The sequence below is a fragment of the Leisingera sp. SA215 genome (genome assembly GCF_055902035.1).
This window is the reverse complement of the sequence record NZ_JBVVXU010000008.1, coordinates 112626-168893: the sequence shown is the minus strand read 5'-3', so window position 1 is coordinate 168893 and position 56268 is coordinate 112626. Positions and strand designations below refer to the sequence as shown.

Genomic DNA, 56268 nt, shown 5'->3' with positions numbered 1-56268 from the left:
TGCCCGCATTACAACTGGCCTGCCAGCGCCCGTGGCACCGTACGTCTGGGTCACGAACTTACGGCAAAAGACTTTGAACTTGCCGCCCCCGAAGGCGCCAATACGGTCACCGCCAATGTGATCGGCGTGGTGGAAAACCAGGCTCCAACCAAGGCGCTGCAGGCGGAACTTCCGGTGCGCAACGGACTGGTCGAAGGCACTGGCGACATCTGCCAGATCGCGCTGGTCGAGCGCCACCGCGCCACCGGCGGCGTCACCAACGCCTTTGTCTCGGGCTTTGGCTACACCGGCAGAATGGCAATGGCCTCAACCGTGGCGCATGACAGCCACCATATGATCGTGGCCGGCACCGACCGTGAACAGATGGCGCTGGCGGCCAACCGATTGGCCCAAGTGGGCGGCGGCATTACCCTTTACAAGGACGGCAACGAACTGGCCCTGGTGGAGCTGCCGATTGCCGGCCTGATGTCCGACAGCCCGGCAACCGAAGTGGCTGCCAAGGCGCAGATCATGATGGAGGCGATGGCGGCCTGTGGCTGCAGCCTGAACAACGCCTATATGCAGCACTCGTTGCTGGCCCTGGTGGTGATCCCGGAGCTCAGGATTTCCGACCTTGGTCTAGTCGACGTGCGCACTTTCCAGAAAATCCCGGTGATCGAGCCTGTTCAATGATAACAACAAAACACCCTGGCCACCCGCCAACCGAAACATTCAACGACGCAACCGAAGCGGTTGACCGGTTGGAGTTGCTGTACAATCAGGCCACCGGTTTCATCTGTGATGAATTCACCAGGGCGACGGCCGACGGGGCGCCGGACAATCAGCGCATCCGCGCCTACTACCCGGAAATCCGCATCACCACCTCTTCCTTTGCGCAGGTGGACAGCCGGCTCAGCTTTGGCCATGTGTCCGCCCCTGGCACCTACGCGACCACAGTGACCCGGCCGGACCTGTTCCGCAATTACCTGATCCAGCAGATCACCCTGCTCATTCGCAACCACGGCCAGCCGGTGACAATCGATGTCTCCGACACTCCGATCCCAGTGCATTTTGCAGTCGCCTCGCGCCCAGAGTTGACAGTGCCGCAGGACGGTGCTGCCGGGTTCACCCTGCGCGACGTCTTTGACGTGCCGGATCTCTCCACCACCAATGATGACATCGTCAACGGCACCTACCAGCCCGCCAACGGCACTGGCCCGCTGGCGTTGTTCACCGCTCAGCGCATTGATTACTCTCTGGCCCGGCTCAGCCATTACACCGCCACCAGCGCCGAGCATTTCCAGAACCACGTGCTATTCACCAACTACCAATTCTATGTCGCCGAATTTGAAGCCTACGCCCGCTCCCAGCTGGCGGATCCGGGCACTGGCTACACCAGCTTTGTCAGTACCGGCGATCACGAGATCACCGACCACACCACCCCCATTCCCGCCGTGGGCAAGTTGCCGCAGATGCCGACCTACCACCTGAAAAGGCCGGACGGCGGCGGCATCACCCTGGTCAATATCGGCGTCGGCCCCTCAAACGCGAAAACCGCAACCGACCACATCGCGGTCCTGCGGCCGCATGCCTGGCTGATGGTGGGCCATTGCGCTGGCCTTCGGAACACCCAGGCACTGGGTGACTTTGTCCTGGCGCATGGGTATCTGCGCGAAGACCATGTGCTGGATGACGACCTGCCGGTCTGGACACCAATTCCGGCACTAGCGGAAATCCAGGTCGCACTCGAGGAAGCCGTGGCCGAAATCACAGAGTACGAAGGTTTTGACCTCAAACGGATCATGCGCACCGGAACCGTCGCCACCATCGACAACCGCAACTGGGAATTGCGCGACCAGTCCGGCCCGGTACAGCGCCTGTCCCAATCCCGCGCCGTTGCGCTGGATATGGAAAGCGCGACCATCGCCGCCAACGGCTACCGCTTCCGGGTGCCTTATGGCACGCTTCTGTGCGTCTCCGACAAACCGCTGCATGGGGAGCTCAAGCTGCCGGGCATGGCCTCGGACTTTTACCGGACACAGGTTGCACGGCATCTGCAAATCGGCATAAGAGCGATGGAGCGCCTGCGCGGAATGCCTCTGGAGCGGTTACACAGCCGGAAATTGCGCTCGTTCGATGAAACGGCCTTTCTCTAAGGCGATTTTTGCAGTTTTCCTAGAAAAAAAGCCTGTTTTCGCCTGCCCGGCGCCCACAATAAGTTGTGTTATCATACAACATAACGATAATATCCGGCGATGAGGCCCCAGAGTTCGGGCAGTTTAAGGAGACGAAGAATGTCCAAACCGATGACCAAAACCCAGCTTGTTGCCGCTCTGGCGGAAGAAATGGGTAGCGACAAAAAAGTCGCAGGTTCCGCCCTGGAAGCGGTCTGCTCGCTGATCACCCGCGAAGTGTCGGGCGGCGGTGCCGTGACCCTGCCGGGCGTCGGCAAGATCTACTGCCGCGAGCGTCCCGAGCGCGAAGTGCGCAACCCGGCCACCGGCGAGAAGTTTACCAAAGAAGCTGACAAAGTGGTGAAAATGACCATCGCAAAGGCGCTGAAAGACAGTGTGAACGGCTGATACCAGCTAACAGCCAGACGGTTCCAGGGCTGCCCTTCGCGGGCGGCCCTTTTCTTTTGCCCGGGTGTTTTCCGGCTGCGGGAAAGCTTCGCCCGCGGTGGCAGCGTTGCTGCTTGCCAACACCGCTCTTCAAGCGCACCCTGCCGTCACGCCGGAGGAGGGCTGCCGCATGACTGACGTGAACCTGACGCTGATCCTTGGCGCGGCGTTTTTGGGCGCCGCCACCCCTGGCCCCGCCACGCTCACCATTGCAGGCACCGCGATGCAGCATGGCCGCAAACCGGGGCTGGCACTGGCCGCAGGAGTTTGCTCCGGCTCGTTGATCTGGTCTGTTTCGGCCGCTTTCGGCCTTGGTGCAGTGATGCTGGCCAATGCCTGGCTATTTGAAGCCGTCCGGTACATCGGGGCCGGATACCTGATGTATCTCGCGGTTCGGTCAGCCCGCTCAGCCCTGTCTCCTAAAACTCCAGTACTGCGCACAGCACCAACACCTGCCTTGCGCGTCGCTTATGCCAAGGGGCTGGCGCTGCACCTGACCAACCCCAAGGCGGCGCTATTTTTCGGCGCCCTGTATGCCATTGTTCTGCCGCCCGGCAGCCCGCTGTCGGAGCTGCTGACCGTCATGGGCGCTATTGCAGTTCAAAGCGCGCTGATCTTCCATGGGTACGCACTGTTGTTCTCCAGCGCCGCAGCCGCCCGGATGTATCTGCGCCTGCGCCGCGGATTCGAGGCGGTCTTTGCCGCCGCCTTTGCCACCGCCAGCTGGCAGATTTTTGCGGCCAGGCTGAACTGACATGCCTTGACCCTCTGGCACAATGTCCGGAAAGTCCGCAGCAACAGAGAGGAAATCACGATGGATGGACGCGCCATTGCCATGGGGTTGGCTTTTGCCCTGATGTGGTCTTCGGCCTTCACGTCAGCACGGATCATCGTGCAGGATGCCTCACCGCTGTTCTCGCTTGCCGTCCGGTTCCTGATTTCCGGCCTGATCGGCGTCGCCATTGCCCGTGCCATCGGTCAAAACTGGCGGCTGACGCCGGGCCAGTGGCGCGCCACAGTGATCTTCGGCATCTGCCAGAACGCCCTATATTTGGGCCTGAACTTCGTTGCCATGCAGTGGATCGAGGCCTCGCTGGCCGCGATCATCGCCTCCACCATGCCGTTGCTGGTCGCGCTGGCGGGCTGGGCGTTGTTCGGTGAACGTCTGCGCCCGCTAGGTTATGCCGGGCTGGCGGCAGGCATCCTCGGCGTGGCAATGATCATGGGCACCCGTCTTAGTGCCGGCGTCGACATGTTCGGGGTATTCCTCTGCGTGATAGGCGTACTGGCGCTGACCGCGGCGACGCTTGCCCTGCGCGGCGCCACGTCAGGTGGCAACTTCATGATGGTGGTGGGGCTGCAGATGCTAATCGGCTCCGCCATCCTATTTGCGGCCGCCCCGTTGACCGAGGAGATTTTTGTTCGCCCCACCCTGCGGCTGACGCTGGCCTTTGCATATACCACAGTGGTGCCGGGCCTGATGGCCACCCTTATCTGGGTGATGCTGCTAAACCGCATCGGCGCGGTGCAGGCCGCCACCTTCCACTTCCTCAACCCGGTTTTTGGTGTCGCCGTGGCCAGTGTATTGCTGGGTGAAAAACTCGGTCCGATGGATGTGCTGGGCGTGGCCATTGTCACTGTTGGTATTCTCGCTGTTCAGCTTGCCCGCCAGCCCGCCGCGCCGCCAACGGACCTGTCCCGCGTGGCAAAACCGGGCTGACGCCGGTTTATGCCGGTTGGGCCCGGCACGCCGGACGGCGCGCGGACCGTTGCAACGGTCCGCGCTTCCGCTTTACTCTGATCCACAGAGACCCAGCAGGAGGACGCGGCATGAGCGCGCAATTGACCAAAGTGCTTGCGGCCATCGACGCCGCCAACACCCAGGATCCCAACCAGGAAGACGGGCAGCCCGCCGCACTGCTTTACGGCCAACGTATGAGCGAACAGCAGCTGCGCCTGTTCCCCGATGCGCCTGACGCACTGCAGATCGCCGCCCGCGGCCAGCATGTGGAACGCTGGAAGCTGCAACGCAGCAGCTTCCCTGAAGGCCGCGCCGGCTATCTCGCCTGGCGCAAGGCCGAAGCTGAACACCATGTTCGGGTGGTCACAGACCTGATGCAGGAGGCAGGCTATGGCCCAGACGATACAGACGCCGCCGCCAGGATGCTGCGCAAGGAAGGCATTAAGCGCGACGATCAGGTGCAGGCACTGGAGGACATCATTTGCTTTGTCTTCCTGAAGTGGTATTTTGCCCCCTTCGCCGCCAAACACCCGGCGGACAAGGTGCAGCGCATCGTCGAGAAAACCGCCCGCAAAATGTCGCCGGCGGCCCGCGCCCGGGTGCTGACAGAGTTCGACCTGTCCGGAGATCTGGCCGGCGCCTTCGCCACCTGACCAGCCCCCCCCGGCACACGGCTTTGCGAGCCGCCTGAAACAGGGCTTTGCATTTGCACCCGCACACCCCATGTTCTGCAGCAACGCGAACAGGCGGGAGGACACCATGACCAAATACACCAAGACGCCGGACGCCATTGCCGCCCTTTCGGAGGAAGCATATTATGTGACCCAGAATGCGGGCACCGAGCGTCCCGGTACCGGCAAGCTGCTGCACAACAAGGCGCCGGGCATTTATGTGGACATCGTATCGGGCGAACCGCTGTTTGCCTCCTCGGACAAATACGAGAGCGGCTGCGGCTGGCCCAGCTTCACCAAACCTATTGAGACCGCGCATGTGCAGGAGCTGGAGGACCGCACCCTCGGCATGATCCGCACCGAAGTCCGCTCCACCCATGGCGACAGCCACCTCGGCCATGTCTTCCCCGACGGTCCGATGAACCGCGGCGGCCTGCGCTACTGCATCAACTCGGCGTCGCTGCGCTTTGTCCACCTGGACGATATGGAAGCAGAGGGCTATGGCGCCTACATCAATCAAGTGGAGGCCGGAAAATGAGCACAACTGAACGCGCCGTCCTGGCAGGCGGCTGTTTCTGGGGCATGCAGGAACTGATCCGCAAGCGTCCCGGCATCATCAGCACCCGCGTCGGTTATACTGGCGGCGATGTCCCCAACGCCACTTACAAGAACCACGGTACCCACGCCGAAGGCATCGAGATCATCTTCGACCCTGCCGTCACGTCATACCGGGAGATACTGGAGTTCTTTTTCCAGATCCACGACCCGACCACGCTGAACCGTCAAGGCAATGATCTGGGCGCCAGCTACCGCTCGGCGATCTATTATACGGATGAGGTCCAAAAGGCTGTGGCCGAGGACACGATAGCCGATGTCGATGCCTCCGGTATCTGGCCCGGCAAGGTTGTCACCGAATTGGAATCCCAGAGCGATTTCTGGGAAGCCGAGCCCGAGCACCAGGACTACCTGCAGCGGCTGCCGGGCGGTTATACCTGCCATTTCGCGCGCCCCGATTGGGTGCTGCCTAAACGGGGCGCTGCTGCGGAATAGAGCCAAACATAGGCACTTTCATCCCCCGCCCGTACCGGCGGGGCTTTTCTTGCGCGGCATCTGTCCCGGTCAACGCCGTCTTTCCGGTCAAAAGTATCCCCGCCGGAGGCAGCGGATTTTCCTGCAAAACCCGCTTCACTCTAACCGCCTTCAACCGTGCGCCACCCGCGGGCGCCCGCTGGCTTCTACTGTCAGCGTGCCTTCGACAAACACCTCCCGCGCCTCCACCTGCGCCGTGCGTATATCACGCTCCACATGCACATGGATATCTTTCGCGCCGGCCTCTTCCGCCGCGCCGCGCGCCTCCGCGGCAAGGGCCGCCTCCAACGCATTCAGCGCCTCGCCGGATGCTTGATAATCCACCGGCCCGCTTTCGAGATGGACGCGGAATTTGCCCTCAGCGGGGACGGTCACGGTTCCGCTGCGCCGCATAGTGATCCTGCCGACTACGGCGCCAATCGCATTGGCGACCCCTGCATGCTCGGGCAGGATCATGTTGCAGTGCAACCGCTCGCCCACCGCGGGGTAGTAACTGTGCGCAGAGGCGCCAAGCCCCACCACATCCACATTCACCGATGCTTGCATCGCAACCAACCCGCGGTGACCCGCCAGCGCGCGCTGCATCAACACATGCCGCGCCAACTCGTTTTCTGGCAGGCCGAAACTCTCGGTTTCTTCAGAAAAAGCAGACTCTAACAGGGTCAGAGCGGTTTGTTCGGTCAGCTGATCGATGATCATCTGCGCCAGCCCCGCGGCATCCTTTGCCACCATGTCGCCGCTGCCCACCCGGCGGCGAGCGAAAACCGTCAGCGCCTTCTCCGCCGCTTCCCGATCCCAGGCATCAGCCCGGCCCAGAACGTGGCTGGCATCTGACGGCGTCACCCCCGACACCTGCACCAGCCCGCGATCCACCAGCCGGTTCAGCGAGCCATGCTCCATCCGGGTGCGCAAGATTTGCCCCAGAGGATGCACATGCATCCCGATCCGCGCCAGCAGTCCCGCCTCCCGCTCGCTGAGGCCCGCGACCGGCACGCCCGGCACCGCGCGAACAAATCGCCCGTCATGCTCGCCGATGGTACTGGCACGCAATTGCGCGTCCAGCGCTGCATGCACCACTTCCGGCGCCTCCGAGGCGATCAGCGAGACCGGAACCACGCGGCGCGGGCCAAGCGTCAAACCGCCCGCGAGGCCGCTGGTGGTCAGATGCACCTGGCTGTCACCGCCAAGGCCTGTGGTGCGCATCGCCACCGCCTCTACCATGGTGCGGAACGCGCCGACCCGCGCGCCTGCCGGATCAATCGCCGGCTTGCCATCCTTGATCAGCGCCACATCGGTGGTGGTGCCGCCAATGTCGCTGACCAGCGCATGCTCAACACCTGTCATCCAACGCGCGCCCACGATCGATGCCGCGGGCCCCGACAGGATCGTTTCAATCGGCCGCTCCCGAGCCTGTTCGCCGCTCATCAGCGCCCCATCACCGCGCACCACCATCATCGGGGCCTCGATGCCCAGATCCCGCAGCGTGTCCTGCGCCCGGCCGATCAGCCGGTCGATCATCCCGATCAGCCGCGCATTCAGCACCGCTGTCACCGCCCGCTTGGGGCCATTCAGCTTGGCCGACAACTGGTGCGAACAGGTCACCGGCGCACCAGTCATTTCCTGGATAATACGTGCGGCCTCAATCTCATGCGCCGGGTTGCGGGTGGCAAAAACACCAGCCACCGCAAACCCCGTCACCCCCGGCCCTTCGGTTTGCAAGAACGCTTCCAGGGCCCCAGCATCCAGCGGTGCCGCCTCACTGCCCGCATAGGTGTGACCGCCCGCCAGCACCAGCGCCGGGTCGCCCTTCAGGGCATCCTTCAGACCGTGCCGGTCCAGGTCGTTTTCGGAAAACCCAATATAGATCAGTGCCACCCGGCCGCCCTGGCCCTCAACCAGCGCATTGGTGGCCAGCGTGGTGGAGAGTGCGGCCAGCGATACCTGCTCCGGCGCCACACCGGATTGGTTCAGCACCGCGCGGATCGCGCCGCCCACGCCGATTGCCAGATCCTGGCGCGTTGTCAGCGACTTGGCGGTGGCGATCACCTCCTTTTCGTCGCGGACCAGCACCGCATCTGTATAGGTTCCGCCTGTATCCACACCCAGCAAAAGCGCCATGCCTGGTCCTTTCCGCTTCTGTTCGCCGGAACGGGTCTAACGCCTATTTGCGCCGCGTCCATCCTGTTTGCGTCACGAAAGCCTTTGAACCGCCCAAGCCGCCGCATCTGCCACCGCTGCATCCGGATCCTGCGTCAGGCCCCGCGCCGCCTTTCGCAGTTCCGGCAAGCCGGAATTTCCAATCGCATACAAGACATTGCGTACAAACCGGTCGCGCCCGATCCGCTTGATAGGAGAACCAGCAAACTTCGCCCGGAACTCCGCATCATCCAAGGCGGCCAGTTCCGCTAGTTTCGGCGCCCGAAGCTCGTCCCGCGCAGCATAACGCATGTCGCTTGCTGCAACGGCAAACTTGTTCCAGGGGCAGGCCGCCAGACAGTCATCGCAGCCATAGATCCGGTTGCCCAGCTTGGCGCGCAGTTCTTCCTCTACCGGCCCTTTGTGCTCAATGGTGAGATAGGAAATGCAGCGCCGCGCATCAACCTGGTAAGGCGCCGGAAAGGCATCCGTCGGACAGCTGTCCAGACAAGCCCGGCACGACCCGCAACGGTCCGGCTCAGCCGCATCCGCAGGCAGTTTCAACGTGGTAAAAACAGACCCTAAAAAGGCCCAGTTGCCCCAGTCCCGACTTACCAGATTGCTGTGTTTGCCCTGCCAGCCCAGGCCCGCCGCCATGCCCAGCGCTTTTTCCGGAACCGGCGCGGTGTCCACAAACACCTTCACCTCACAAGGCTCGGCGGCCTCTGAAATCAGCCAGCGCGCCAGCCGCTTCAGCCGTTTCTTGACCAGATCGTGATAGTCTTTGTTGCGAGCGTAGACCGAAACTGCGCCCCGGTCCGATTGCCCCACAACCGCCATCGGGTCCTCTTCCGGCGTATAGCTTTCCGCCAGCATGATCACCGAACGCGCTTCGGGCCACAGCTGCGCCGGATCGCCGCGCCATGCGGTCCGTTCTGCCATCCAGCCCATCTGCCCGTGATATCCAGCGTCCAGAAACGCCTGCAGCCGCGCAGGAACCTGCGGCACATTCCACGGGCGGCATATTCTGCAAGAGACAAACCCCTCCGCCAGCGCCTGGGACACCAGCCGTTCTTTCAACGCAGCACTCATCTTCTTTCTGGTCCCAAATACTCCGGGGTGAATTGGGCCAAAGGCCCAAGAGGGGCAGCGCCCCTGTTAAGTCCTATCAGAAATCCAAGTCGGTGTAATGCGGCGGCGGCCGGAACCCGGGCACCTGATCCGCCAGGATCGAACGGAATGCCGGCCGCGACTTGATCTTGGCGTACCAGTCCTTGACCACTGCCGAGCGGTTCCAATCCACATCCGAGATATAATCCAGCGACGATAGATGCGCCGCGGCGGCAAAATCCGCCAGCGTCATCATGTCCCCCGCCAGCCAGCGCCGGTGGTCCAGCAACCAGGCCATGTAATCCAGGTGGTACTTAATCGCCTTGGCGCCGGCCTTCACATTGCGGCTGTCAGGATAGCCTTCGCCGGTGATTTTCTTGTTCACCCGCTCATACAGCAGCTTCGAGGTCACCTCGCTGTGGAACTTGTCATCAAACCAGCTGACCAGCCGGCGCATTTCATAGCGGCCCTCCGCATCGCGGGGCATCAAGCCTGGCTCAGGCCGGGTTTCTTCCAGATATTCGCAGATCGCCGCGCTTTCGGCCATCATCTTGCCATCCAGCCGGATCACCGGAATCTTTGCCGCCGGGTTGCGGCGCAGGAAATCAGCATCTTGCTCCCAATAGCGCTCCTCGACCAGTTCCACCTCGATTTTCTTTTCCGCCAGTGACAGCCGCACCTTGCGGCAAAACGGGGACAGGGGAACGTGATAAAGGCGCGCCATGGCTACAGAGGGTCTCCAAAAAATTACAGTGGATGGACCAGCAATGCCTTGGCCAGCAGAAAGATTCAATCCTCGAAACAGGCGGCCCGGCCATCTGCGCGAATGGTGGCCGCCCCATCGGCAATCTGTGCGGCACGGCGCTGGACAAATCTGCTGGGGCGGCGGGCGGAGCGGTCCTTGGGATCGGGCAGCACAGCGGCGATCAACGCCGCCTGCCGCGCGCTGAGCTCGTTGGGGCCGACTCCGAAATACTTGCGCGCCGCAGCCTCGGCGCCAAATACTCCCTCATCCATTTCGGCCACGTTCAAATAAACCTCAAGAATGCGCTTCTTGCTCCAGACCGCCTCGACCGCCGGGGTCAGCAGCGTCTCCAGCACTTTGCGTGGCCAGCTGCGGCCCTGCCACAGGAACACATTCTTGACCACTTGCTGCGAAATGGTCGAACCGCCGCGGGTGCCGCCCGCCTCAATCGCTGCCTGGATAGCGCGGGCATCAAAACCCCAGTGGCGGCAGAACTGCGCATCCTCGGCGGCCACCACCGAACGCGTCAGCACCGGGGCGATTTCCTCAAGCGGAACCCACATCCGGTCGACCTCACCCAAACGGCGCTGCTCAGCCCAGATGGTATGGGTGACCGGCGGATTCACCACCGAAAACAGCAGGATAAGGAAAAGGAACACCGCCGCCACGGCCAGAAGCGCCCGCAATAGCCAGCGCCGAAGCCAGCGCAGGGGCTGAACTTTCAGCTTTGCCGCCTTCTTACTGCTCTTGGCTCTCTTATTTTTTGCAACAGCCTTTGCCATGCCCCTCTATAGGCCAGCATGCCCCTGGTAACCAACCGCCAAAAAGCAAACCCCGCAAGCATTCGCCTGCGGGGTCTGTATTCAAGTCTTTAGATCGGCTTACTCTGCCGGAACAGCCGCCTGTTCCTGCATCACAGGATGCGCGAGTTTGTCGAGCATCTCCTTCGGGCAAACCTGCAGGAAATTAGCCTTCTCGATGTCCCAGTGCTGGAGGATCTCTGCGGCCTTCTGGCTTCCGGTTTCCTCCAAGTGGCGGGCGATCAGGGTTTTCAGCTCCGCTTCCCAATGCGCCATGGTCAACCGGCAGGTGACCAGAGATTCCATGTTCATCATGGTCTGCGCCTTGCCGTCGGGATCATAAAGATACGCCATTCCGCCGGTCATGCCCGCGCCGAAATTGGCGCCGATCGACCCCAAAATCACCGCCACACCCCCGGTCATGTACTCACAGCCGCAGGCACCACAGCCTTCGATTACAACCGAGGCACCCGAGTTGCGCACGCCGAACCGCTCACCTGCACGGCCTGCCGCGAAAAGGTAACCGTCCGTCGCACCGTACAGAACAGTATTGCCAATGATGGTGTTCTCAGACGCTTTCAGCGGGCTCACCTGCGGCGGACGCACCACAATGGTGCCGCCTGACAGGCCCTTGCCGACATAGTCATTCGCATCGCCCGACACTTCCAGCTTCAACCCCGGTGCTGCAAAAGCGCCCAGCGACTGCCCGGCAGACCCTTGCAGCTTCACCGTCAGGTGATCCGGCTGGAACGAGTTCCGCATACCGAAGTTGCGCACGATATGGCTGGAGGTGCGGGTGCCCACAGTGCGATGGGTGTTCTGCACCGCATAAGACAGCTGCATCTTCTCGCCGTCCTGCAAAAAGCGGGCGGCATCGCGCACGATCTCCGCATCCAGCGTGTCCGGCACCGCATTGCGGTCCTTGTCACGGTTATAGACGATGCTGGCAGAGCCATCGACGGTGATTAGCAGCGGGTTCAGATCCAGATCATCCAGATGCGCCGATCCGCGCGACACCTGCGTCAGCAAGTCGGCGCGGCCGATCACCTCGTCCAGCGAGCGCGCACCGATGGCGGCAAGGATCTCCCGCACTTCCTGCGCATAGAAAGTGATCAAGTTCACCACTTTATCCGCATTTCCGGTGAACTTGCCGCGCAGCGCTTCGTCCTGGGTGCAGACGCCAACCGGGCAGGTGTTGGACTGGCACTGGCGCACCATGATGCAGCCCATAGCGATTAGCGCCGCGGTGCCAATGCCGTATTCCTCGGCGCCCAGCATTGCGGCCATGACAATATCGCGGCCGGTGCGCAGGCCGCCGTCGGTGCGCAAGGTCACCCGCTCGCGCAGGTTGTTCATCGCAAGCACCTGATGCGCTTCCGTCAGGCCCATCTCCCACGGCAGGCCCGCATATTTGATCGAGGTCGCAGGCGACGCCCCGGTGCCGCCATTGTGGCCCGAAATCAGGATCACGTCGGCTTTTGCCTTGGCCACGCCGGCCGCAATGGTACCAACGCCGGAAGACGCCACCAGCTTGACCGTCACCTTGCAGCGCGGGTTGATCTGCTTCAGGTCATAGATCAGCTGGGCCAGATCCTCGATCGAGTAGATATCGTGATGCGGCGGCGGCGAGATCAGGGTGACACCCTTGGTCGAGTGGCGCAGGCGGGCAATCAGGTCGGTGACCTTCATGCCCGGCAGCTGGCCGCCCTCACCGGGCTTGGCGCCCTGCGCCACCTTGATTTCCAGCTCTTCGCACTGGTTGAGGTATTCGGCGGTGACGCCAAACCGGCCCGAGGCCACCTGCTTGATCTTCGCCGACGGGTTATCGCCGTTCGGTTCCGGCACGAAATGCGCTGGATCTTCGCCGCCCTCGCCCGAGTCCGACTTGGCGCCGATGCGGTTCATCGCCACATTCAGCGTCTTGTGCGCCTCGGGGCTCAGCGCGCCCAAGGACATGCCCGGGGTCACAAACCGCTTGCGGATGGAGGTGATCGATTCCACTTCCTCAATCGGCACAGCGTTGCCCATTGGCTTGATCTGCAACAGGTCGCGCAGGTGGATCGGCGGGTTCGACTGCATCTTGGCTGAATACTGCTTCCACAGCTCGTAAGACGCGCGGTTGCAGGCCATCTGCATCATATGCATCGAGGTCGCTTCCCAGGCGTGGGTCTCGCCCGATTTGCGCGCCTTGTAGAAACCGCCGATCGGAAGGATCCCTTCCTGCGTCTTCCAGGCCTTGGCGTGGATCTCCTCCGCCTTGGTCTGGATACCGGTCACACCAATGCCGGAAATGCGGCTGGTCATGCCCGGAAAATACTCGGCACACATGGCGCGAGACAGGCCCACGGCCTCAAAGTTCAGTCCACCGCGATAGGAGGACACAACCGAGATCCCCATTTTGGCCATGATCTTCAACAGACCCTGGTCGATAGCCTCGCGGTAGCGGGCGACATTTTCGGTAAGACTTCCGTCCAGCAGCCCGCGATCAATGCGGTCGGCCAGCGAATCCTCGGCCAGGTAGGCGTTCACCACGGTGGCGCCGCAGCCGATCAGCACTGCAAAGTAATGCGGATCGACGCACTCGGCGGAGCGCACGTTCAGCGAACAGAAGGTCCGCAACCCTTTTCGGGTCAGATGCGAATGCACGGCGGAGGTCGCCAGAATCATCGGCATCGCCACCTTGCCCGCATCCGAGTACTGATCGGTCAGCACGATGTGGCCCGCACCTGAGCGCACCGCCTCCTCAGCCTCTCCCCGGATCCGCTCCAGCGCTGCACTCAGCGATCCGCGGCCCGGAGCAAAGCTGCAATCGATCTCGGCCAACGGCGCGTTGAACTGCTGCACCAGCATGTCCCACTGGGCATTGCCCACAAAGGGGCTTTCCAGCACGATGATCTCGGTCTGCGAGCTGTCCTCGTCCAGAACGTTCTTCAGGTTACCGAACCGGGTCTTCAGCGACATCACCCGGTATTCACGCAGTGAGTCGATCGGCGGGTTGGTCACCTGGCTGAAGTTCTGGCGGAAGAAATGGCTCAACGGGCGGTACATCTTGGAGAGCACCGCAGAAGGCGTGTCGTCGCCCATCGAAGCAAGCGATTCCTTGCCGTCCTCGGCCATCGGCGCCAGGATCTGCTCCAGTTCCTCAATGGTATACCCTGCAGCAACCTGACGGCGGCGCAGCTCTTCACCGGTAAACAGCGGCTGCTCGGACGCGCTGGCCAGGGTGGTGTCCAGATCGTTGATCCGCTTGACCCAATCGCCAAACGGCAACGCCCGGGACAGTTTGTCTTTGATCTGCTGGTCGTTGAACAGTTTGCCCTTCTGCATGTCGACTGCCAGCATCTGACCCGGCCCCAAGGCGCCCTTTTCAATCACGGAAGCCTCGTCAATCGGCACCATGCCGGCCTCGGAACCCGCAATCACCAGCCCGTCGCCGGTCACCACATAGCGCATCGGACGCAGACCATTTCGGTCCAGGCCCGCGCAGACCCAGCGGCCGTCGGTCATCGCCAGCGCCGCGGGGCCGTCCCAGGGTTCCATCACCGAGTTGCAGTAGGAATACATGTCACGCCAGGCCTGCGGCAGCTCCACTGCCTGCTTGGACCAGCTTTCCGGCACCAGCATGGTCTTCGCCATCGGCGCAGAACGGCCCGCGCGCACCAGTACCTCAAACACGCCGTCCAGTGCCGCCGAGTCCGATGCACCGCCCGGCACGATCGGCTTGATGTCCTCGGCATGGTCGCCAAAAGTCGCCGACGCCATGCGGATCTCATGGCTCTTCATCCAGTTCAGATTGCCCTTCAGCGTGTTGATCTCACCGTTGTGGGCCAGCATGCGGAACGGCTGCGCCAGCCACCACTGCGGGAAGGTGTTGGTGGAATACCGCTGGTGATAGATCGCAAAGGCGCTTTCGAACCGCGCGTCCATCAGGTCCGGATAGAACACTGCAACCTGCTCGGCCAGCATCATCCCTTTGTAAATAATCGAGCGGCAGCTGAGCGATGCAATATAAAGGCCCGAGATCGCCGCGGCATTAGCCGCCTTCTCGATCCGGCGGCGGATCACATACAGTTCACGCTCGAATGTTTCCTCATCCACGCCTTTGGCGTTGGAAATCAGGATCTGCTCGATCTCCGGGCGGGTCGCATTGGCCTTCTCACCCAGGCAGGCCACATCCACCGGCACATGGCGCCAGCCATAGATCGAATACCCCATACGCAGAACTTCGGTTTCCACGATGGTCCGGCAACGTTCCTGCGCACCAAAGTCCGTGCGCGGCAGGAACACCTGTCCCACGGCCATCAGCTCATCCTGGCGCGGCTCGTGGCCGGTGCGGCGGATCTGGTCATAGAAGAACGGAACCGGGATCTGCACATGGATGCCCGCGCCGTCGCCGGTCTTGCCGTCCGCATCGACCGCGCCGCGATGCCAGATCGCCTTCAGCGCATCAATGCCGGCCTCAACCACCTTGCGGCTTTTCTTGCCGTCAACCGAGACCACCAGGCCCACGCCGCAGGAAGAATGCTCTTCCTCCTCGGAATACAGGCCGTTTTCAGCCATCCACTTGCGCTTGGCTTCCTCGGCGCGCACCCAATCGGCATCATATTTGGTCATTGGCTGGTTCCTTCTACGGAGGGGGCAAACATCTCGATCACGTCGGCGCCGGTCAGTTTCCGGCTTTTGCTGTCGAAGGCGTAGCCCGCTGGCTTCTTGTCGATGTAAAGTTCCAGGCGCAACTCATTGCCGCCTGCGTTTTCAAACAGGCCAGCCGACATCTGCGTCTGGCCCTTATGTTCTCCTGCGGTCATCCTGTACCACAGCGCCGATCCGCATTTGCCGCAGAACGCACGCTCGGCCCAGCCGGAGGATTCATATGTATGCACCGGCCCCAGCGCCGCATAGCCGCTGGCCGCCTGAAAGCTCAGGTAAGGACCGCTGGCCCAGCGCTGGCACATCTCGCAATGGCAGGCGGAAATGGACTCGCGCGCCGGGGTGGCGGTGACGGTCACCGCGCCGCACATGCATTGTCCCTGCAATTCGCTCATGTCCATTGTCCTTCTGCTGGCTGGGTCAGTAGTATTGACCTTGCTGCGGTTCGCTCGCTGCTCCGCCAGTGCACAGGGGGTGCACAGACGGTGTACAGGAGGTGCCGGGTTATTCCGCCGCCACCGCGGCTTTGCTGTTCAGTTTCTCGAGGATCGCTTCAGCGCAGTCGCGGCCGTCCTTGATCGCCCAGACCACCAGCGAAGCGCCGCGCACGATGTCACCCACCGCATAGACGCCGTCCAAATCGGTCGCGCCGGTCTTGAAGGCTGCCTTGACGGTGCCCCAGCGGGTCACCGGCAGCTCCGGCTGGTTCCACAGAACGGGCAGTTCTTCCGGCTCAAAGCCCAGCGCCTTGATGACCAAGTCGGCCTCTTCGACGTAGTCCGCGCCTTCGATCACTTCCGGTGCCTGGCGGCCTGAAGCATCCGGTTGACCCAAGCGCATTTTCTGCACCATCACGCCGGCAACTTTGCCGCCTTCATCGGTAAAGCCCTTGGGCGCTGACAGCCATTCGAAGATCACGCCTTCTTCCTCGGCGTTCTGGGTCTCGCGCTGGGAACCAGGCATATTGGCACGGTCGCGGCGGTACAGGCATTTGACGCTGGTTGCGCCCTGGCGGATCGAGGTCCGCACACAGTCCATTGCAGTATCGCCGCCGCCGATCACCACGACCTTCTTGCCTTCGGCATTCAGGTCACCATTGTCGAATTCGGCAACCTCATCGCCAAAGCTCTTTTTGTTCGACGCGCACAGGAAGTCGATCGCCTTGACGATGCCTTCCGAACCGCTGCCCGGCATCGCCAGATCACGCGATTTATAGACGCCGGTGGCAATAATCACCGCATCATGCTGGGCGCGGATGTCCTCGAACGTGATGTCCTCGCCGACATTGCAGTTCAGCTTGAAGGTAACGCCGCCGTCCGCCAGCAACTTGTTGCGGCGCTCAACCACGTCCTTTTCCAGCTTGAAGCTGGGGATGCCGTACATCAGCAGCCCGCCGGCCCGGTCATAGCGGTCATAAACGGTGACCTGCACGCCCGCCTTGCGCAGCATGTCCGCCGCCGCCAGACCGCCGGGGCCGCCGCCGATGATGCCGACGCTCTCGCTGCGCTCGGCCAAGGGCGCTGCGGGTTTCACCCAGCCGTTGTCCCAGGCGGTGTCGGTGATGTATTTCTCAACCGAACCGATGGTCACGGTGCCATGACCTGACTGCTCGATCACGCAATTGCCTTCGCACAAGCGGTCTTGCGGGCAGATGCGGCCGCAGATCTCGGGAAAGGTATTGGTGGCCTGGCTGGCGGCATAGGCCTCTTCCAAACGGCCGGTCGCAGTCAGGCGGAGCCAGTCCGGGATATTGTTGTGCAGCGGGCAGTGGCTTTGGCAATAAGGCACACCGCACTGGCTGCAGCGGCTGGCCTGCTCCTCGGCCTTGGCAGCTGCGTACTCTGCGTAGATCTCATTGAAGTCTTCCTTGCGTACACTTGCGTCACGCTTTTGAGGCATGTCGCGTTCGATCTGCACGAATTTCAGCATCGGTTGCTTGGCCACGGGCTGGACTCCATCGTTTGTCTGGCTGCGCAGGCACCTTTGCAGGTACGGTTACGCTTTTATGTCAACTTTGCTGACCTATTTTGCCAGCGCTTGATTTCTGATACCCTGTTTTTCAGAAATGTACAGAATTTTTAAGACCGAACCGGACCTTAATATCCGCTTTCCAAACCGGAGCCGGGATTTATACAGAGTCACGACAGTTTACGGCCCGCCCGCGGCCAGTGAGGGATGATTACAGGATGCCGCTTTTCCAACTGGTCCTGGTTGCGCTTATCCAAGGTATTACCGAATTCCTGCCTGTATCCTCCTCCGGCCACCTGATTCTGCTGCCCGGATTGACAGGGCTCAAGGATCAAGGACAGGTGATTGACGTTGCTGTGCATGTCGGCACCCTGGCCGCGGTGCTGATCTTCTTCTGGCGTGATGTGCGTGAAGGCCTTGCGGGTCTGCCCCGCGCCCTGACCGGTCGACTGGACACCCCCGGATCCAAACTTGCCATGGGTCTGATTATCGCCACCATCCCCACTGTCCTGTTCGGCGCGATGCTGCATTTCACCGGCCTCAGCCATTCTTTGCGGTCAATGGCAGTAATCGGCTGGACCATGCTGGGCTTCGGGCTGGTTCTGTATTGGGCCGATCAGAAAGGTGCTCAGATCAAACAATCCAGCGACTGGGGCATCCGCGATGCCCTGATCATGGGTCTTTGGCAGATGCTGGCACTGATCCCCGGTACTTCGCGCTCGGGCATCACCATCACCGGCGCGCGCCAACTGGGCTATACCCGCGAGGACGGCGCCCGCATTGCCATGTTGATGTCGATCCCGACCATCATCGCCTCCGGCGTGCTGCTGGGCACCGAAGCCGCACTGGAAGCCAATACCGCGCTGATGCGGGACGCAGGGATTGCTGCGGCTCTGGCGATGTTGTCGGCGCTGGCCGCACTTAGCCTGATGATGCGGCTGCTGCGCTCAGTCAGTTTCACCCCTTATGTGATCTACCGGGTGATCCTGGGCGCTGTTCTTCTGTCCATCGCCTACGGCAGCTGAGGCTGAAACGAAAAAGCGCGGAGAAATCCCCGCGCATTCACCCCCTTGAACCGGCAAAGTTATCAGGCACCGTTACGCAAATTCCGAGCCGAACTGGTCATCTCGTCGTACTGGCCGGAGGGGCGGAATTTCCACAGGTAATCAGGCAGAACCGACCCTACGGTCACGGGGGTGATACCTAGATCTCCAAATCCCTTGGCGCCCTCCGACACCACATTGTCGGCCTTCAGACTCCGCAACTGGTCGCGTGTCAGCACCTTATTCTCAATCAGCTGGAAGCTGGCCGCCTGCAGCATGTCGAACCCAAAGGCCACCAGCCACGCGGCAGGGCGCGGCAGCGACAAGATCAAGCGGCGGCGGTGGATCACCTGCAGCATCTGCGCCATCAGCGTGTGGAAGCTTTTGACCTCGGGACCGCCAAGTTCGTAGATGCCGCCTTCAGCCAATCCCAGTGCCGCCTTGGCCGCGGCTTTGGCCACATCATCCACAAATACCGGCTGGAAATTGGTGGAGCCCGCCGCAATCGGCAGGATCGGCGATAGCCGGGTCATGCCGGCAAAGCGGTTGAAAAATCCATCCTCGGTTCCAAAGATTACCGAGGGGCGCAGAATCACTGCACCTGGAAAGCTCTGCAGCACCGCGGCTTCTCCCGCGGCTTTGGTCTTGGCATAATCACTGGGCCCATCGGCATCAGCGCCTATCGCCGAGATATGCACCAAGCTGGACACGCCCTGCTGCGAAGCAATGCGCGCGATACGGTCCGCGCCTTCGGAATGGATAGTGCCAAATGTGTTCTTTCCCACTTCATTCAGGACGCCGACACAGTTCACCACCGCATCCGCGCCCTGCATCACCATGGCTACAGACATTTCATCGCGGATGTTGCAGAACACTGGCTCAACCTGGCCCGGAACGCCGTAAGGCTTTACATGTATGGCTTCGTTGGGACGACGCACAGCCACCCGCACGCGCCAGCCTTCCTTGGCCATGCGCCGCGTAATGTAGCGGCCCACGAAACCGGATCCGCCATAGATCGTGACCAGTTTGGACATCATTTGGCTCCTGAACTTAGCTGCCCCTAAGCTCTAGCGCCGCAAGGGACGCCGAACAAGGAGCAAAACGAGAGCTGCGGCCCCATTGGGGTCGAAAACTACAGGAGCCGTTAACAGATTCCCGCGGGTTCGGCAGGTTGGTCAATCCCGCTTGCAACCCTTCATTGCCAGTATGAAGCGATGCAGCAAAAACACCTTTGTTTCTTAACCTGTTCAGGGGCTTGGCTCCAATGATAAGCGAGCAGGACAAAGAACTGATCCGGCAATGCTTTAAAAGCGTACGGATGAATATCGTAGCCTTTGTACCGCCATTCTACGCAGAATTCTTTGCCGCCGGCCCGGATACCCGGAGCCTGTTTCCTGACAATCTGACCCAGAAAGAGGAAAAATTCTCGGCTTGCTATCCCATATCGCCGAAGCGCAGGATGATTTCGAGCGGCTGGATTAGCTCCTGCAGCAGCAGGGTGAAAAGCACCGCTGACTTGAGGTGTAAGACGCCCATTTCCATGGCTTCATAGACAGTTTTACTGGTGCCCTCGCCGACACGCTGGGCCCGGACTGAAACAACGCAACACAGCAGGCCTGGGCAAGTTTCCTGACCCATGTTGCGTTTAAGATGGACTTTCTCACTTAGCGTTGAGTTGAACGGGACCGGCATTCAAGCCGAAGCTGGAATTAAGATGGTTTTCCGTTTGACGCTCCCAACGAACCATCTTATACGCCGATCTCACGACACCTGCCCAGGTGGCGGAATTGGTAGACGCGCTAGCTTCAGGTGCTAGTGTCCGTATGGACGTGGAGGTTCGAGTCCTCTCCTGGGCACCATTTTCCCGAACATTGGAATTCAGCACTTCGCAGCAGATGACAACCATCCGCTGAAGCGTTGCTACGCACGCCGCTTCCTACGGGCACACAGGCACATTTGAGGCCGCGGTGTGTTGCGGGCCGTCGCCAGATACCGGCCATAAGCACGGGCTCTTTTTGAAGCAATTTGCTCAACTATTCACGCACATGCAGGAACCCATTAACCGTCTTGGATATAGCCGCGGCAGGATGCAGTAACTGCACCCTGCAAACCGGTTTCCGCCAGATATTTGACTTGACGCCGGTGGTGTATCTGCCCGGTCTGCAGCTTTGTCTGGCTCACTATCTTCTACTGCTCAGGCCCGCCGAGACGCCGGCCCACAGCATTGCAGATCACTGGGGCGTTTCTCACTTAGGCCGGTTTTCTCAGCTCTACCGCACTCGGTTTGGCGAACTGCCCAGCACCAAATGCGCTGCACCAGGGAAACCGGAAGAATCCTCAGGATCCGCACTTGCGCGGCAGTCAGGCAGTGGTTAAACGGGCATCATTGTTTTCCGCGGCAAGCGAAAAACAGCGCCGGTGTAGCTCAGCTGGTAGAGCACGTCATTCGTAATGATGGGGTCGTAGGTTCGAGTCCTATCACCGGCACCACTTATTTCATAAATACTCATATAAAACAGGATGTTAGCTGAAGTGAGATTCTGCTGGCCCCACTAAACGCCCCACTTTCAGTTTTCGATACCCTGGCATTCCGCAACGGTCTGGGATGGTCCTGCCGCCGGTTGCTGATGGCGGAATCACGGCCCCATGAAAGAGAAAGCCCCGCGCTGGGCGCGGCGTGTATTGCGGCAATTCTCAGCCTCTATTTTATGGCGTGGTACACCCCAGGTTTGCTGACAGGATATTGCGCACGCATGGGAGCAGATAGGTTTTCGGGGGTGAACGCTCAACTTTGCCTTAGCCCCCCCTCTGCCGGGGTGCATGGGGAAGTCGCACCGGCCCAGCGCCCATGCGACAACAGCGATATGAACGCGGGCCTGTTGCGGCGTCTCCCTTGGGCGATGGGGCGCCTGCAAGTTTCAAATAAGACCTTATAAAACAGAGGTTTTTAGAACTGACTTCACTGCGGCTGCGTCAGGGCAATTTCAGGGTGAATGCCGCGTCCAGAGCTTACTATTGCTTACCGGCGGACCTGATAAAAACTGACATTGAAGCCCGTGCAGCACGTTGGCAAATGCTGACCTTGGCAGCGCGTTCTTGGCGGTCACGGCTCCGGCTTCCTGTTGAAGAAAGTTGAAACCGGACAGCGGCACAGCGGCTGGCAAGGTGTTAAGGTTGGCGGCTCATGTGGAGAGGTCCAGCGCCCGTCGGCCAACTTGAAAAACAATCAATGGAAATCAAGCCGCACCCGGTCTTGTGTCCATCGCCTCCGTTGCACCTCTGCGATTCTGTTTCGGCCTTCTGGCGTCTTCGGGCCGGTCGAAAGTCCGCCATGAAACCGGCAGCGCCTCTTGCTAGGGATGGGCCTAGAACGGCAGGCGGTGCCCTTGCGGGTACGTGCGCCGCATTGCTTAGAAACGGTTTGGCTGCCAGCGGCGCCTATAATGCGTCAAAATATGAAATCGTCCACAGTTAGGGTTTCTGTTCTCTTAATTTCGATTTCGAAGTCATGCTCACTGTCACCGTCAACATCGCCCCTGACTAACAAGCTCCTGCCAATGTCTTTTAGCCAGATCGAGTTTGCAGCCGCACCACCTGCGCTAAAAGCAAATTCCTGGTCTCCAGCCTTGGAATTGTTAGCGTCGATGCCACTTAGGTTAATAAGGTCTTCCCCACTGTCAAATTTGAAAACCTTGTCTCGATTTTCCTTGCCGGGTTTACTATCTGAAGCCATGCAGAAAATGAACGTATCCGTGTCGTTGTCGACCCCCGCGTAGAGTTTGTCGCGCCCCGCATCACCTTTTATGCAGTCCGCCCCCTTGCCGCCTTTGAGAACATCATCACCTTCTCCTCCGGTAAGCTTGTCGTCCCCGCGTTTTCCTTTCAGAAAGTCGTTGCCTCCTTCGCCATTCAGGATGTCGTTGAGTGCTCCGCCGGACTGAGAATTGTTTAAGTCGTCTCCGGACCAAATGATGTCCCAGTCTCCAATCTGTGTCCCGCAACAGGGGGAACTTCCTGTGACTTCCGTGACTTCAAAGGTTTGCGCTCGAAAAAACATCACGACAGTTCCTTCCAATGCGACTGGGATGGAAAGTGGAAAGGAGCCACCCTGAAGCCCGTTAAGAACATCGGAACTAGGAACTGCCACGCCACTGAAAGCCGTTTCGTCAAACGAGAAAACGCTAATCAACGCTTGCGTGAACTCAAAGCCATTTGGAGTAAGGGTCGGAAATTCGGCGTCCAGAAGTACTCTGTCACTAATGTCTTGAGTTCCGTCGCTGATGCCGTCCCGAACTCGTATGGATGTGTAAGGATTGTTGCCGGTTGGCAGGGCTGAAAAATGCGTATCCCCGAAACTTAAAACAAGACTGCTCCACGGTGTGTAATATTCGTCATATGTGTACTCCGTGCCTGAGTAGTTTTCAGGGAATACATGTGACAAACTGGGATCAAAGGTCACGGCGACAGTAACTGTGTCTGTCTGCGGAATTCCCGTTACCGTGAAGAAGTCTTGCCCCTGGTAAGTGGGCGAGCTCAAGCCAGTAAATGTGAAAGTATACGTCACCTGGAAGCAGTTGGTGTCTGTTTTTTCATTCGATCCTTCAACTGTAGATGTGTGGTCCATTTTTCACCTCCGTATTTTATGGTGTAATTTTCCAGCCAAACTGTCCAAGCTCTCGCCGGTGTCAGCTGGAGAAGTATACTGCAACATACCTTTGAAGTCGTGCCTCCCTGCTTACGCCGCATAGTGGCTTAGGCGCGCGCCTTCCGGTTTCCGTCATTGCTGGTCCAAAAATTGGAATCACAGGTTGCTGTGACTCTGCTTTCGCACCGCTCGAGCCAAAAAGCGGTTGGATCTGGTCAAAGCACACCGGTATCCTCGCAATTTCTCGGCACACATAGGCGGGTTAACTCATTCATCCGCAGGCGTTTTTGCATCTGGTTTTAAATCTGCCCGCGCTCCCGTGGCAACTGGCTGCCTGTCACGGCAACGAGCCCAGCGCTTCCGCTGCGCTTGCGCGATTCTGTTTCGGCCCTCTGGCGTCTTCGGGCCGGTCGAAAGTCCGCCATGAAACCGGCAGCGCCTCTTGCTAGGGATGGGCCTAGAACGGCAGGCGGTGCCCTTGCGGGTACGTGCGCCGCATTTCTTAGAAAAGGATTGAACGGCAGCGAAGTCTAAGACCCCACCCCGCGCGCGTGTAGTGGTCGGAATATTGTCCCATTCCCTTCGCAGCCTTTGGGAGAATTGAAGCCGTTGGGGGGCCTCTAGTCCCATTGCCATGAGCAACCGCGAAGGCGCATAGCCGCGAAGGCGGGCCTTCCCTTTCCGTTCCCAGTATTTGACCGATGACGGGTGCAGCCCGGCCAAAGCCGCCAAGGCGGGGCGCGACAAGCCCCGGCGCAGGCGGTGCAGTTTCAGTTCCTCACCGGTCATGTGTTTAACTCCTGCCTCATGGCTAGATGTAGATATGTCCTGTTTTTTGTGACGCCTGATTTGGGAAATCGGCCTATCCCGTCACAATTTTTAGGACGGGATAGGTGCCACCTGCGGCCTTTTGTTCTGCCGCGTCACAATTACCGTGCCGCCCATGCACAAATTTTGTGCGGGGCTTTTGCATTTCCGGCCAGCGCATAAATGCCTTTCGGGCCGGTTTCCCGTCATGGGTCGGCAATTCGTCCAGCGCCCAATGCGCGGCCTCTCCGATACCGGCAGGGCCAAGGAAATGCCCGCGCGTCGCGTGAATGAAGCCGCGTTCTTCCAGTTCCTCGAACCAGCCACCCACAGTGTTGCGGTGGACATTCAATGCCTTCGCGGCATCCCGGTGGCTCAGGATGATTGTGCCGTTGTTGCTGCCGTTGTAACGCCGCTTCAATTCGACGTAGAGCGCACGGGGGCTGGGTTTGAGGCTCCCCCACGCGGGGGAAGCCTGCAGCCATTCGGGAAGCTGCACGTGGCGCCCAGCGCCGCGCTTGTGCCCCTTGTACGGTTTGCGGCTCATGGGGCGGTCTCCTGCTGCTCTATGGCCTTTGCCACCCGGCCCGCAATCCGCAGGCTCTTGCAGGTTCCAAGGTGCTGCCAGACGCTCCGAGCGTCTGACTCCTGGCGCTGCGCCCAGACGCTCCACAGGCCGCCGCAGGACGTGAGTTTAACCTTTGGCACGGGCAATCCCTCCGAAGTGGAGTTCTGCGTACAGGGCGGCGCGTGCGCGGCTCAGGCCGAACCGCAGTTGCAGGCGCCGAATTTGCGTTTCGCGCGGGGCGGGGCGGTGGATGCGTGTTCCCGTCATGCTGCATCCCCGTCCAGCAAATGCGCGGCACTGGGCGGATAGCGTAGGGATTTTGGATCGGTGCCGGGGCGCAGCCAGTAATGCTTGATATTATCCTTGCCCCGGTATTGGTCTTCGATGGGCCAATGGTATTCGGCACGCAGCTTGTGGATGACAGCGGCCAGCCGCCAGCCGTTCACTTCACGGATTTCGGTTTTGTGGGTCAGGGTGCGTCCAGCCACCAGGTTCTTGCAGACCCAAAAGGTTTGCGTTGGGCTGCTGTAAAAGCGGTTTCTGCTCATGTGATTGCCTTTGCTCTAAGGGGGCAAAGGGCGTATGCTGGCCGGGCCTCCAAGCCTTTAAGCCAATGACATACAGCCCGCTCCCCTGCGTTAATGGGGGCGGGTTTCGTTATGCTGCCTGACGGCTGCTCAGCCATTCGGCTATGGCGCTTTCCGGCCAGGCCACGGCCTTGCGGGTCAGGCGTACCGGGCGGGGAAACTCACCCCGGCTCATCATCGCGTAAATCGTGGTGCGGCTCAGGCCGGTGAGTGCTTCAACTTCGGGGCGGCGGTAATGCTTTTCAGCCATCTGGGAATGCTCCTGCATCTGGTGGTCGATGCAGGAATTGTGCTCGGACAAAAGGCGAACGAATAGGAGGCTAGGTACTGAAAAGGTATGCTAGGATAGCCGTTCATAGAAGCGGATTTTCGACCTGATTGTTAGAAGCGATACGGTGGGCGATCAAAAAACAACTATATTACAGGTGTTTGCGTTCGGGGGTAGGTTGGCTCAACCTGCCTAGAATTGTATATCGGTGTCGTCAATCTCGCCATAGGCAGAGTGCTCAGGGTAGCCGTATTTGTAGTTTTCAATCGGGCCTTCTTCCTTATCCGATTGGTGCTCAATCGAACCTGAGGTAGGGTTAGCACCCCCTCCGGTGTTCCAGTTTACGATTTTAGCCAGCTCATCTGCTACGGTCGGGGAGACAATCCCGTTCTCATCGCCAACGCCGTAGCGTGAAGCGTTGCTTTGCAACCAGGCGCTGACGGTCTTCTTTACACTGGAGTGCCTCGCGGCGCCGGTCACAGCTTCCCAAGCTGCGACACAAGCCGCCAGTTTTGCCGAGTAGCGAGGATGTTCCCTGTTTTGGAATGAGTCCTCGCGTCCTTTGGGGAAAAAGAACGAAGGATAGAAGCCCTTGGATGCTAGCCAAGCCTTTAAGTCGTCGACAGATACCAGCGTTTCCTTCCAATTGGGCTCTTTGCAAATGTAAAGAAATTTGGAGCTTCTCAACTCATCCACGCTAAAGTTGGTGAGGGTTTTCCCCGGAACTGTTGCCAGTTTCTCTCCATAGACATCGATCCTCGCGACTAGCATATCGTAGCTAATTTGCTCTTCGTTAGGCATCTGGGTGATTTCGTAAGGCATGTCGCCCTCCCAGCCCATAACAGTGCCGCGTGTAGAAAGCTTTACTGTTGCTCGCAGCTTATTGCTAAGAATGGCTGAGCGAAGCGCCTTGTTGGCGGCGCTGTAACCCTCATAGTTGGTATACTGGTGCCATACTCCTTCGTTGTCTTCGAACTCGTGGCTAGGGTCATTTCCCGTAATGAGGATGGCTGCATCTACCACCGACAGTTCGTCTGCTAAACGCCAATAATCCAATGGTGCCGGACCACCATGGTTGTTGTATCCGCTCATCTTCCTGCAATCCTCACAATCTCTGCTTGGTTCCTTGTCACGAAATCCGCCCAGCGGCCCACCAAGACACGGCGCTGTTCGAGGTGGTCTGTGCGCCGATAGGCACGTTCAACGCTGCCTCCGACGGAATGGCCCAGGGAGGTTTCGGAAACCTCAAAGGGCGTGTTCGTGGTCTCTGCCACCCAATCCCGGAAACTGGACCGGAATCCGTGCGGACGGGCCTCCATCTCCCTGCGCTCCATCAGCCGCGCCATGGTGGCATCGCTGATAACGCCCTTGCGGACGCTGGGGAACAGGAAGCCGTCGCGCTGATGCTCTTTCGCGGCCTCGATGACCGCCAGCGCCTCCGGGCTGAGCGGGACGCGGAAATCTGATGTGGCATCCTTGCGGCCCTTCACGGTCTCTGCCGGGATGGTCCAAACATCGCCGTCGATCTGGTCAACGTGCATGAAGCGCAGCGGCCCGGACCGGACCGCCGTAAGGATAAGCAGGCGCAGGGCAAGGTGGGTTACGGTGCATTCATCCAGACTGGCATAGAAGGCCGGCACGTCGGCCCAGGGCAGCGCCGGGATGTGCTTTGCCTTATGGCGCTGCTTGCCCAGCAGGGCGCGGGCCTTTTCCACGGCCTGCAAGTCCACATCCAAGCCCAGCGCGGCGGCGTGTTTCAGACAGATGCCCAGCCGGTTCATTGCCTTGCGGGCGGTTTCGGCTTTGTCGTGCCAGATGGGGGCCAGCGTGTCCCGTATGTCGATCTGGTCAATATCGGCCACGGGTACAGCGCCCAGGCGGGGCAGAACGTGAATTTCCAAAGGGGAGAACCAGCGGCCCGCCTTACCGTCGCCTTTCAGTTCAGCCTTGCGTGCCTCGAAGGCGTCAACGGCAATATCCCGCAGCAGGTGCATGTTGCGTTCTGCCTGCCTGCGCTCCCTCTGGCGTTCTTTGATGGGGTCCAACCCTTGCCGGGCCACGGCGCGCCATTTCGCGGCTTCTTCGCGGGCATCTTTCAGCGTCACCTCTGGATAGGTGCCCAGCCCCATTTCCCGGCGGCGGCCATGCACGGTGACAAACAGCAGCCACTTGCCGCGCTCCGGACTGCGCTTGTGAAGCCAGAGATTGCCGCCATCGCCATGCTTCCCGGTTTCGGCTGCCTTGACCTTCGCAGCGCTGAGTTTGTTCGTTTCCCTCATTGGTCCTGAACGCCCCTCGATTTACTGGCCCCACTTATAGCCCCATCTCTATATCTTGTATATGTGGGAATATTGCGGAACAAGTGGGAACGATAGAAATCAAGTAAGTTATTGAAAATAAGCGCTATGAATATTGCGGCGGAACGTCCGGGAACTACTCAGAATGCTTGTTCAATGCCTATCACCGGCACCAATTCTTTCAAAACCTTACAGCTTTTTGAGCAGTGTCCCAACGGTTGGTGTAATCAGAGCCCCCTGTTTCCGAATAAGAGAAGCATGCATCCTTATGCCTTATTGGCAATAATGGGACATTGGCGACCCCGGCAGGATTCGAACCTGCAACCTGCCCCTTAGGAGGGGGCTGCTCTATCCAGTTGAGCCACGGAGCCATGCCTGGCTACGAGATAACAAATCCCTCCTGCGATCACAATGGGATGGGCGCAGCCAGTTGCCGATTTGCCGCGCGCAGTTTCCATTGTGCAGCGCCCGATGTCTGCGCTAACGTTGCACACAGCAATAACACGAGGCTCAGGAACGTGACCACGGACAGCAAGCGCCCTCTCACCCTTCGCGATGTATCCGAAGCAACCGGTGTCTCCGAAATGACCGTGAGCCGCGTGCTGCGCAACCGCGGCGACGTGTCGGAAAAAACCCGAACCAAAGTGCTGAGCGCCGCCAAGGAACTGGGCTATGTGCCCAACAAGATCGCCGGCGCGCTGGCCTCGAACCGCGTGAACCTGGTGGCGGTGATCATCCCGTCGCTGTCGAACATGGTTTTCCCCGAGGTGCTGACCGGCGTCAACAAGGTGCTGGAAAACACCGAACTGCAGCCGGTGGTCGGTGTCACCGACTACCAGCCCGAGAAGGAGGAAAAAGTGCTCTACGAGATGCTCTCGTGGCGTCCCTCCGGCGTGATCATTGCCGGGTTGGAACATACCGAGGCTGCCCGTGCCATGTTGAACAGCGCCGGTATTCCGGTGGTGGAAATCATGGATACCGATGGCAAGCCGGTGGATGCGATGGTCGGTATTTCCCACCGCCGCGCGGGCCGTGAAATGGCGAAGGCGATCCTCAAAGCCGGCTACCGGCACATTGGCTTCATGGGCACCAAGATGCCCTTGGACCACCGTGCCCGGAAGCGGTTCGAAGGTTTCACCGAAGCGCTGGCCAAGGAAGGCGTGGAAATTGAAGACCGCGAGTTTTATTCCGGCGGCTCGGCGCTCGCTAAAGGCCGCGAGATGACCCAGGCCATGCTGGAACGCTCACCAGATCTTGATTTTCTTTACTATTCCAACGATATGATCGGCGCAGGCGGATTGCTGTACCTGCAGGATCAGGGAATTAGTGTTCCCGGTCAAATTGGTCTTGCAGGTTTCAATGGAGTGGAGCTGCTGCAGGGTCTGCCCCGCAAGCTGGCCACGATGGATGCCTGCCGCCTGGACATCGGGCGCAAAGCGGCCGAAATCATCGCGGCACAGTTGGAAGATCCCGACGCAGAGATCGAAAAGCATGTCACACTGACCCCCACGATATCCTTTGGTGACACCCTGAAACGGCGTTGACCCGGCTGACCAATCAATGCGCGCGGCGGTTGTTCCTGGACCGTCACGCCCTGCTGGAGCAGCCAGCGGGACCGGCCAGGGGGGCAGAACTTCTGTCGCTGATACAGCGGCTGGGTTTTGTTCAGCTCGACAGCATCAGCACGGTGGCGCGGGCGCATGACATGATCCTTTATTCACGTCGGGCGGGATACCGCGCCAAGCATTTAAAACAGTTATACGAACGCGACCGGGGATTGTTTGAGCACTGGACCCACGATGCCGCGATGATCCCGATGGCGTTCTACCCGCATTGGCACTTACGGTTCCGCCGTGACACAGAATTGCTGCGCAAGCGCTGGCGCAATTGGCGGCGCGACGGGTTTGAAGAACGGTTCGGGAAAGTTCTGAACCACGTGCGGGATCATGGGCCAGTCAGCTCCTCTGACGTGGGCAAGGACGAGAAAAAAGGCTCCGGCGGCTGGTGGGACTGGCACCCGTCTAAAACCGCGCTAGAGTATCTCTGGCGTTCCGGCGCGCTGACTGTGGTGGGCCGCGACGGGTTTCAGAAACAATATGACCTGACCGAGCGGGTGATCGACGAGCATCTGCGCCCTGGCCCCTCCTGCGACGAGACCGCGACCATTAACTGGCTTTGTTCCGCCGCGCTGGACCGCTTGGGCTTTGCCACCTCCGGCGAGCTTGCCGCATTCTGGGACACCGCCTCTCCGGCGGAAGCCAAGAGCTGGTGCGCCGAACAGACACGTCTGGGAGAACTGGAAGAAATTGAAATCGAACAGGCCGACGGCAAGGCGCGTAAAACGTTCACCCGTCCTGGCACCGTGAAAGCCGCAACGGAATTGGGTCCGGCACCAGGCAGGATGCGGGTGCTTAGTCCCTTTGACCCCGTCCTGCGCGACCGCAAACGAGCGGAACGGCTGTTCGGTTTCCGCTATAGGATCGAGGTTTTCACCCCCGCGCCCAAGCGCCAGTACGGCTATTACGTTTTTCCATTGCTGGAAGGCACACGTCTGGTTGGCCGCATCGATATGAAGGCTGACCGGGACGCAGAATGTCTGCGCGTCACCGCCGTCTGGCCCGAGCAGGATGTCAAATGGTCACCGGCCCGTGCCAAGCGGCTGGAGGCAGAACTGGACCGGGTTGCACGCTTTGCAGGCCTCAGCAGAGTATGCTTCACAGACGGCTGGCTGCGCTGACCGAAACTACTCCGGCCCCAGGTTCGCTTCGATCACTTGCCGGTAATCTTTCGGCGCGGGTTTTGCTCTGAAGCTCTCCGGAGCAATGAAAACGCAGACAAACCTGCCTTCAAAACACAGCTTTTCATTCTGCCGCGCGTTCACACGGAAGGTCACCGACTTACTGCCAAGAGCGGAGGGCCAGACATCGCAGATCAGCCGGTGCCGCGGGGTAACTGGAGAGCGAAAATCGATGCTCATATGCACAAACGGCGTGCCAGTGCCGCGGTCCAGTTCCATCTGGTACCAGCCATCACCGCCCAAGTGGTGCTCCCACCAGGCGTCAATCGCTTCCAGCGCAAAGGCCGGGAGCCGTCCGGTATAGGCTATCCGGGCCGGATCGCAGTCACCCCAGCCCACGCGGATTTCATGGGTAAATCCCTGCTGCACCAAAGCGGAGTTATCTTTTGTCATGCCAGCGCCCTCATTGCATCAGCATCAGCGGCAGCAGGGTAATGACCGGAAAGGCCACCAGAATGATCACTCGGATAATATCGGAGGCAACAAAGAACATCACTGCCTTGTAGGTGTCGATCATCCGGGTCTTACGGTCCATCGCATTGATGATGAACAGGTTCATCCCCACCGGCGGGGTAATCAGTCCGACCTCGACCACGATCAGCACCAGAATCCCGAACCAGATGGCGACATATTCCGCCTCGATCCGGTTAACCCGGCCTTCGGTTATGCGGATGCCCAGTTCTTTCATCTGCTCGCGGGTAAGCTCTGCTCCGGCAGCAATGGCGTCCTTGATCGAGGCAAGCATCTCTGCCCCCATACCCTCAGGCACTCCAGCCTTCAGCACCTCCATCGCCGCATCCGCCTGCATCGCGGACAGCGACAGCAGACCGAAATCCATCGCCGAGATTACCGGAAAGAAAATCGGGATTGTCAGCAAGATCATCGACAGAGAGTCCATCAGGCAGCCGAAAACCAAGTAGAACCCCAGGATGAGCGCCAGCACGACCCAAGGGCTGAGCCCCTGACTTACAACGAAATCAGCCAGCTCTTGCGGTACTTTTGTGAGCGCCAGGAACCCATTGTAAAAGCCAGCACCCAGCACGATGAAGAAGATCATTGCCGTGGAGCGCGCGGTCACCAGGAAGCTGTCTGCCAGCGTCTCGCGGGTCAGCCCCCCATTGGTCCAGGCTATGAAGCCAGTTCCGAATGCGCCCACAGCCGCGCCCTCGGTCGGTGTGAACCAGCCGAGATAAATGCCGCCCACCACAAGGCCAAACACCAGCAGCACCGGCCAGACGTGCACCAGTGCCGCAAACCGCTCGCGCATTGGCACCGGCGGGCGGGTGCCGGCACTTTCCGGGAACAGGCGCACATAGATAGAGATCGCGATCACATAGCCCAGCGCCGCCAGCAGGCCGGGGACGAAGGCCGACAGGAACAGCTTGGCAATGTTCTGCTCGGTCAGGATGGCATAGATCACCAGCACCACCGAGGGCGGGATCAGGATGCCCAACGTGCCGCCCGCCGCCAGTGTCGCAGTCGAAAACCCGCCGGCGTAGCCGTATTGCTTCAGCTCGGGCAGCGCGACCCGGCCCATCGTCGCAGCGGTAGCCAAAGACGAACCGCAGATCGCGCCAAAGCCTGCACAGGCACCGATGGCGGCCATCGCAACACCGCCTTTGCGGTGGCCCAGGAACCCTTCAGCCGCTTTGAACAACGCGGTGGACATGCCGCCCAGGGTCGCGAAATGACCCATCAGCAGGAACATCGGCACGATGGTCAGCGAATAGGAAGAGAAGGTCGAATAGGTCTCGCTTTTCAGCCGACCGAACGCCACCTGTGTGCCATCCGTAACCCAGATCAGGCCGCCAAGGCCGACCAGAAACATAGAAAGGCCGATAGGAACCCGCAGAAAGATCAGCAGCATCAGAACCGGGAAGGAGGCGATGCCAATTTCAAGAGCCGTCACTGTTCGCCCTCCACGCCGTCCCAGATCAGGATCCGGCCGGTAAAAAATTCTATGGTGCGGATTGCACCCATGTAGATGCCGACGATGGCCGCTACGACCGCCGCCACTAAGCTGATGGCGTAAGTCCACCAGACCGGGAATTCGAGCAGGAAGGAAGTTTCGCCATTGGAATACTTGCCCGCAAGCCCGGCCCCTAGCCGCCAGGCAATCAGAACCAGAGCCGCGGCAAAGACAACTTCGGTCACCATCCGCAGAAACCGCTTCACGCCGCGCGGAAACGCATTGGCGACCACATCAACCGAGGCATGGCCCGCGGTAATCTGGCACAGCGGCAGAAAAGCGAAGATGGCAAAGGCCACGCCGGCCTCGACCAGCTCGAAATCGCCGTTGACCGGCCCGACCCAGCCCGTCATCCACTTTGAGAACCCCGGTGCAATCCGCTCCATCATTTCGCCATGGAAGAAGCCATTGAGCAAACGCCCGGCGATCGAAACACATGTCAGAATGATCAGAAGAGTGAGGACCGCACCGCCCAGGTAGGCCATGGAGTTGGCCAGCCGCATCATGAGCTTGTGCATCGTTCAGTTGCCTTATTCCGGTATGCAAAGGGCCGCAGTGCCAATGCCGCGCGGCCCTTCACCTTTATCAGTCTAAACGCCTTACTGGTACTGCGGCGTGTATTTCTCGATCAGCGCGCTGGCTTCCTCGATCAGCGCGGCACCGTCGATGCCCTTTTCCTTCATGTCAGCGATCCACTGGTCATAGATCGGCTGCGCATGCTCGCGCCAGATGGCGGTCTGTTCTTCGTCCAGGGTGATGACGTTGTTGCCCAGATCCAGCGCCATCTCGCGCGAAGGGCCATCGGAATCCGCCTGGGTACCGCCGGCAAAGACCGAGAATTCCAGGCCGGAATTGTCGTCGATTGCCTTTTTCAGGTCATCCGGCAGGCTCTCGTACTTTTCCTTGTTCATCGCCAGAACAAAGGTCAGCGTGTAAAGCGCTTTGCCGGTGAACTCGGTGTGGTTTTCCACCAGTTCCGGAACCTTGAGGGCCGAGGTCACTTCCCACGGAATGGTGGTGCCGTCGATCACGCCCTTAGACAGGCCTTCCGGTATCGCTGGAACCGGCATCCCTACCGGGGTTGCACCCAGTTCGGTCAGCAGTGCGTTGACCGACCGGCCGCCGCCACGGATTTTCATGCCTTCCAGATCTTCGGGCGTCTCCACAGGATCCGAAGTGTGGATCAGTCCAGGCCCATGCACCCAGGTACCCAGGATGTGGACATCCTTGAACTCGGTGTCCTTCATGTGCTTGTCGAACATTTCCCAATAAGCGTGCGACACAGCGCGCGCATTGGTCATCATGAACGGCAGCTCAAACACTTCGGTCGACGGGTAGCGCCCCGGGGTATAGCCCACCACGGTCCAGACGATATCCGCCACGCCATCGATGGCTTGGTCCATCAGCTCAGGCGGCTTGCCGCCCAGCTGCATCGACGGGAAGCGGTCAATCTTGATGCGCCCGCCCGAGGATTCCTCGACGTTGTCCGCCCAGACATCCAGGATCAGTTTCGGCACGTTTGCCTGTGCTGGCAGGAACTGGTGCAGTTTCAGGGTCACCTCCTGAGCAAATGCCGGCATCGCGCCGAACATTGCCAAGGCTGCGGCCCCCGCTGCCCCCAAAAGCTTTCTCCGAGTAGTCATGTCTGTCCTCCCTTAGACCAAATCATTTACCGGGCCCGCCGCTCTCGCAACATTATTGCGACGGATGGCGGAGTTCTTTCTGTTTCCGCCGCCATGACCCCGCATGGGGTTCGTTAAACGAACCAGTTGCATACCTGCTATTAGGTGCATTTGTAACTATCAACAGTGGATTATGCATTTATCATTCATGAATTCTGCATGCATTTTCTGGTCACAGACAAATTCGACACCTCATGTGTTACGGAGTTCCCAATACCCATCCTTAAACTGATACATATCGAGACCGCCGGATAGCAACAACAATCATGGCTTGGCACCGCCTAGTGTCATTCCGCAGCAACCAGCCTCAGGTCAACGGCTGGCAACCCATCAACCCCGCCGCGCATCCGGTCGCCTGCCTGAACGGAGCCCACACCGGCGGGAGTTCCAGTCAGAATCACATCCCCGGGACGCAGGTGATAGAAGCCGGACAGATGGCAGATAATCTCTTCAACGGACCAGATCATATCCTCCAGCGCAGCGTCCTGCCGGACCTCCCCGTTCACCTCCAGCCAGATCCGCCGGCCAGACGGATTGCCCCAGTCTGACGCCCGGGTCAGCGGCGCGAACACCGTGCCATTTTCCAAATCCTTGCCCAGATCCCAAGGACGCTGCTTCTGCCGCTCGCGGATCTGCAAATCGCGCCGGGTCATATCCAGCGCGCACCCATAGCCAAAGACAGCAGCCTGCGCCACTTCTGCGCCTGCCCGGAACACCGGCGCGCCAATCGCCACCGCCAACTCCATCTCATAATGAAAGTTTTCGGTGCCAGGCGGATAAGGCACGACTGCGCCTGTCAGCACCGCATTGGCAGCCGCCTTGGTGAAGTAGAAGGGCGACTCCCGGTCCACCTCGTTGCCCATTTCGGCAGCATGGGCTGCGTAATTTCGTCCGACACAGAATATCCTGCCCACCGGGTATCCAGCCGGTTCTCCGGCCACCGGAACCACCAGCGTTTCCGGTAGTTTGAACAAAAGCTCACCCATCTAAGAATTCCTCACAACTTTTCTGCCGCATTCCGCCCCCACAAGTCAGAGCCGCAATCTAAGAGCCTGTAAACCCCGCTTGACGCTTGTAGGAATTTGAATGGCCGTTCCCTTGGCCTGCCAGCGAAGCCATTGCCGCAGTTTTGTCAAACGCACTGAACCGTTGTGACAGTTCTTTCCTCAAGCCGGGAGGCTCTTTCTGGACGCTTCGGCTCTGCACCTACCTGCTTGCCTATTCCGGGCCGATGCGCCCAGTGATTCCGATCTGCTGCGCTCGCCTTGCCAAATTTACCCGGCCAATGAATGCGGAACATCCGGCCCCCCTCCGAGGTTCTGCTGCGAAGAGATCTGCCGCCCGCGGCTTCAGCCGAGCAGTTTCTTAGTGGCTTAGAGGTCATCGGCACCGGTAGGTGTCAGCCTTCACCCGTGCCGCAACCCAGAAGTTCCATCGTAGTTTTTTGGCTCGGCACCGCACGCCACCAGCGGTTTCCTGGCGTACCCGGTTTCATCCACGATCAAGAGCGACGGTCTTACATGGAAGCGGATTTTGTCGGCCAAGCGCCCGTCACGCTCAGCCTTGACCAGGGCCCCGATTAGCTCAGCCAATGTTGCGCGATAGACCTGCTTTCCAGCCTTCACAGCCGCTACGACCAGTGCCGTCGCCAGGTGGGACTTGCCGGTACCAGGAGGGCCCAGGAGGTGGGCGACCTCGGTGCGGCGAATGAAGTCCAGCCGCGCCAGCGCGGCAATCCGTTCCCGATCAAGCGAGGGCTGGAAGGGGAGGTCAAAACCTTTCGGTGTTTTGATTGGCATCAACTTAGCGGTCTTCAGCGAAACATCAATCCGGCGGGTTTCCCGGTTGGTGTATTCCTCGCTGACCAGTGCCTCCAGTGCCTCGATCCCTGAGATCCCGCCTTGTTCCGGCTTCTGCAAGGTGTGGTCCAACGCTTCAAGGGCGCGCGGCCTCTTCAGGCCGGCAAATGCGCCCCGGATCCGTTCGAGCGCTGCGGTACGTCCTTCAACCCTTCCACTATGGCCCAGGGCGGCGGGGCTTTGCGCTGCGAGAGGTCAACCCGGCGCCGATTGCGCCATACCCGGCTGACCACGTCCTTTCTGACGGCCCCTTCGAACAGGCCGGACAGCGCCCGCTTGACGCGTCGGATTCTGGTGCCGGCCAGGCAGTTCGCCGCACTCAGCGCCTCGGCCTTCTTCGTCAGCCGCTTGCAGCGCGGCAGCGCTTTCGAGCGCCATTTGGCGACCGGGCCCGCATCGTCCTCAATTCGGGCACGCGGAAAACGCACCGTTTCGTTGCCCAATTTGCCGGTCAGCTGCCGGTTGCGGTGACCGTGGCAGGATCCCTTGGCCCGTTCTTCGCCGCGGCCAGAGCGGAGGCGGCCAGGAAATTCGGCCCGTTCCTCTTCTAACATCGCCGCGATGGCGACGTAGACATTACCCCGAAGGCGATCCTCAATCGGATCATATCCCGAGGCGTCGGACAGTGGCGAAAGGGACGAGCTGCCGCTATCCTGCTTCCTCGCGTGATCTCCCTGGCGGTTGCAGCCGCCGGTTGGCTGGGTGTCAGTTCACTCGGAGATTACCCCACCTTCATATTCCCACCACTTCCGAGACACGCCCCATTAACGTTGCGTATCCCGCCGGACGCCGACGTGACGAGAGCCGCGGCCCTGGTCCGGGTTTTGCGGGCAGTATTGTGATTGCCGCAGGTCAACGGCTGCCGACTGTGATTGCGGCCAAGCCCATGGATTTTCGCCGCGGCCACGACGGGCTGGCCGCGGCAGTTCAGAACGAGCTGAACCCTGATCCGCATTCCGGCCTGACGGTGTTCTTCCGGTCAAAGCGCGACGACAGATTGAAGATCCCGATCTGGGATGGGACAGGTCTTGTTATGGTCTGCAAGCCGCTCGAATCCGGAAGCTGTGTTTGGCTGCAGGTTCAGAATGGTGTGATGCGGCTTTCGCTGGCGCAGTTTAAGGCCTCGTTCAAGGGTTTAGTTTGGCGCCGGGTGATGGCGCAGCGGGGTTTGCCTCCAGCTGCGGCGGGTGATGGCAAGGCGGCTCAAGAGGCGGTTCAGGCGGTGTTTTGTTGCGCGGTTCTGCTGGGGCAGGTCGAAAAGCGCATGTCGCAGCCGTTCGATCTCAGCCCGTTTCCGGATTTGCCGCCCGAAGCTATCGAAGCCTTTGAGACGCAACAGGCTGCGCTTGACGCTGCCCGGGTCGCCACCTGCATCGAGCATGCCGCGCGGGAGCATCATCAGGCTGATGCGGCGGAAAAAGGCGCCCTGGTTGCCGTTCTGACAGCGCTGGTTGAGACGCTGGAGAAACAGATAGGACTGCCGGCACAGGACAGTCGGCCCGAAACCGGAAAGGCTTGGCCCGGATCAGCTGGCGCTGGCAGGTCTGGAAACCGCCACTACGGGGACCCATAGGCTGGTATCGCCTTCAAAGAGGTTACAGCCGGCCAGCAAAACCCGGCGAAGGACGCGAGTCCCGGTACACTGCGGCAGCCACGCAGCGACTGGCTGGATTACAGTGCGGCCCGCTACCATATCACCGTCACGGTCCGGCCCGAATACGCCTGCCCCAAGGGGCTGAAAGCCAAAGCCCCCGCGCATCGTCCGTAAAACAGCTGGTTGACCGGATGGCGGCGCTGCTGCTGAAAGGCAGCACATGGCTTTATGCCGGCGAAACCACCGCCCCGGTTCTGAACCCGGGCTGCGGCAACTCAAAAACCGGAGACTTCTGGGCGGTGTTGCGGGATGACCGGGGGAAAACCGGCCCGCACCGCCTGGTGCCGTGTCTCACACCCGTCCCGGCCGCAAAGGGTATGCCTCCGGCGAAGGCATAAAGCGCTGCAATACGGGCCAGGGCTCTTGTTCACGTCTGCTCATGCTGACCTAACGGACGACAAACTCTGCATGCAGTGCACCGGCTGCTTTCAGGCTTTTGAGGATATCGATCATGTCCCGCGGCGACACGCCCAAGGCATTTAGACCTGCCACGACTTCGGATAGCGAAGTTGTCTCCGGCACTTCAGCAAGTTGGACGCCCTCTTCTTCTTCAATTGCCGCACCGGTGCGCGGAACGACAACCGTTTCACCATTCGCAAAAGGGTTAGGCTGTACCACCAGCGGTGTTTCTTCAATCCGCAGAGTGAGGTTCCCTTGGGCCACGGCAACGCGTGAAATCCGCACGTCGCTGCCCATAACAATCGTACCGGAACGCTGATCCACCACAACCCGTGCCTTGCGCTGTGGTTCAACCAGGATGTTCTCGATCCGGCCCACCGCGTGTGCCGTCGAGCGGGTGTTTGTGCGCTTGATATCAACTTCGACAGTTCCTGAATCCCGCATCAGGGCAACGTTGCGGCCGAACTCATCGTTGATCGCCCGTTCAATCCGGCCGGCCGTGGTGAAGTCCGGTTCCCGCAAGGCCAGACGCATGGAACTGAGAGAGGACAGATCAAAGCCGATCTCACGTTCGACCCGGGCACCCGAGGGGATCACACCTGCGGTTGGAACCCCCTGGGTTACCCTGGCTGCGTCGCCTTCAGCAACCGCTCCGCCAGCCAGGATTGTACCTTGCGAAACCGCATAGATCTGACCATCCGCAGCATTCAGCGGTGTCATGATCAGGGTGCCTCCCAAAAGGCTCTTGGAATCCCCAATGGCCGACACCGTTACATCAATAGTGCTGCCGACCCGGGCAAAGGGCGGCAGCGTGGCGGTTACAAAGACCGCAGCAACGTTTTTTGGCCGGAACTGCTCGCCGGTCACATTGACACCAAGCCGCTCCAAAATATTGGACATGATTTCTTCGGTAAATGGCGAATTCCGCAGCCCGTCACCGGTGCCGTCCAGACCGACGACCAGGCCGTAGCCGACCAGGTCGTTGCCGCGGACGCCATCAAATTCAACCAAGTCCTTGAGACGGATAGTATTTGCCTGCGCCACTGCGGGCAGCAGGAACAGGCAAGCGAAAAGAAGGCGAAGGAATACCAGCATCAGAGATAATTCAACAGTGAGAGCTTCGAGCTGCGCGATGTGATCGTATAAAGACCTTCAAGCTGCGTTTGCGCTTCTTCCAGCCGTGTATAGGTTTCATAAGGATCGGCTGAAACCAAGTTGTTTTTGACAATGCTCAGGCTGGTTTTCGACGCCTCATTGCGGGTGTTCACCGCTTCAAGCTGGCCTTCGATAAAGCCGACATCCGCTTGCAACTGGATCAGCCTGTCCACACTGTCTGTAAGCTCGGTGCTGGCCTGGCGGACAATGTCGACTTTCACATCATCCGTCAAACCGAGACTGGGTTCATCTGCCAATGCTGTAATGACGTAACTCTGCAACGCATGTTTGAGATTGCCGTCATCAGCACGGATGCCCAGCGTAACCTGTTCACCCTCGCCTACGGTGACAGGCTGCAGCGAAGTGCTGGAACCGTTGTACATGACAGTGTCGAACCCAGCTGGATCATCAAACCAGTCCTTCACGGCTTGAATGATGTCATTGCTTGCCGTCAATCCGGAGACCTCAGTGAGGATGGAACTCATGAGGGTGCCTGAGTCATTCAGCGGCTTGGTATCCGTCGCGGTGCCCGAAAAGATTGCCCGCCCGCCAACAGATGCATTCAACAAGCTGATTGCACTGGATAGTCTTTGCTTGGCCTGGCTTCCGAACTGCTCTGCGTTTGCCACATCAATGGCAGGTGACAGTGACAGGATGTCATTCTGCATCGCTTGGACCTGGCTCTGGACCTTATCAAGGCTGCCTTGGGTCGTGGTGGCAAACAACTGCACTTCGCTATTGGCGACCATATAGCTGTCCAGCCGGTTTAAAGTGTTTTCGAGATCCGCCAGATAGGTGAAGTCACCGCCCAACCGCTCGGTCAGGTTAGACAACTTGCCGGTAGCAAACTCTTCGGAGAGCCTGGTTATATTCTGCTGCAATTCTGCATTACGGCTGCGGAGAAAGAGGTGCTGCGCCATATCACCATAGGAATTCAATATCATGCGTCAGATCCTCAATAGTGTGTCCATAAGTTCGTCGACAACGGTGATCACCCGGGCATTGGCCTGGTAGTATTTTTCGACCAGCATCAGGTTTTGCAATTCAGCATCTGTATCCACTCCAAGCCCCAATTCCGCTTGGCTCAATTCGTTGAAACTGGCAGCAGCAAAGGTTGATGCGCGTGACGCGATTTCATTGTCCTGTGCAAACCGCGACAACAGGTTCGCACTCAGCGTCGAGGCTGTCATGTTTGCTGTGCCCAGCCGGGCCGAAGATACTGTCCGGGTGGTGTTCAGCGTATCAGAGTATGCCTGCAGCAACCTGGATTCACCTGGGTCACCCTGACCTGCTGCATAAAGGCCGTCGCGGAACCGCCATGTCTCTCCGGTACCGTCCAAAGCCACCAGGTCATTCAATTCGATCCGGTTGGAAATACCGACGAAGTTTGCCGGATCATAGAAACCGCCATCATCCGTGAAAATGCCGGCGTCGGTGACGCCAATGGTGGCATCCAGTGCTGGATCCTGAAACCGCTCGATCAGATCGGCAGCCATTGTATCAAGATCCTCCTGGGCTTCCACCGCAGTTACATCCCGGATTTCGAACTGGGCCGTAAGCTTGCCGCCCCGCAGTGGTCCGCCCGGGCTGGTGTCAATCACCTTCCCGTTGACCTCGAGACCGGAAATCAGTGCATTGCCCAGTGTCATGTGCGGCATGATATCCCGCGACGGAGTAAAGCTCAGCTCGGACGCCTTGCCGTCCAACAGCATGACCCCGCCGGTCGAGTAGAGCGACACCTGGCCATTATCACGCCGGACAACATTGACTGGAATGATTTCGTTGACCTGATCAATCAGTTGATCCCGCTGGTCATGCATCGCTGCGGCATCCATGCCACCGGCTTCTACGACCGCAATGCGGGCATTCAGTTTTTCGATGTCCTTCAACGCCTGATTCACGGTTTCGACCTGAGAGCCGATCGCGCTATCCGCACTGATCCTCAGATCCCGCAGTCCTTCCGCCGTACGGGAAATCGAGTCGGCCAGAGAATTCGCCTTCACGGCGAGATCATTCAGCCTTGGCTGTGAGTCCGGGCGAGAGACCGCCTCAATCAAAGAAGACTCGAAAAACGATAGATTCGAAGCCAGTGACATCTCATCATCAACCGTGCCAGCCAAACTGGACATCCGGCCGTAGAAATCAGACTGGATCCTGGCCGCACCGTAGTCTGCCTCGGCCACTCTGCGGTTGGTGATCAGAACCGGGTCATTGATACGCTGTACATGACCGACCCGAACGCCGCGAAGGCCTGCACTAGGGCTGTTCAGATCCAGCACCCGGCGCGTATAGCCAGGTGTCAGAGCATTGGCCAGATTGTCCGAAACCACTTGCGAGGACCGGCTGGCCGCGTTCAAACCGCTCATCGCGCTGTTAAGGGCGGAAAAAATAGACATGTTCAGCCTGCTTTCGTGAAGCCAATGTCAGGGGGCATCAAGCGCGTTAGCGCTTGATGTTGGTGGTTTCCTGCAACATTTCGTCGACGGTCTGGATCACCTTGGCGTTCGACGAATAGGCCCGCTGGGTCTGGATCATGTTCGTCAGTTCAGTTGCCACGTCGACGGCGGACTCTTCCAGAGCATAGGTCAGGATTTCGCCGGTTGGCCCGTCGCCTGCATCCCAAAGGTAGAAATCGCCTGCCTCATCGGTCGGCACATAAGTCTGTGAATCCAGAGCCCGCATGCCGTTGATGTTGGAGACATCCGCCAGCGGCACCTTGTAGATCACCCTGGTATCACCGGAATCATACTTGGCGATGACTTCACCGGTTTCGTTGACTTCGGCAGACACAAAGGAGCCAACGGGAGTTCCATCCTTTTGGGTGGTGCCTGGGACGAACTCCTCGCCCAGCTGGCTCATACCGTTCTGCTCACCGTAGACGCCAATATTGATCTCGATCGGCCCGCCAGCCACGGTGATAGTCACCGAACCGGCAGCAGCGTCATATGCACCACCAGTAGTGGTGGCAACGTTTTGCAGGGACCCGGCCGCGGTTGAGCTGCCGTCGAAGGTCAGCGTGTATTCGCCGATCACCGTCGCACCTGTTGCGGAATCAACGATCTCCATCGTCCATTCATTGGTGCCGGTGGTCGCGGGCGGAGTTGCAACAGTGGGGGAATAGGTAATCGTCAGCTCTTCAGCGCGCCCCATGTTGTCGTAATAGCGCACCACCTGATCTTCCGGCGTGCCATCCGCACCAAGATCGGTGGCCGAAGCCGGCAAGTTCGCAGTGAGGCTGATCTCGGTTGTCGGTTCCGCCGACAAGCGGTTGAGGTCGATCAGGATCGGCTCCAGCGAATCACTGCTGTCGCGGGCAGCATCCGATACGGTGCCATCGGCATTGGCCGGCCAGCCCATCAGCGCCAGCCCCGATTCGGTGGTCAGGTAGCCGTTGGAATCGGTCCGGAACGAACCCGTGGTGGTCAGCATCATCGACGGGCTTAAACCCGCTTCTATTTCCGTGACCGAGGCCACAGGCAGCATCCCGCGACCGCGCACCGCAAGGTCGGTGGCGTTATTGGTGGTGATCATCGGCCCGCGCTCGTCGATCAGGCGCACATTGGTCGTGCGCACACCACCGGCCGAATAGGTACCGCCTGAATTCGACAAGACCATGGAATGGAAGTCTGTTTGAACCCGCTTATACCCGCGGGTCGAGGAGTTGGCGATGTTATCGGAAATGGAAGCCAACCGGCTGGCGTTGGCGCTCAATCCTGAAACACCCGCGTTCAGCGACGAAGAAATGGTCATAGCGCGCCTTTCTGCTGCATCTAATCATTCTGGATACAACAGCTAGCTCAGGAGCGATTAACGGGCGGCTAACAGAAAAAATATGTCTTATCCGCTAGCCGCCTACCGCAATGTTTTCAACAACTTACTTGCGCAATAGGATGATTTCAATTCGGTCATTACGGGCTGCCATCGGGTTACCGACCGCCAGCTTTCGGTCGGCATGGCCTGTCACCCGGTGAATCCGGCCTGCAGCCAGACCGCCCGATTCGAGCAGCGTGCGTGTTTTGTCGGCTCTGTCATGAGACAGCTCCCAAACCGGGTTCTTTGCCAGCACAACCGGATGGGAACGAATGTGACCGCCGATGGCTACATTGCTGGTAACACTCTCCGACACCCGCGCGATCATCCTGACCAAATCCCGGAACAACGGTGTTGGCTCATCCGCACCCTCATCAAACAGCGGTATGTCTTCTGTGGCAAAAAGTTCGATGATCAGCCCTTCGTCAGTGACCCTGGTCACAATATGGCGGGCCATCGCAACCGTCACCATGCTCTCGCCGCCACGTCCAGACAACTGTTCTTCGATGGCGCGGAACTTGGTGTCTTCATCCTCACGCTGCTCATCAGTTTCAACGCCGGTTTCTCCTTGCGCCTGCTGAGCGTCCGTCGGATTGATATCCGTTGCCCCGGTGCCGGATTGCGGCTGAATTTCCTCGGTGAACATGCTGTCACCCTGAAATGCACCATTGCCGCCGCCGGAGACCCGGCTTAGCGGAATTGACGGCGAGAAGTAATCCGCCAGCCCCTTGCGTTGTTTTTCCGTCGTCGCGTTCAGCAGCCACATCAGCATAAAGAAGGCCATCATCGCGGTCACGAAGTCGGCATAAGCCACTTTCCACGCGCCGCCGTGATGGCCATCGCCACCACCTGATTTTTTCTTCTTGATGATAATGGGCGCCACATTGCTTTGTGCGCTCATATCCACCACCACTATTTTCACCCATCTCCGGGATAACAGGCGGCACGTTAAACTGGACTTAACAATTAAACTTGCCGGCAGTTCGAGCCTTGGTAAGCCAGTTGCCCGCGACGACCGGCGCCAATGCCCCGGAGGTAAATGCGCACCTGAAAATCCGTTTATCTCGACACCGAATAAACCTATCAAAAGTTGATCAAAAGCAACCAGCGCAATCGGGCCAGGTGCTAGTGCCACAAGCACGGACTGTTGCCCCGCCCTTCGTGCTTGAGCACGGACAGGTTGCACCGGGCGAACCGCGCGTGGTCGAATTCGAGATGAAGACCGTAGACAAGGAAATCGAGGTCGACCAGAGCGCCGATCCTCAGGGCATGACCTTTAAGACCTCCATGCCGGTTCCAATGATGATGCTGCACGAGGGCAACTATGTTGAGCTGACCCTGATCAACCCACCAGAGAACATGCTGCAGCACAACATCGACTTCAACACAGCCGCCGGAGCAGATGCGGCAAGCGGCAGCGCTACGTCCTTGCTCAGCGCGATGCCCAATGGTGAAGGGTATCAAAAGGATGCCTCGGGACGGGCGGGAGCACCTAGCCTTGAGATCAAGAGGCCCGGCTGTAGCGCACCCCTTCAGGCGCATGCGCATCAAAGCAGCTGGCGATGATCCGGGTCAGCGGCCGGCCATCTGGCAAGATTTCCAGCGCTCCCTCATCCAATTGCACCAGATCACCGAACCCGGCGATGATTTGCGCCAAGTCTGCATCCAGAGTTGCCGCCAAAGTGCCAAAACGCTGTTTGAGCCCTGCCCGGTTCAGCCGGAACTCGCACATCAGCATCTCGATGGCGCGGCCACGCATCAGATCTTCCTCACTCATCACATGGCCCCGAGCACCGGCCAGATGGCCTCCCTCGACCCTCTGCACATATGCAGGCGTGGCCGGCGCGTTCTGGATGTAGCCCCCGGCAAAGCGCGAAATCGACGATGCGCCGAATCCGATCAGCGTTGGGCAGGAGTCATCGGTGTAGCCCTGAAAGTTGCGGCGCAGATGCCCGGTGCGGGCCGCAGCCTCCAGCCCGTCGCCCGGCTTGGCGAAATGGTCGATTCCAATGGCGGCAAAACCCGCCGCGTGGAATTGTTCGGCTGCCAGCCCGGCCAGATAATAGCGTGCCCGATCGTCCGGCAAGGTCTTTTCGTTAATCAATTTCTGCCGCTTTGACACCCAAGGCACATGCGCATAGCCAAACAGCGCAAGCCGGTCCGGATCCAAAGTCAGTACTTTCTCCACAGTATCCGCCATCCGCTCAGGTGTCTGGTGCGGCAGGCCATAGACCAGATCAGCGTTCAACGAACTGACCCCCGCCGCGCGCAGATCCTCAACACAGGCCATGGTCACGTCATACGGCTGTTCCCGGCCAATGGATTGCTGCACCAGCGGGTCGAAATCCTGGATGCCGATGCTGGCGCGGTTCATGCCTTCTTCCGCCAGCGCTGCGATCTTGTCACAATCGACCATGGTGGGGTCGATTTCCACTGAGAACTCCCAGTCTGCGGTCTGAGGAAACACCGCCTTCACCGCCTGCGCCAGCCGGTGGATCAACACAGGCGGAAGAATTGTCGGGGTGCCGCCGCCCCAATGCATCCGCCCCATCCGCAAGCCTTTGGGCAACAGCGGTGCCACCAGCTTCAGTTCCTGCTCCAGCGTGCCGATATAGCTTTCCACCGGGCTTAGCGTCTGAGTGCCTTGCGTGCGGCAGGCGCAGAACCAGCACAGACGCTCGCAAAACGGGATATGCAGGTAGACTGAAACCGGCACATCCGGATCCAGCGCCTGCAATTCGTGGGCCTGATCCGCCTCGCCGACGGCTGCAGTAAACACCGGCGCGGTCGGGTAAGAGGTGTAGCGGGGCACCCGGCTGTCGAACAGCCCAAGGGCTTGGAAGCGGTCAATCTGTTTCATGACTTTGGTATGCCCCTATTTCAGCCCCTCCTCTTTGCGCAGGATCAAACCCAAAGCCCTTTGGACACCTGTTGGGATGTCAGGAGCAATTTGTACAACTCACTGATTTAATGTGTGAAAACTGTAAACCTAAGAAACTTTATGAAATTCGGCGTCTACGTGCATTTTCCGTTTGACGCTCGTAATGAACCACCTTATACGCCGATCCCACGACACCTGCCCAGGTGGCGGAATTGGTAGACGCGCTAGCTTCAGGTGCTAGTGTCCGTATGGACGTGGAGGTTCGAGTCCTCTCCTGGGCACCATTTTCCCGATATTCTTGCGCGCTTCTGTTTTGCATCGGTATCTACCGGCTCCCGAAAACTGCGTGCTGTTCTCCTCAGAGCCCGGAAAGAGCGGCAGGTGTACTGCCGCTCTGTGTTATAAAACCATCGTCAGCTCGACTCTTTGACCGGGTCCTGTGGTGTCTGCTCCTGATCAGGCTCCAGAATCTCAGCCTCTTCCACCGTTTCTGATGCCTTATCTTCCAGTGCACCAGTAATCAGCGGCAACATATGTGCTGCTGCAAGACTGGCCACTTCCGGAGTTTCCGGCCGCTTCCAGGACAGAGTGTCAAAACTGACGCAATGCTCGCACACCGGTGCCCATTCCGCGTGGATGTGATTGCAGCTGTCGCAGACCCATTGCGGCCCGCGCGGGGCGGTCAAAGCCCTGGCCAGCCAGCCCTGAACAATCTTGTCACTGGCACCTTCGCCGCGCTCGATCGCAGCCATCAGCGTCAATCCGCGGGCGTCGGGCGCCCGGACGGCAAGATCATTCAGCCACCGGCGGGCTTCGGGGAAGTCTTCGGCGACGATGTTAAGCTCAGCCATTACCAGCCGGGTCTCGTCATCCTGCGGTTTGAGTCGGGCCAACTGCTCAAAGCGTTTGACGCGCTCCACGGCGCTTTCCTCCGGCTCAATTTCGGCAAAGGCATGGGCCAGATCCGGGTGCGGCTGGCTCTCCCAGGACTTCTTCAGCAGCCGGGCTGCGGGACGTTTTTTGCCCTTAGAGATATAGGCACGGGCGGCCATAGCCGCGGCCGGCACAAGGTCGGGCGACAACCGGTTGGCCTCGATCGCCTGTTCCTGCTGCTCAACCGTTGCGCCTTCATCCAGGATCCCCTTGGAAGCCGAAAGCGCCAGCACCGCATCGCGGCGTTTAAAGACATCGCGCGGCAGGGTGCCAGTCTTGAGCTTCGTGGAGAGTGTTCTGCGGGCACCAGCCCAATCCTCGGCCTGCGCCTGCAGGCGCAACAAAGTATCCTGCACTTCTTCATGTTTGGGACGCAGAGACAGCGCTTTTTCAGCCAGCTGCAGGGCTGTCTCTGTATCACCTTCGGACAGTTTCTGCTTCATAATTCCGCGCACACCGACAAAACGGGTGGGCTGGTTCGACAGCAGCCGCTTGTAGGCTTCGGCCGCTTTGCGGGTGTCGCCGCTCATCTCTGCAGCCTGTGCCACCAGAAGATCGGTCAGGTCCGGTTTTTGCAGGTATTTCTCGGCCCGCGCCGCCTTGGCCAGCGCCAAACGCCCCTCACCGGAGGCCAGCGCCATCAGACCATCGGCCAGCGCTTGATAACCTTTGCGCTCGCGCCCCTTGTCCCAGTACCGCGACAAGGCGGTCTCATCGCCATTCAAGAAGTGCAGCGTGGCAACCAGCAGCGACAGCAGCTTGAGCAACAGCCAGACACCAAAGACAAGCACGCCCAGCGCAATTACCGACTGCAGCGCGCCCAGAGTATATTCAGTGCCGGCAACGGTGATCTGCACCCCGCCGCCAGTGTCCATTAGCAGATCCGCGCCAAATGCCAGAAGCGCGACAATCGCGACGAAAACGAGGATCTTCAACAACGACCAGAGCATGGCGGCTTCCTTATTTGGCTTGCAGGCTTTGGGCCAGATCAGTGGCAGCAGTCACGGCTGCAACCCGCTCACTTGCTGCGGCTTCCCAGCTGGACAGGGCAGTTCGGGCAGACGCCGACAGGGCAGATAGCTCTGCCAGCGCGTCCTGCAACTTGCCGGCTGCCACCGCCGCTTCGGCACGGGACAGGACTGCATCCGCGTCGTCCCCTTCGCGCGGGGTGACAGAGCGGGCACCCAGATGGCGGTTCACGTAATCAAGCAGACCACTGCCTGGCTTTGTGTCCTCCCGGGCGGCGGCCAGTGCCTCGCGTGCTGCCGGAACAAATCTGTCCCGCAAAGCAGACAGCGACGCAACTCCGCTCTCTGCCGGTCCGGACAACCCTGCCGGAACATCAACACCGAGGCCCTCAAGCTCCTGAACGCTGGCAGCATAACTGTTTCCGTTATCCAAGGCTGAGCGCAGCTGCGCCAGCTGCGTCTGTGCGCTGGCAATCCGAGCGGCCTCGGCACTCGCTGCATCCATCGCCTGGGCGTCCGCCAGCATCTTTTCAACCTCGGAACGCTGCGCCGCAAGGCTGTCCCGGAGCTTGCCCAGCTCGGTTTCAAATGCAGTCACAGCTTCGGGAGAGGCGCCTTCCGGCGGCCGGGTTTCCAGCGCTGCAACACGGGAGGCCAATGCCTCCAGATCTTCACGCATGGCCGTATCCGGTGTCTGTGCCGTTTTCAGCGGTTCTATGTCGGCGGCAAGGGCTTCGATCTGCGCAACAAAGGGTGACAGGTCCGGGGGCTGGCTGGCCTCAACCTGCTGCTTCAGTGCGGCCAGAGACGCCCGCAGGTCCGACTGGCCGGTTTCCAGAGCCGTCATGTCTGTTCCCTGTTTTTGCAGCGATGCCGGCAAAACACTATCAAGCCAGCTGCCTTGGCCAGCAATAAACCCAAGGACTGCAGCCACGGCGCCGCCCAAAACAGCTGAACCGAAGCCGCCGCGCCTCTCCACCACCCGTTCGATTCCGCGGGGTGGCTCTGCCTGAGCACCTGGTTCCGCCGGTTCAACGGCAGCATTCCCTTCCGCAGCCGCCTCCCAATCAGAAGTCTCGGTCTCGGTCTCGGTCTCGGTCTCGGTCTCGGAAACTGACGACTCAACATCCTTAGACCCGTCAACCGCCTCGGCGGCGCTATCGTCAGGCACATCCTGTACATGCGCTTCCGCAGTGTTCTCAACCGGCTGGGAGTCACCGGGGCCAGGCTCAATCACGTCTTCCGGATTTTTCTTGTCAACCACGCCGGCCACCCCCTCGATTCCTAAAATGCATTTCTGCGAACACGCCGGACCCTACTCTGCGCGCCTCTTGCGCTCAAGCCGCGACAGCTGTGCTGCGGCATCAAGAACCGCCTCCGACATGGCTTCGGCACTTGGCTCCTTACTTACGCGCAACACCTTGCAATTCAAGCTTTTCAAAGGCCCAGCGACAGCCCCGCTCAGCGCAATCAGATGCAAATGCGCAGCATCCCTGCACAGACTGGCAAAATGACACGCCGTTCTGGGTGAAAAAAGCGGCACGATCACATCCGTTTTCGCAGAAAGCGCGGCTTGCGCCTCCACTGACAACGGTAGAAGAACCTGATTGTACACAATTTGCGCACTGCAGGGGATACCGCCATCGGTAAGCCGTTGTGCAATCCTGCCCCGGGCGTGGCCGCCCCGAAGATGCAGCAGCGGTGCTTTCGGCGGCTTTTGCAGCAGCCTACCGACCAATTCATCCGCGCATTGCCCGAGACTGATCGCCTGCCAGCCGGCGTTCACCGCAGTCGCGGCGGTGCGCTCGCCGACACAAAAAGCCGGCAGACGGACAGCAGTTTCACGTGAAGCGGCTTCCACCCCGTTGGCCGAAGTGAAGATCACGCCTTTCACGCCGTCCAGGCTGACCATTGCCTGTATCGGCCGGATCTGCATCAGCGGTGCATAGATCACTTGCAGCCCAGCACGTGCTTCTTGAGGCAGTCCGGCCACAAACCGCTCTGCCGCTGCCAGCGGGCGTGTCATCAGCAAAGGCACCATCACGGAGCTCCCGGGATTGTTTGCAAGCCGCTTAGGTGGTAGCCCCGGCGGCAACGCGATGCAACGGTAAGGCTATGACAAAGACTCTGACCATTCTTGGCCTGGAGAGCAGCTGTGATGACACCGCCGCCGCCGTGGTTCGGCAACCGGAGGGCGCGCGGCCTGAAATCCTGTCATCAGTCGTGTTCGGCCAGACCGAACTGCACAGCGCCTTTGGCGGCGTGGTGCCTGAGATCGCCGCCCGCGCCCACGCCGAGAAACTGGACATTTGCGTGCGTGATGCGCTGGCTGAGGCTGGGCTGGCCTTGACAGACATGGATGCGGTTGCGGTCACCGCAGGTCCCGGGCTGATCGGCGGGGTGATGTCAGGCGTCATGTGCGCCAAGGGGATTTCCGCCGCCACCGGCCTGCCGCTCGTGGGTGTGAACCATCTGGCGGGCCATGCGCTGACGCCGCGGCTGACAGATGGCATTGCCTATCCCTACCTTATGCTGCTGGTCTCCGGTGGGCATTGCCAATACCTGCTGGTGCGCGGGCCGGAGGATTTCACCCGCCTCGGAGGTACCATCGACGACGCTCCGGGCGAAGCGTTTGACAAAACCGCCCGCCTGCTGGGTTTGCCGCAACCAGGCGGACCCGCGGTGCAGGCGGAGGCGGAAAGCGGCGACCCCGAGCGGTTCCGCTTCCCGCGGCCGCTGCTGGACCGGCCGGATTGCAACCTGTCATTCTCCGGCCTGAAGACCGCACTGATGCGGATGCGGAATCAGATCGCGGCGGAAAAAGGCGGCCTCACCCGCCAGGACCGCGCCGATCTCTGTGCCGGGTTCCAGGCCGCCGTGGTTGATACGCTGGCCGAGAAAACCAGCCGGGCAATCCGCTTGTACTTGGAAGTGCAGCCAGCCCGGCCAACTGTGGCTGTCGCCGGCGGGGTGGCGGCAAATACTGCTATTCGCACCGCATTGGAGATTGTTTGTGCCGAGGCTGGAGCGGCTTTCACTGCCCCTCCGTTGCGGCTTTGCACCGATAATGCGGCGATGATCGCCTATGCCGGTCTGGAGCGTTTCAAGGCAGGCGCGCGCGATGGCCTGGACCTGACCGCCCGGCCCCGCTGGCCGCTGGATCAAAGCAGCCCTGCGTTGATCGGATCGGGCCGCAAAGGGGCAAAAGCATGAACATTTCGGTGTTGGGATCCGGCGCCTTTGGCACCGCTTTGGCCATTTCCCTGGCAGGCAACGGGCCGGTGACCCTGTGGGCACGTAATGCCGTAAAGGCTCAGGCGATGCAGGACAGCCGCCGCAACGGGACCCGCCTGCCTGGTGTGGCGCTGCCGGGAAACCTTTCCGTCACTGCGGATATTGCCGAGGCCTGCGATTCCGGCGTGCTGCTGCTGGCTGTACCTATGCAATCACTGCGTGGCACTCTGGAAGATCACAAGGTCAACCTGGCCAGAAAGACGATTGTCGCCTGCTGCAAGGGCATTGAGCTGGACACCGGCCTTGGGCCCATTGCCGTCATTCAAGAGGTCCTCCCCCAAGCCGCTGCGGCATTGCTGACAGGGCCGAGCTTTGCTGCGGATATAGCCCGTGGCTTGCCGACCGCCCTGACCTTGGCCTGCCGCGAGGCGGATCGGGGCAAGGAGCTTCAGGAACAGCTAACGACAACCAACCTGCGCCTGTACCGCACAACGGACACCATTGGAGCCGAGATTGGCGGCGCTTTGAAGAACGTGATGGCGATCGCCTGCGGCGCGGTGATCGGCGCCGGACTGGGGGACAGTGCCCGCGCGGCACTGATGACCCGAGGCTATGCCGAAATGCAGCGGATGGCGCTGGCCTGCGGTGCAAAAGCAGAGACGTTGGCCGGACTGTCAGGCCTTGGTGATCTGGCGCTGACCTGCAGCTCCGACCTATCCCGCAACTACCGTCTTGGGCTTTCAATCGGCCGGGGGGAAGAGTTTGATTCCAGCATCACGGTGGAAGGTGCGGCCACATCGCGAGCTGTCGCAGAACAGGCCCGAAGGATGAATTTGGACATGCCGGTGACAGTCACGGTAACCAATTTGCTCGATCAGCGCTTGACGATCGGCGAAGCGGCGGCACATTTGTTTAAAAGGCCATTAAAAGAGGAATAAAATGCTCATCGCATTGATCGCCCGCGACAAACCAGATCACCTGCAGACCCGCCTTGATAATCGGGACGCGCATTTGGCCTATATCAACGACACCGGCGCCGTGGCACAGGCGGGTCCGCTGCTGGATCAGGATGGCAATATGGCCGGTTCCCTGGTTATTCTGGACGTCGAAGACATGGCAGCCGGCGAAGCCTGGGCAGAAAGTGACCCCTACAACAAGGCGGGCCTGTTTGAAGCTGTCGAATTGATCACCTGGAAGAAGGTCATCGGCTGATGCGTTACTGGCTGTTCAAATCCGAACCCTCGACCTGGAGCTGGGAAGACCAGCAGGCCAAGGGCGACACGGGCGAGGAATGGGACGGCGTGCGCAATTACCAGGCGCGCAACTTCATGCGCGACATGAAGATCGGCGACCGCGGCTTCTTCTATCATTCGCAGAAGGAGAAATCGGTGGTCGGCATCGTCGAGGTCTGCGCCGAGGCGCATCCGGACAGCACCACTGAAGACGACCGCTGGGAATGCGTCGACATCAAGGCGGTGCGCAGCTTTGTGACCCCCGTCAGTCTGGACCAGATCAAAGCGGATCCGCGGCTGGAGGAGATGGTGCTGGTCAGGAACTCCCGCCTCTCGGTGCAGCCGGTGAGCGAAACAGAGTGGACTGCCATCTGCGCGTTGGGGCAGACAGATCCCGGCTGAACTGACAGTTTGCTCCTTTAGCAACTTTACGCCGTGAGGAGAGCAGCATGGAATTTCTGAGTGTGATCGTGGCGGCTGCGGCGGCTTTTGCGCTGGGGGCCGGGTATTACAGCGCCCTCGCCAAACCGTGGACTGAAGCTGCCGGTGTCGAATGTGATAAAGACGGTAAGCCAAAAGGCGGGCAAAGCCCGGCGATCTTTGCGTTGGCTTTTGTGCTGCAACTGATCGTTGTTGGCATGATGCGCCATGTTTTCACTCTGTCCGGCATTGAGACCCTTGGCGCGGGCCTGGTTGGCGGCGCCGGCATCGGCTTGTTCTTCATCAGCCCCTGGATTGCTTTGAACAACATGTATGGAATGCGGCCAATGAAGCTGACGCTGATCGATGGCTGCTATGCGACGCTGGCCTGCGCAGTTGCTGGCTTGGTGCTGTGTCTGTTCTGAATTGAAAAAGGGAAGGACCTGAGGACAATCAGGACCTTCCCTTCCACCCCGCGTGCTCCACTATCCACCACACGCGTTTGAAAATCTGGTACCTGGCCGTCCTGGCCGGTGTCTTAGGTATAGGCTGCACCGGAATGATTCCGCAAAGCATTTACCTAGACAATGCAAGCTAATTTAAAAGCGCTCGGGTGTTTCACCCATTTGTACCACATGCACCAAGCTACCGACTGGATTGAGGGTTCGTACCGGTTCCAATATCGGCATCTCCGAACCCTAGATCATCCAAGCGCAGACACAGAAACGCGCCGAGATACTCGTCCGGATCAAGCCTTAAGAGGCGCAGACCGCGCAAGCCAAGCACGATCTGGCCCATTTCAATGCAATGATGGAGTTGTTCGCTGCTACAGAACGGCAGTGCGCCCGCTGCATGGTCAGCCTCGGGTTCTTCATGACGGGTAAAATCTCCGGAATTTGCGTCTGCCATCTCAATGTTGATGGGAAGATAACGACGCGGAAGTTGGCGAAGTACGGCCCCGACGCGGAGCCTTCCGCTGCGATTACGTTCCCCATTCACTTTCAAATCAAGCCTTGGTGCATTTGCTACCTAAAACAAGGGTAATCGACAATTCATCCTTAGACGTGTCTCCGTTCACATCCGGCTTCAGCGGCACAGAATCTGATCTCGGCTGCGGGGGCGCCGCACCAAGAGACGCCCCCGCAATTGCTTTACATGTAGTCACCGAGAACGACTTCGCTCTTCACCGGTTCAATTGCGCTTTCGTCAATTTCCGGCATCGCTTTCAACTGTGATTCTGACTGCGCGGTCAGCCGCAGCTGGCCGTTTTTTGTCACCTCGAATTCGGACAGGGGAATAGCAACCGAATGTTCCCCCAAGCCAAGAAATCCGCCGACTCCGATCACGCCGGAAAGCTTGTCGTCGTGAACGACCACATAGTCGATTTCACCAACGTCAGCGTCAGATGCGCTCAGCACATTCTTGCCGACAAGATCGCCAACGGTCATGGCACGCAGCTTCATTTCACCTTCGGCTGCGGGAAGCGACGGCGAGTTGGTTGATTCTGCGGTCTCGCTGATATTCGTGCCAGCAACCGGCTCGGTGCCTTCGCCCCCGTCACGCGACGGCGACTGATCCACCCCGGCTGATGCACCGGCGGGATCACTATCGCTGGCTTCCGTGACAGACTTGGTGTCGCCAACTTCTTCAAGGACGGTGCCGTCCCCTTCGTTGCCGCGGGACGGAGACGTATCGACACCGGCAGATGCGCCAACAGAACCGTCGTCATTGGCAGCAATGACCATCTCCGCTTCACCGCCTGAAGAAACACTGTTGCCAGCCGCGTACCCGGCGCCTGCAATGAGCGCAGCAGCGGCGGCGGTCAACATCATACGGGCGCTCGGCTTCATTTCGGTCTTCATGAGAATATCTCCTCAGCATTAAGTTGTTGATGCTGGGACAACGCAGCCTTCCCGAAATCCGTTCCGTCACAAACGAGATTTCTCGAAACCTTCACGTGTGAAAACCTGATAGTCTCCCGGTTCTCCTGACGCCTGGAAGACCGGGACCCTGCGCAGGCAAACCTGAAATGAAAGTGGCCCCGCCATTTGGCGAGGCCGTTCAATCTAGTGCGGTAACCGGATTTAGTAGCGGTAGTGTTCCGGCTTGAAGGGGCCTTCCGGCTTAACGCCGATATAAGCGGCCTGCTCAGCGCTCAGCTCAGTCAGTTTGACGCCAATGCGGCCCAGGTGCAGGCGGGCGACTTTCTCGTCCAGATGCTTGGGCAGGATGTAGACGTCATTGTTGTAGTGTTCACCGCGGATCCACAGTTCGATCTGGGCCAGAACCTGGTTGGTGAAAGAGGCCGACATCACAAACGATGGGTGGCCGGTGGCGTTGCCCAAGTTCAGCAGGCGGCCTTCGGACAGGAGGATGATGCGGTTGCCCGAAGGCATCTCGATCATGTCCACCTGTTCCTTGATGTTGGTCCACTTGTGGTTCTTCAGCGCGGCGACCTGGATCTCGTTGTCGAAGTGGCCGATATTGCCGACAATCGCCATGTCCTTCATCTCGCGCATATGGTCGATGCGGATCACGTCCTTGTTGCCAGTGGTGGTTATGAAGATGTCGGCGGAGGAAACTTCGTCCTCCAGAAGCACCACTTCAAAGCCGTCCATTGCGGCCTGCAGAGCGCAAATGGGATCAGCCTCGGTGACCTTCACCCGAGCGCCGGCACCGCGCAGGGAGGCGGCAGAGCCTTTGCCAACATCGCCGTAACCGCAGACCACGGCCACTTTGCCGGCCATCATGGTGTCGGTGGCGCGGCGGATACCATCGACCAGCGATTCCTTGCAGCCGTATTTGTTGTCGAACTTGGACTTGGTGACCGAGTCGTTGACGTTGATCGCCGGGAACGGCAGCTGGCCGTTCTTTTGCAGATCATACAAACGGTGCACGCCGGTGGTGGTTTCCTCGGAAACACCCACGATCGCATCGCGGGTCTTGGTGAACCAGCCGGGCGAGGCCTCCATGCGCTTCCGGATCTGCGCCTTAATAACGGCTTCTTCCTCGGACTGCGGCACCGGGATGATGTCCTCACCAGCCTCAGCGCGCGCACCCAGCAGCACATAGAGGGTGGCATCGCCGCCATCGTCGAGGATCAGGTTCGGGCCTTCCGGGAACATGAAGGATTTATCGAGGTAATCCCAATGTTCCTCAAGGCTTTGGCCCTTGATGGCAAAGACCGGGATACCGGCCTCGGCAATCGCGGCGGCGGCGTGGTCCTGGGTCGAGAAGATGTTGCAGGAAGCCCAGCGCACATCTGCGCCCAGTGCCACCAGCGTTTCGATCAGCACCGCGGTCTGGATGGTCATGTGCAGCGAGCCGACGATGCGCGCGCCCTTCAGCGGTTTGCTTTCACCGTATTCCGCGCGCAGAGCCATCAGCCCCGGCATTTCGGTTTCGGCAATGTCCAGCTCCTTGCGGCCGAAGCCTGCAAGCGCGATGTCCTTGACGATATAATCCCCTGCCATAGTCTGCTCCATTCCGGTTACGAGTACAGTTGCAGCAGGGCCTAGCACTGCAATTGTTGATATTCAACGAAGATAGC

General features: G+C 59.8%; 54 protein-coding genes, 4 tRNA genes and 2 pseudogenes (1 of these 60 cut by a window edge). 23 read left to right on the top strand and 37 right to left on the bottom strand.

All coding sequences use genetic code 11. The features are described from left to right. The 8 genes from AC0KW6_RS11115 to msrA all read left to right on the top strand — a co-directional run. A protein-coding gene (locus AC0KW6_RS11115) for an adenine deaminase (protein WP_474034907.1) crosses the window boundary here: on the top strand, positions 1 to 672 show its final stretch. 1131 nt of this gene lie to the left of the window's left edge; the window shows 672 of its 1803 coding nt (coding positions 1132-1803); its start codon lies beyond the left edge, outside the window; the stop codon is at positions 670 to 672. Then, the gene (locus AC0KW6_RS11110) at positions 669 to 2135 is read left to right on the top strand and encodes an AMP nucleosidase (RefSeq protein WP_474034906.1); all 1467 of its coding nucleotides are present in this window, start codon (positions 669 to 671) and stop codon (positions 2133 to 2135) included. The genes AC0KW6_RS11115 and AC0KW6_RS11110 overlap by 4 nt, the downstream gene beginning before the upstream one ends. 138 nt (positions 2136 to 2273) lie before the next feature. Then, complete coding sequence (locus tag AC0KW6_RS11105) at positions 2274 to 2561, top strand: HU family DNA-binding protein (RefSeq protein ID WP_019297532.1); 288 nt, start codon at positions 2274 to 2276, stop codon at positions 2559 to 2561. Positions 2562 to 2730: 169 nt separating this feature from the next. Beyond that, positions 2731 to 3354, top strand: a complete 624-nt coding sequence (locus AC0KW6_RS11100) for a LysE family translocator (protein ID WP_474034905.1) — start codon at positions 2731 to 2733, stop codon at positions 3352 to 3354. Between the two features lie 60 nt (positions 3355 to 3414). Continuing rightward, the gene (locus AC0KW6_RS11095; protein ID WP_474034904.1) at positions 3415 to 4320 is read left to right on the top strand and encodes a DMT family transporter; all 906 of its coding nucleotides are present in this window, start codon (positions 3415 to 3417) and stop codon (positions 4318 to 4320) included. 110 nt (positions 4321 to 4430) lie between these two features. After that, positions 4431 to 4994 carry a DUF4202 domain-containing protein gene (locus AC0KW6_RS11090; RefSeq protein WP_474034903.1) on the top strand — a complete coding sequence of 188 codons (564 nt, stop codon included), beginning with the start codon at positions 4431 to 4433 and terminating at the stop codon, positions 4992 to 4994. A gap of 106 nt (positions 4995 to 5100) precedes the next feature. Then, on the top strand, positions 5101 to 5550 hold the full coding sequence (gene msrB / locus AC0KW6_RS11085; protein ID WP_323775665.1) for a peptide-methionine (R)-S-oxide reductase MsrB: 450 nt from the start codon (positions 5101 to 5103) through the stop codon (positions 5548 to 5550). Next, positions 5547 to 6062, top strand: coding sequence for a peptide-methionine (S)-S-oxide reductase MsrA (msrA, locus tag AC0KW6_RS11080; protein ID WP_323775664.1), 516 nt, complete (start codon positions 5547 to 5549; stop codon positions 6060 to 6062). Before msrB ends, msrA begins: the two co-directional genes overlap by 4 nt. A 150-nt stretch (positions 6063 to 6212) precedes the next feature. On the opposite strand, the gene AC0KW6_RS11075 is transcribed toward msrA, so the two are convergent. From AC0KW6_RS11075 to AC0KW6_RS11045, 7 genes are all read right to left on the bottom strand, one after another. Next, positions 6213 to 8219 (bottom strand): hydantoinase/oxoprolinase N-terminal domain-containing protein, encoded by a 2007-nt coding sequence (locus tag AC0KW6_RS11075; protein ID WP_474034902.1) that lies wholly within the window; start codon positions 8217 to 8219, stop codon positions 6213 to 6215. Positions 8220 to 8291: 72 nt separating this feature from the next. Beyond that, on the bottom strand, positions 8292 to 9329 hold the full coding sequence (gene queG, locus AC0KW6_RS11070) for a tRNA epoxyqueuosine(34) reductase QueG (protein WP_323775662.1): 1038 nt from the start codon (positions 9327 to 9329) through the stop codon (positions 8292 to 8294). A 76-nt stretch (positions 9330 to 9405) separates the two neighbouring features. Continuing rightward, positions 9406 to 10071: an FtsZ-binding protein FzlA gene (gene fzlA / locus AC0KW6_RS11065; protein WP_323775661.1), complete on the bottom strand. Its 666-nt coding sequence runs from the start codon at positions 10069 to 10071 to the stop codon at positions 9406 to 9408. A 65-nt stretch (positions 10072 to 10136) separates the two neighbouring features. Next, positions 10137 to 10874, bottom strand: a complete 738-nt coding sequence (gene mtgA, locus AC0KW6_RS11060) for a monofunctional biosynthetic peptidoglycan transglycosylase (protein ID WP_323775660.1) — start codon at positions 10872 to 10874, stop codon at positions 10137 to 10139. A 99-nt stretch (positions 10875 to 10973) separates the two neighbouring features. Then, positions 10974 to 15506, bottom strand: coding sequence for a glutamate synthase large subunit (gene gltB, locus AC0KW6_RS11055; RefSeq protein ID WP_474034901.1), 4533 nt, complete (start codon positions 15504 to 15506; stop codon positions 10974 to 10976). Then, on the bottom strand, positions 15503 to 15937 hold the full coding sequence (locus tag AC0KW6_RS11050; RefSeq protein WP_323776959.1) for a GFA family protein: 435 nt from the start codon (positions 15935 to 15937) through the stop codon (positions 15503 to 15505). Before AC0KW6_RS11050 ends, gltB begins: the two co-directional genes overlap by 4 nt. 109 nt (positions 15938 to 16046) lie before the next feature. Beyond that, positions 16047 to 17486 carry an NAD(P)-dependent oxidoreductase gene (locus tag AC0KW6_RS11045; RefSeq protein WP_474034900.1) on the bottom strand — a complete coding sequence of 480 codons (1440 nt, stop codon included), beginning with the start codon at positions 17484 to 17486 and terminating at the stop codon, positions 16047 to 16049. 242 nt (positions 17487 to 17728) lie between these two features. On the opposite strand from AC0KW6_RS11045, the gene AC0KW6_RS11040 reads away from it, so the two are divergent. Continuing rightward, on the top strand, positions 17729 to 18535 hold the full coding sequence (locus AC0KW6_RS11040; RefSeq protein ID WP_474034899.1) for an undecaprenyl-diphosphate phosphatase: 807 nt from the start codon (positions 17729 to 17731) through the stop codon (positions 18533 to 18535). Positions 18536 to 18597: 62 nt separating this feature from the next. On the opposite strand, the gene AC0KW6_RS11035 is transcribed toward AC0KW6_RS11040, so the two are convergent. Next, positions 18598 to 19587 (bottom strand): complex I NDUFA9 subunit family protein, encoded by a 990-nt coding sequence (locus tag AC0KW6_RS11035; RefSeq protein WP_474034898.1) that lies wholly within the window; start codon positions 19585 to 19587, stop codon positions 18598 to 18600. A gap of 400 nt (positions 19588 to 19987) precedes the next feature. Next, the gene (locus AC0KW6_RS11030; protein WP_474034897.1) at positions 19988 to 20191 is read right to left on the bottom strand and encodes a hypothetical protein; all 204 of its coding nucleotides are present in this window, start codon (positions 20189 to 20191) and stop codon (positions 19988 to 19990) included. Positions 20192 to 20325: 134 nt separating this feature from the next. Here AC0KW6_RS11030 and AC0KW6_RS11025 point away from each other — a divergent pair. From AC0KW6_RS11025 to AC0KW6_RS11015, 3 genes are all read left to right on the top strand, one after another. Then, positions 20326 to 20412: transfer RNA gene (locus tag AC0KW6_RS11025), tRNA-Leu, on the top strand. A gap of 166 nt (positions 20413 to 20578) precedes the next feature. Next, positions 20579 to 20929 (top strand): helix-turn-helix domain-containing protein, encoded by a 351-nt coding sequence (locus AC0KW6_RS11020; RefSeq protein WP_474034896.1) that lies wholly within the window; start codon positions 20579 to 20581, stop codon positions 20927 to 20929. Positions 20930 to 20967: 38 nt separating this feature from the next. Then, positions 20968 to 21043 (top strand) — tRNA-Thr (locus tag AC0KW6_RS11015). A gap of 736 nt (positions 21044 to 21779) precedes the next feature. Here the strand turns inward: AC0KW6_RS11015 and AC0KW6_RS11010 are convergent. The 9 genes from AC0KW6_RS11010 to AC0KW6_RS10970 form a co-directional block, all read right to left on the bottom strand. Then, a complete protein-coding gene (locus AC0KW6_RS11010) occupies positions 21780 to 21995 on the bottom strand; it encodes an HGGxSTG domain-containing protein (RefSeq protein ID WP_474034926.1) in 216 nt (71 codons plus the stop codon). A gap of 6 nt (positions 21996 to 22001) precedes the next feature. Next, the gene (locus tag AC0KW6_RS11005; protein ID WP_474034895.1) at positions 22002 to 23177 is read right to left on the bottom strand and encodes a calcium-binding protein; all 1176 of its coding nucleotides are present in this window, start codon (positions 23175 to 23177) and stop codon (positions 22002 to 22004) included. Between the two features lie 288 nt (positions 23178 to 23465). Then, the gene (locus tag AC0KW6_RS11000; protein WP_474034925.1) at positions 23466 to 23828 is read right to left on the bottom strand and encodes an HGGxSTG domain-containing protein; all 363 of its coding nucleotides are present in this window, start codon (positions 23826 to 23828) and stop codon (positions 23466 to 23468) included. Positions 23829 to 24060: 232 nt separating this feature from the next. Beyond that, positions 24061 to 24552 carry a helix-turn-helix domain-containing protein gene (locus tag AC0KW6_RS10995; protein WP_474034894.1) on the bottom strand — a complete coding sequence of 164 codons (492 nt, stop codon included), beginning with the start codon at positions 24550 to 24552 and terminating at the stop codon, positions 24061 to 24063. A 284-nt stretch (positions 24553 to 24836) separates the two neighbouring features. Further along, positions 24837 to 25121, bottom strand: a complete 285-nt coding sequence (locus tag AC0KW6_RS10990; RefSeq protein WP_474034893.1) for a hypothetical protein — start codon at positions 25119 to 25121, stop codon at positions 24837 to 24839. Between the two features lie 109 nt (positions 25122 to 25230). Next, positions 25231 to 25410 (bottom strand): helix-turn-helix transcriptional regulator, encoded by a 180-nt coding sequence (locus AC0KW6_RS10985; RefSeq protein WP_369927306.1) that lies wholly within the window; start codon positions 25408 to 25410, stop codon positions 25231 to 25233. A gap of 210 nt (positions 25411 to 25620) precedes the next feature. After that, complete coding sequence (locus AC0KW6_RS10980) at positions 25621 to 26520, bottom strand: hypothetical protein (protein WP_474034892.1); 900 nt, start codon at positions 26518 to 26520, stop codon at positions 25621 to 25623. Next, positions 26517 to 27707: a tyrosine-type recombinase/integrase gene (locus tag AC0KW6_RS10975; RefSeq protein WP_474034891.1), complete on the bottom strand. Its 1191-nt coding sequence runs from the start codon at positions 27705 to 27707 to the stop codon at positions 26517 to 26519. The genes AC0KW6_RS10980 and AC0KW6_RS10975 overlap by 4 nt, the downstream gene beginning before the upstream one ends. 312 nt (positions 27708 to 28019) lie before the next feature. Then, positions 28020 to 28096: transfer RNA gene (locus tag AC0KW6_RS10970), tRNA-Arg, on the bottom strand. Positions 28097 to 28243: 147 nt separating this feature from the next. Between AC0KW6_RS10970 and AC0KW6_RS10965 the strand changes: the two genes are divergently transcribed. Both AC0KW6_RS10965 and AC0KW6_RS10960 read left to right on the top strand, forming a co-directional pair. Continuing rightward, the gene (locus tag AC0KW6_RS10965) at positions 28244 to 29269 is read left to right on the top strand and encodes a LacI family DNA-binding transcriptional regulator (RefSeq protein WP_323776972.1); all 1026 of its coding nucleotides are present in this window, start codon (positions 28244 to 28246) and stop codon (positions 29267 to 29269) included. Then, positions 29266 to 30462 carry a winged helix-turn-helix domain-containing protein gene (locus AC0KW6_RS10960; RefSeq protein ID WP_474034890.1) on the top strand — a complete coding sequence of 399 codons (1197 nt, stop codon included), beginning with the start codon at positions 29266 to 29268 and terminating at the stop codon, positions 30460 to 30462. The genes AC0KW6_RS10965 and AC0KW6_RS10960 overlap by 4 nt, the downstream gene beginning before the upstream one ends. A gap of 6 nt (positions 30463 to 30468) precedes the next feature. On the opposite strand, the gene AC0KW6_RS10955 is transcribed toward AC0KW6_RS10960, so the two are convergent. The 7 genes and pseudogenes from AC0KW6_RS10955 to AC0KW6_RS10925 all read right to left on the bottom strand — a co-directional run. Next, positions 30469 to 30915 carry an acyl-CoA thioesterase gene (locus tag AC0KW6_RS10955; RefSeq protein ID WP_323776976.1) on the bottom strand — a complete coding sequence of 149 codons (447 nt, stop codon included), beginning with the start codon at positions 30913 to 30915 and terminating at the stop codon, positions 30469 to 30471. Positions 30916 to 30925: 10 nt separating this feature from the next. Next, complete coding sequence (locus AC0KW6_RS10950) at positions 30926 to 32431, bottom strand: TRAP transporter large permease (protein WP_474034889.1); 1506 nt, start codon at positions 32429 to 32431, stop codon at positions 30926 to 30928. Next, positions 32428 to 33009, bottom strand: coding sequence for a TRAP transporter small permease (locus tag AC0KW6_RS10945; protein WP_474034888.1), 582 nt, complete (start codon positions 33007 to 33009; stop codon positions 32428 to 32430). The genes AC0KW6_RS10950 and AC0KW6_RS10945 overlap by 4 nt, the downstream gene beginning before the upstream one ends. An 81-nt stretch (positions 33010 to 33090) precedes the next feature. Continuing rightward, entirely contained in the window at positions 33091 to 34134 is a 1044-nt protein-coding gene (locus AC0KW6_RS10940; RefSeq protein WP_474034887.1) for a TRAP transporter substrate-binding protein, read from the bottom strand. Positions 34135 to 34460: 326 nt separating this feature from the next. Continuing rightward, on the bottom strand, positions 34461 to 35159 hold the full coding sequence (locus tag AC0KW6_RS10935) for a fumarylacetoacetate hydrolase family protein (RefSeq protein ID WP_323776982.1): 699 nt from the start codon (positions 35157 to 35159) through the stop codon (positions 34461 to 34463). Positions 35160 to 35579: 420 nt separating this feature from the next. Further along, positions 35580 to 36104, bottom strand: coding sequence for an ATP-binding protein (locus AC0KW6_RS10930; RefSeq protein WP_474034886.1), 525 nt, complete (start codon positions 36102 to 36104; stop codon positions 35580 to 35582). A gap of 140 nt (positions 36105 to 36244) precedes the next feature. Then, a pseudogene (locus AC0KW6_RS10925) lies at positions 36245 to 36658 on the bottom strand (transposase); the annotation flags it as partial. Here AC0KW6_RS10925 and tnpB point away from each other — a divergent pair. Then, complete coding sequence (gene tnpB, locus AC0KW6_RS10920; protein ID WP_474034885.1) at positions 36658 to 37605, top strand: IS66 family insertion sequence element accessory protein TnpB; 948 nt, start codon at positions 36658 to 36660, stop codon at positions 37603 to 37605. The pseudogene AC0KW6_RS10925 and the gene tnpB sit on opposite strands and share 1 nt — an antisense overlap. Positions 37606 to 37680: 75 nt before the next feature. Next, positions 37681 to 38017 (top strand): annotated as a pseudogene (locus tag AC0KW6_RS10915) (IS66 family transposase); the annotation flags it as partial. 56 nt (positions 38018 to 38073) lie between these two features. Here AC0KW6_RS10915 and AC0KW6_RS10910 read toward each other — a convergent pair. The 5 genes from AC0KW6_RS10910 to AC0KW6_RS10890 all read right to left on the bottom strand — a co-directional run bounded on the left by AC0KW6_RS10910 (position 38074) and on the right by AC0KW6_RS10890 (position 43951). Continuing rightward, positions 38074 to 39180 (bottom strand): flagellar basal body P-ring protein FlgI, encoded by a 1107-nt coding sequence (locus tag AC0KW6_RS10910; protein WP_323776988.1) that lies wholly within the window; start codon positions 39178 to 39180, stop codon positions 38074 to 38076. Further along, positions 39180 to 40184 (bottom strand): flagellin, encoded by a 1005-nt coding sequence (locus AC0KW6_RS10905; RefSeq protein WP_323776990.1) that lies wholly within the window; start codon positions 40182 to 40184, stop codon positions 39180 to 39182. The genes AC0KW6_RS10910 and AC0KW6_RS10905 overlap by 1 nt, the downstream gene beginning before the upstream one ends. Before the next feature lie 3 nt (positions 40185 to 40187). After that, positions 40188 to 41636, bottom strand: coding sequence for a flagellar hook-associated protein FlgK (flgK, locus tag AC0KW6_RS10900; RefSeq protein WP_323776991.1), 1449 nt, complete (start codon positions 41634 to 41636; stop codon positions 40188 to 40190). Between the two features lie 46 nt (positions 41637 to 41682). After that, complete coding sequence (locus AC0KW6_RS10895; RefSeq protein ID WP_323776993.1) at positions 41683 to 42990, bottom strand: flagellar hook protein FlgE; 1308 nt, start codon at positions 42988 to 42990, stop codon at positions 41683 to 41685. Between the two features lie 124 nt (positions 42991 to 43114). Next, entirely contained in the window at positions 43115 to 43951 is an 837-nt protein-coding gene (locus AC0KW6_RS10890) for a flagellar motor protein MotB (protein ID WP_323777002.1), read from the bottom strand. A 299-nt stretch (positions 43952 to 44250) separates the two neighbouring features. Between AC0KW6_RS10890 and AC0KW6_RS10885 the strand changes: the two genes are divergently transcribed. Further along, positions 44251 to 44616 (top strand): hypothetical protein, encoded by a 366-nt coding sequence (locus AC0KW6_RS10885; protein ID WP_323776995.1) that lies wholly within the window; start codon positions 44251 to 44253, stop codon positions 44614 to 44616. On the opposite strand, the gene hemN is transcribed toward AC0KW6_RS10885, so the two are convergent. Next, positions 44555 to 45910, bottom strand: coding sequence for an oxygen-independent coproporphyrinogen III oxidase (gene hemN, locus AC0KW6_RS10880; RefSeq protein WP_474034884.1), 1356 nt, complete (start codon positions 45908 to 45910; stop codon positions 44555 to 44557). The genes AC0KW6_RS10885 and hemN overlap by 62 nt on opposite strands. Before the next feature lie 218 nt (positions 45911 to 46128). Between hemN and AC0KW6_RS10875 the strand changes: the two genes are divergently transcribed. Further along, positions 46129 to 46215, top strand: a tRNA-Leu gene (locus AC0KW6_RS10875). 129 nt (positions 46216 to 46344) lie between these two features. Here AC0KW6_RS10875 and AC0KW6_RS10870 read toward each other — a convergent pair. From AC0KW6_RS10870 to AC0KW6_RS10860, 3 genes are read right to left on the bottom strand one after another with little or no spacing between them, the layout of a single operon-like run. Then, on the bottom strand, positions 46345 to 47814 hold the full coding sequence (locus AC0KW6_RS10870) for a heme biosynthesis protein HemY (RefSeq protein WP_323776999.1): 1470 nt from the start codon (positions 47812 to 47814) through the stop codon (positions 46345 to 46347). Positions 47815 to 47824: 10 nt separating this feature from the next. Beyond that, positions 47825 to 49096, bottom strand: a complete 1272-nt coding sequence (locus tag AC0KW6_RS10865; protein WP_474034883.1) for a COG4223 family protein — start codon at positions 49094 to 49096, stop codon at positions 47825 to 47827. Positions 49097 to 49147: 51 nt separating this feature from the next. Continuing rightward, the gene (locus tag AC0KW6_RS10860; protein ID WP_474034924.1) at positions 49148 to 49858 is read right to left on the bottom strand and encodes a uroporphyrinogen-III synthase; all 711 of its coding nucleotides are present in this window, start codon (positions 49856 to 49858) and stop codon (positions 49148 to 49150) included. Positions 49859 to 49947: 89 nt separating this feature from the next. Between AC0KW6_RS10860 and tsaD the strand changes: the two genes are divergently transcribed. The 5 genes from tsaD to AC0KW6_RS10835 are packed head-to-tail and all read left to right on the top strand — an operon-like array spanning position 49948 to position 53143. Further along, on the top strand, positions 49948 to 51045 hold the full coding sequence (gene tsaD, locus AC0KW6_RS10855; protein WP_323775560.1) for a tRNA (adenosine(37)-N6)-threonylcarbamoyltransferase complex transferase subunit TsaD: 1098 nt from the start codon (positions 49948 to 49950) through the stop codon (positions 51043 to 51045). Then, entirely contained in the window at positions 51042 to 52004 is a 963-nt protein-coding gene (locus AC0KW6_RS10850) for an NAD(P)H-dependent glycerol-3-phosphate dehydrogenase (protein ID WP_323775559.1), read from the top strand. Before tsaD ends, AC0KW6_RS10850 begins: the two co-directional genes overlap by 4 nt. 1 nt (position 52005) lies before the next feature. Continuing rightward, positions 52006 to 52278: a YciI family protein gene (locus AC0KW6_RS10845; protein ID WP_323775558.1), complete on the top strand. Its 273-nt coding sequence runs from the start codon at positions 52006 to 52008 to the stop codon at positions 52276 to 52278. Then, on the top strand, positions 52278 to 52700 hold the full coding sequence (locus AC0KW6_RS10840) for an EVE domain-containing protein (protein WP_323775557.1): 423 nt from the start codon (positions 52278 to 52280) through the stop codon (positions 52698 to 52700). The genes AC0KW6_RS10845 and AC0KW6_RS10840 overlap by 1 nt, the downstream gene beginning before the upstream one ends. A 47-nt stretch (positions 52701 to 52747) precedes the next feature. Continuing rightward, positions 52748 to 53143 (top strand): DUF1761 domain-containing protein, encoded by a 396-nt coding sequence (locus tag AC0KW6_RS10835; protein ID WP_323775556.1) that lies wholly within the window; start codon positions 52748 to 52750, stop codon positions 53141 to 53143. 220 nt (positions 53144 to 53363) lie between these two features. On the opposite strand, the gene AC0KW6_RS10830 is transcribed toward AC0KW6_RS10835, so the two are convergent. The 3 genes from AC0KW6_RS10830 to ahcY all read right to left on the bottom strand — a co-directional run bounded on the left by AC0KW6_RS10830 (position 53364) and on the right by ahcY (position 56191). Continuing rightward, on the bottom strand, positions 53364 to 53627 hold the full coding sequence (locus tag AC0KW6_RS10830) for a hypothetical protein (protein ID WP_323775555.1): 264 nt from the start codon (positions 53625 to 53627) through the stop codon (positions 53364 to 53366). Between the two features lie 242 nt (positions 53628 to 53869). Further along, the gene (locus AC0KW6_RS10825; protein WP_323775554.1) at positions 53870 to 54580 is read right to left on the bottom strand and encodes a PRC-barrel domain containing protein; all 711 of its coding nucleotides are present in this window, start codon (positions 54578 to 54580) and stop codon (positions 53870 to 53872) included. Between the two features lie 222 nt (positions 54581 to 54802). Continuing rightward, positions 54803 to 56191 (bottom strand): adenosylhomocysteinase, encoded by a 1389-nt coding sequence (gene ahcY / locus AC0KW6_RS10820; RefSeq protein WP_323775553.1) that lies wholly within the window; start codon positions 56189 to 56191, stop codon positions 54803 to 54805. Between the last annotated feature and the right edge of the window lie 77 nt (positions 56192 to 56268).

Coding starts and splice junctions, on each gene's coding strand:
- AC0KW6_RS10895 (WP_323776993.1), bottom strand. CDS start 42,990: ATGACCATTTCTTCGTCGCTGAACGCGGGTGTTTCAGGATTGAGCGCC.
- ahcY (WP_323775553.1), bottom strand. CDS start 56,191: ATGGCAGGGGATTATATCGTCAAGGACATCGCGCTTGCAGGCTTCGGC.
- AC0KW6_RS10890 (WP_323777002.1), bottom strand. CDS start 43,951: ATGAGCGCACAAAGCAATGTGGCGCCCATTATCATCAAGAAGAAAAAA.
- msrA (WP_323775664.1), top strand. CDS start 5,547: ATGAGCACAACTGAACGCGCCGTCCTGGCAGGCGGCTGTTTCTGGGGC.
- AC0KW6_RS10995 (WP_474034894.1), bottom strand. CDS start 24,552: ATGAGCCGCAAACCGTACAAGGGGCACAAGCGCGGCGCTGGGCGCCAC.
- AC0KW6_RS10870 (WP_323776999.1), bottom strand. CDS start 47,814: ATGCTCTGGTCGTTGTTGAAGATCCTCGTTTTCGTCGCGATTGTCGCG.
- fzlA (WP_323775661.1), bottom strand. CDS start 10,071: ATGGCGCGCCTTTATCACGTTCCCCTGTCCCCGTTTTGCCGCAAGGTG.
- msrB (WP_323775665.1), top strand. CDS start 5,101: ATGACCAAATACACCAAGACGCCGGACGCCATTGCCGCCCTTTCGGAG.
- AC0KW6_RS10910 (WP_323776988.1), bottom strand. CDS start 39,180: ATGCTGGTATTCCTTCGCCTTCTTTTCGCTTGCCTGTTCCTGCTGCCC.
- flgK (WP_323776991.1), bottom strand. CDS start 41,636: ATGTCTATTTTTTCCGCCCTTAACAGCGCGATGAGCGGTTTGAACGCG.
- AC0KW6_RS10835 (WP_323775556.1), top strand. CDS start 52,748: ATGGAATTTCTGAGTGTGATCGTGGCGGCTGCGGCGGCTTTTGCGCTG.
- tsaD (WP_323775560.1), top strand. CDS start 49,948: ATGACAAAGACTCTGACCATTCTTGGCCTGGAGAGCAGCTGTGATGAC.
- AC0KW6_RS10935 (WP_323776982.1), bottom strand. CDS start 35,159: ATGGGTGAGCTTTTGTTCAAACTACCGGAAACGCTGGTGGTTCCGGTG.
- queG (WP_323775662.1), bottom strand. CDS start 9,329: ATGAGTGCTGCGTTGAAAGAACGGCTGGTGTCCCAGGCGCTGGCGGAG.
- AC0KW6_RS11105 (WP_019297532.1), top strand. CDS start 2,274: ATGTCCAAACCGATGACCAAAACCCAGCTTGTTGCCGCTCTGGCGGAA.
- AC0KW6_RS10905 (WP_323776990.1), bottom strand. CDS start 40,184: ATGATATTGAATTCCTATGGTGATATGGCGCAGCACCTCTTTCTCCGC.
- AC0KW6_RS10980 (WP_474034892.1), bottom strand. CDS start 26,520: ATGAGCGGATACAACAACCATGGTGGTCCGGCACCATTGGATTATTGG.
- AC0KW6_RS11090 (WP_474034903.1), top strand. CDS start 4,431: ATGAGCGCGCAATTGACCAAAGTGCTTGCGGCCATCGACGCCGCCAAC.
- AC0KW6_RS10825 (WP_323775554.1), bottom strand. CDS start 54,580: ATGAAGACCGAAATGAAGCCGAGCGCCCGTATGATGTTGACCGCCGCC.
- AC0KW6_RS10955 (WP_323776976.1), bottom strand. CDS start 30,915: ATGACAAAAGATAACTCCGCTTTGGTGCAGCAGGGATTTACCCATGAA.
- AC0KW6_RS11000 (WP_474034925.1), bottom strand. CDS start 23,828: ATGGGACTAGAGGCCCCCCAACGGCTTCAATTCTCCCAAAGGCTGCGA.
- AC0KW6_RS10840 (WP_323775557.1), top strand. CDS start 52,278: ATGCGTTACTGGCTGTTCAAATCCGAACCCTCGACCTGGAGCTGGGAA.
- AC0KW6_RS10940 (WP_474034887.1), bottom strand. CDS start 34,134: ATGACTACTCGGAGAAAGCTTTTGGGGGCAGCGGGGGCCGCAGCCTTG.
- hemN (WP_474034884.1), bottom strand. CDS start 45,910: ATGAAACAGATTGACCGCTTCCAAGCCCTTGGGCTGTTCGACAGCCGG.
- AC0KW6_RS10850 (WP_323775559.1), top strand. CDS start 51,042: ATGAACATTTCGGTGTTGGGATCCGGCGCCTTTGGCACCGCTTTGGCC.
- AC0KW6_RS10845 (WP_323775558.1), top strand. CDS start 52,006: ATGCTCATCGCATTGATCGCCCGCGACAAACCAGATCACCTGCAGACC.
- AC0KW6_RS11110 (WP_474034906.1), top strand. CDS start 669: ATGATAACAACAAAACACCCTGGCCACCCGCCAACCGAAACATTCAAC.
- AC0KW6_RS11050 (WP_323776959.1), bottom strand. CDS start 15,937: ATGAGCGAATTGCAGGGACAATGCATGTGCGGCGCGGTGACCGTCACC.
- AC0KW6_RS11030 (WP_474034897.1), bottom strand. CDS start 20,191: ATGGGTCAGGAAACTTGCCCAGGCCTGCTGTGTTGCGTTGTTTCAGTC.
- AC0KW6_RS10860 (WP_474034924.1), bottom strand. CDS start 49,858: ATGACACGCCCGCTGGCAGCGGCAGAGCGGTTTGTGGCCGGACTGCCT.
- AC0KW6_RS11005 (WP_474034895.1), bottom strand. CDS start 23,177: ATGGACCACACATCTACAGTTGAAGGATCGAATGAAAAAACAGACACC.
- AC0KW6_RS10990 (WP_474034893.1), bottom strand. CDS start 25,121: ATGAGCAGAAACCGCTTTTACAGCAGCCCAACGCAAACCTTTTGGGTC.
- AC0KW6_RS11095 (WP_474034904.1), top strand. CDS start 3,415: ATGGATGGACGCGCCATTGCCATGGGGTTGGCTTTTGCCCTGATGTGG.
- AC0KW6_RS11035 (WP_474034898.1), bottom strand. CDS start 19,587: ATGTCCAAACTGGTCACGATCTATGGCGGATCCGGTTTCGTGGGCCGC.
- AC0KW6_RS10985 (WP_369927306.1), bottom strand. CDS start 25,410: ATGGCTGAAAAGCATTACCGCCGCCCCGAAGTTGAAGCACTCACCGGC.
- AC0KW6_RS10945 (WP_474034888.1), bottom strand. CDS start 33,009: ATGCACAAGCTCATGATGCGGCTGGCCAACTCCATGGCCTACCTGGGC.
- AC0KW6_RS11100 (WP_474034905.1), top strand. CDS start 2,731: ATGACTGACGTGAACCTGACGCTGATCCTTGGCGCGGCGTTTTTGGGC.
- AC0KW6_RS11040 (WP_474034899.1), top strand. CDS start 17,729: ATGCCGCTTTTCCAACTGGTCCTGGTTGCGCTTATCCAAGGTATTACC.
- AC0KW6_RS11075 (WP_474034902.1), bottom strand. CDS start 8,219: ATGGCGCTTTTGCTGGGTGTGGATACAGGCGGAACCTATACAGATGCG.
- AC0KW6_RS10975 (WP_474034891.1), bottom strand. CDS start 27,707: ATGAGGGAAACGAACAAACTCAGCGCTGCGAAGGTCAAGGCAGCCGAA.
- mtgA (WP_323775660.1), bottom strand. CDS start 10,874: ATGGCAAAGGCTGTTGCAAAAAATAAGAGAGCCAAGAGCAGTAAGAAG.
- AC0KW6_RS10830 (WP_323775555.1), bottom strand. CDS start 53,627: ATGGCAGACGCAAATTCCGGAGATTTTACCCGTCATGAAGAACCCGAG.
- gltB (WP_474034901.1), bottom strand. CDS start 15,506: ATGACCAAATATGATGCCGATTGGGTGCGCGCCGAGGAAGCCAAGCGC.